This window comes from Mucilaginibacter polytrichastri (assembly GCF_001911425.1).
Classification (GTDB): Bacteria; Bacteroidota; Bacteroidia; order Sphingobacteriales; family Sphingobacteriaceae; genus Mucilaginibacter; species Mucilaginibacter polytrichastri.
In genome coordinates this window covers 640,301-686,776 of the sequence record NZ_MPPL01000001.1, presented here as the reverse complement: position 1 = coordinate 686,776, position 46,476 = coordinate 640,301, and the positions used below count along the sequence as shown (strand labels likewise).

Here is a 46,476-nt window from a genome sequence, read left to right as displayed (position 1 = left end):
TATCGCTAAGCGAATTAAAAACAACATTAATTAATCCTAACAACCGAATATTATTTTTATAATTTAAATAATTTACTACAAGCTATTTATGAAATTTTATGGCAGTTTTTGTTACTTAATTATTACAAAAACGTTTTAAAAAGTAACCGTACTTTCGGGCAACTATGAAACGCCCTTCCTATCCAAACACCCTTTATTTTATTAAAACATTTATTGTTTTTTTATTCATTTTTCTTTGCCATCAGCTTGTACAGGCACAGCCTAAAAACAAAGATTTAACTGCTCTAAGAAAAACAAGAAACCCTGATACCATCAGGATGCTTTCTGCCAAGCTGATTACCGAAGCCAGAAAAAACAACGATCAGTTATTAGAAGGAATTGTAATTTTCCTGCAATCTAAAATGGCGTACAGGCAAGGTAATGTTGCCAGCGCATTAGATTTAGCCAGGCAATCTGTAAAACACACCAACCAAAAAGACTCTGACACCTATACCAGGGCATCATTAATGGTAGCTTATATGCTGGCTAAACAGGGTAAAAACGTCGAAGCATTACAAACAGCCTTTAAAATGCTGCGCGAAACAGACGAGCTACACTGGAAAAAAATGAATATATATAGCTTGGTTTGTATATCCGATATATATCAAGGAATGGGTAATCCGTCAGAAGCACTTCCATATGCGCTCAAATCATCAAAGGAAGCACTGGAACTGAAGGATTCTTCAATGTATATTATTTCTCTCAGTAACATTTCAGATCTCTATTCAAATAGCCATATTAAATCGGCTGCAAACATTAAAAAGGCTACTAAATATCTGGAAATCGTACTCTCTCCTCCTTATTTACATTTTGTTGCGGAAACATCTTTTGACAACTCCCGTTTTTTGGGAAATCTTGGCAGTCTGTATGGGCAAGCGAATGATAAGCGAGCAGAGTCAACAATAAAACAAGCAATCGCCATATCTAGCGAACATAAATATACTACTCTCGAAAAAAGCCAGCTTAGTGCATTGATAGAAGTATATAACAACCAGCAACGGTATGCGGAAGCGGTTAAATATGGCCAACAGGCCATCGCGTTAGATCCTGGTTCTGAAAATGATAAGAACATGCAAAAAAACCTGTTCAATAAACTTAAAGAAGGTTACGAGGGACTTGGAAATTACAAACTTGCGTATGAGTATTATGGAAAATCTGTTAAATTGGAAGATAGTTTATCGAACTTAGAAAAAACCAAAAATGCTGCCGAACTCGATAAAAAATACCGCAATGATGAACGTTTAATTATTGCCGATAACGAAACTAAACTATTTCATCAGCAACGTAATTATTTAATCCTGCTGGCTATACTCATTGCCGTTGCCCTCATTGCAACCTATAACTGGCTGGTTTATAAAAGAAAAAAAGAAGCCGCCTTATTGATTAAAGAGCGTGAGCAACTTGAAAAGCTGGCGGCACTTAAAACCCGGTTCTTTGCCAACATTAGCCACGAGCTACGCACACCGCTCACCTTAATTATGGGCCCTGCCGGGCAATTAATGGATAAAGAAGTAGATGATGAAGCACAGGAACAGCATTACCTTAAAACCATTATCCGCAACGGTAACAAGCTTTTAAACCTGGTGAATGAATTGCTCGACCTGGGCAAACTGGAAGCCGGCAAACTGGTGTTAAAGTTAAAGCCTGTGGCCCTGGCTAATTTCACTAAAATAATTTATCAGGGCTTTTACTCGGCTGCGGCATTTAAAAAGATAAACTACGCGCTGGTTAGTACTATTGATGAACAATTATTTGCCGACCTCGATATAGAGAAATTTGAAAAAATAAGCACCAACCTCATCAGCAATGCTATAAAATTTACACCTAATGATGGTTCAATTACGGTAACAGCCCTTACAACAGATGATGCTTTTAATTTTAGTGTTACCAATAGCGGCGCAGGGATCCACCCCGATGACCTGCCCAATGTATTTGACCGTTATTACCAGGGGCACAATGAAGAGCAACAATTACAAGGTGGTACAGGTATAGGCCTGGCCATAGTTCGCGAATTTACCGAACTAATGGGCGGAACAATTACCATTGATAATGTATGGAAAGAAAGCGTAACCTTTAAAGTAAGCATCCCCCTTGTTAATGCAGAATTGCGCCCGGCAGAACCACAAACTGTAATTGGAACTATTGATATAATTGAGCCTGTTGCAATAACTATAGATGATAATAAGATGTTAGTCATGATTGTTGAAGACAACGTGGACATGGCCGGTTACATTGCCGATATCTTAAAACCTACGCATACATTGGTTACTGCCGGTAACGGTGCAGAAGCATTAACGATGCTTAATGCGATGGAAAAGCTACCCAGCCTTATTATATCTGATGTAATGATGCCGGAGATGGATGGTTTTACCCTACTGGAAACCCTAAAGCAAACCGACAATTTTTGCACCATCCCCGTAATTATGCTTACAGCACTCACCGATAAGCAGCACAGGCTTAAGGCCCTTAACACCGGTGTTGATGATTACATTACCAAACCGTTTTCAAAAGATGAGCTGATTGCCCGCGTAACAAACCTTATTAGCAATGCCGCAGCAAGGTTTGAACTTGCTACATCCATTACCCCAACATTGTTTGAAACAGAAAGCACACTGGCTAATGATGCAGATATCACACCGGAAGAAAGCGAAATTATACACGTATCCCCGGCCGACCTGGTTTGGCTGGCCGAACTCGATACTGTGGTTAGGATGCACGTTGGCAAAACCGATCTTAACCTATACATGCTAAGTGATGCTGTTGCCATTAGCGAACGGCAGCTGTTTCGCCGCATAAAAGCCATTACCGGCTTAACCCCTAATAAATACATCCGCACCATAAGGCTGCAAATTGCACGTGAAGCAATTGAGAGTGGCAAGTATCGCACCATTGCAGAAATATCTTACGTGGCAGGTTTTGAAACCCCTGCCTATTTCAGCAAATTATTTAAAGAATATTATGGCCGCGAAGTAAGTGATTTATTATAATCGTGCATTATAAGTAAGTAAAATCTGTTGCTTAGCAGATTTTACTTATCAAACACGTTCATTTTGAAGGATTTTGGCAGCTTTGTTAACATCTATGTCAGTTTTGTTAAGTGTTGAAAATGGAGTTTTGTTTCCGAAAACAACACACCATCCAATTAAATAAACCTACATCATGAACGACGAACTAACAGGCACCCTTGTAATGGTACACCCAGATTTAAAAGGCGACCCGATTTGCAAACAAGGTAACGTTGGTATAATTACCACCGAAAACTTTGAAAACGATTATGTATGTGTAAGCTTCAGAACCGGCGAACATGGATATTATGCCCATGATGCGCTACTTGTTCTGAAACGATCTGCTACCATATATGCCGACATTATGCGCAATGCTACAAGAATGGATACGCCGCAGTTTAAGGAGTTGTTACGTATTAGCCTGTTGGTAGACTCTGGCCTTAAAAAGAATAAAAGAGCCGCGATGGAACTGGCCCTAAGTAATGAAATAATACGCGGCTACGTTTTGCACCCCTTTGCAGAAACAATTAATGTTAGCGAAGCTTATGCCGCATTTAATTAACCAATAATAACCACAATGTCGATTTGCCCCGGTTGGCGGTTGTGTAAACCGCATCCCAGCCGCGTAATATTCCGCCGATCGGGCTTTTGACATCAGCAGTAAAAACCAACCTATATCCTGTATTACCAGCATCTATCCAATGTCTTCCGCAACAATTCAAAATCAGCATAATAACACTTACCAGCGAGGCAGAAAAAATTGCACCTATTGCGAATTGCACAATTTAGAATGCATTACCACAAAGCCGCCTGCTACCGTACCATCATTAGGCATTTCAATAAAACAGGTTACGCATAACAGGTGCATCAGAGAGCAAATTATGCTGGTTTTATTATTTGCATCGTTCCCTTTCTGCGGTATCTGTATTACCGATTTTACATTTATACTCATTGGGCCGGGATACCAAATCCCTGTTTCTCATCTTATTATATGCACATGTTCCTTACTGATTATAGCATGCTCGTATATTACATTATGGCTTCATTCTGCACCCAGAGCAGCAATGTCAAAGTATATACTGTCAAAAAACAGAAAATAAGTTTACTACTTGTCAGTACTGTTGTAATACAATTAGCGTTAACCTGTAATTTTAAGGTTGCTTTTATTTAATAAAATCCCTTTTTATACAATATGATTTTACCTTTGCAGCTTTAATAAAAACATGGCTGTAATTGATGTTCACCCTTCGGTAAAAGCAATAAGAACCACCCAGATAGGTATCGGCATTAGCATAGTGCTGGTTTTTCTGAAAGCGATAACAGGCCACCTGGGCCACTCTTATGCCTTAATTGCTGATGCTACAGAAACTGGTGCCGATGTTTTTAGCTCAACCCTGTTATGGATCGGCCTAAAAATTGCCATGAAGCCGGCAGACCCCAAGCACCCATACGGACATGGCAAAGCCGAACCTATTGCATCCATCGTGATTTCTTTCTGTTTAATGGGAGCATCGGTTTGGATAGGCTGGCACGCGCTCGAACTGGCAACAACACCGCATGCAATGCCCAAAAGGTTTACCCTTTATGTGCTTCTGGTGGTGATGATTATTAAGGAAAGCATGTTTAGGTATGTGCTTAAAGTGGGCAAGCAGATTGATAGTAATGCCGTTAAGGCCGATGCTTACCACCACCGTAGCGACGCTATCACCTCTGTAGCCGCATTTATAGGTATTGTAATAGCGCTTGTTGCCGGTAAAGGATATGAAGGGGCCGACGATTGGGCAGCATTGCTTGCATCGGGCCTTATATTTTATAATGCCATACAGCTTTTACGCCCCGGACTGGAAGAAATTATGGATGCAGCGCCATCTGCCGAAATTGTTGACAAGATCCGCACCCTGGCTGCAGAAGTTAGCGATGTTAAGCTTATAGAGAAATGCTATGTGCGCAAAATGGGCTTCGATTATTTTGTTGACCTCCACATACAACTAGACCCCGAACTTACCGTTGCCGAAGGCCACCGCATTGCCCATGTTGTTAAAGATAAGCTACTGGCCAGCAAGTTAAGCATCAAGGATGTGCTAATCCATATTGAGCCTTTTGAATTACATTAAGGGTTAAATTTGCGGCATTATTAGCCTAACCCCATGCTCGCCTGCAACAATAGCTTTAGTGGCCATTTGATAAAACAAAGAATGATCTACAATACCGGGCATCATTTTAACATGGGTATTTAATGCCGCTATTTCTGGCAGTTCGGTAAACAGCATATCGGCCAGCAGGTTTCCATTGTCTGATATCACTGCACCATCTTTACTTTTGCCCATGCGTAGCGTAATACTTGCTGTTGGATAATCTACCTGTAGCTTTTTTATCACCCCTGCATATGCCTCCTGCAAAATTTCTATCACAAGCGGGTAGGTATTATCCAATTTAGTTACCACCTTACTTTCATCGCCCATTAATATAAACTGCCCGGCCATAGCGGCCAGTATTTTTTCGCTGGTGTGGATGCCGCCGCCACTTTTAAGGGCATTTAAACCGGCATCAAACTGGTCGCAGCCATCAAAATAAATATCCAGCTCACTAATTATGGCAGCTGTTTTAACGTTCAGCCCTTTTTGCTGTAAGTAAGCACGGGTTTTAAATGACGATGATACAAACGTAAGCGATGCTGCAAGGCCTGCAGCCTCGGCTATCATATCAACCAGGTAGGCCACCGTTGTGCCGGCACCCAGGCCAATAATTTGCCCGGGCTCTAAAAATTGCAGGCAGGCTTTAGCTGCTTCTTTCCTGTAATCCATTGCAATAAATTTAATATTTAACAGCGATGTAATCTATCATCAAAGCACCTGTAACAATCAGTAAACCAAAAAATTCGCGGGTTTTCTCAATATATGGCTTTTCGGCCTGCATGGTTTCTACAATACTCGGGCGCTTGTATTTGATAAGCCAATCGCGTACGCCATCTTCGGCAAAAAACAATATAACTGCGTAAACAAAGTAAAAGATACCAAGCCCAACATACACCAGCGGGTAGTAAAATTTAAATACCACCAGCCCACAGCATATAGCCACAGCCATGTAAATGCTTACCCAAAGCCATGCATCGTTATCATTTAGGTTAACGTACGCAAAGGCTATAAAGGCTAAACAAAAAATTACGTTTAAAATAATAAGCAGCATAACCGGTGATTATGCTGCCTAAGATATAAAATGACTGTTGAAATTTACGAAACTGCTTAAAAAGACTCGCCGATGTTAAATATAATAGCACTGTAGCCTTTACTGAAGCCATAATCCATACCTATGTTGGTGTTAGAGCCTTTGTTAAACTTAACCCGCAAACCGGTACCACCTGCAGGGTGCCATGAGGTAAATAAATTACTGGTACCGCTTACGCTGGTAGCGTTTGCAAATACTACAAAACCAAGCAAACCATTATTGGTAATATCGCGCCTGTACTCACTCTCTAAATAAACCATGGATTTGCCACGGTAACGGTTTTGCTGGATACCCTCGCCCGAGCGGTTAAATGGATCCCAACCTATACTAGGCAAATTAAGGTAAGGCGCATTGCTGCCAAGCACCGTCCATAAATACCCCCAGAAAGCCAATGTATTTTGCTGGCTTGGCTTAGTTGGGTTCATAGGCAAATACTTTCTGACATCGAGATAAAGCGAATGCCAGTTTTGATTGCTGCCTAAAAAAGTAGGGTTAACACGGTATACGATATTAGCATATGCACCCGGTAAAGGGTTAAGCGAATTATTACGGGTATCGTATAACAGGTTAAATGTTAAACCCGAAGAAAAGCCACTACCATTAGTACCGTATTTATATTTGGTAAACTGTTCGGCAGGCATGGTTGGATCATCAGATTTTACGTTGAAAAAGTAATCCATATCATACCCTAAACCGGCAAATAAATAAGGTTTAATACGCTTAAGCGCGCTTTGATAAAAGCGGATGTAATTATAATCGAGTAATATCTTGTGGTCATTATCGGTACTGCCCAACCCCCAGGTAAATTGCGGATATACCAGGAAACGCACATCGCCCTGTATAAGCCATTTGTTTTCGGGCAACCAGATATTAGAACGTAAGGGCAAACCAAAGCGGCTGCCTAAATTCCAGTATGGGGCAAAGTTAACACTTGATAAATAGGTTGTTTTACGTGGCCCAAGGTAAAACCCTGCAGTTGTACTGGTAACCAAAGCCTTACCACCGCCACCGGGTACATTACTGCTGGTAGGCAAAATAGAAAAGTATATCTTTTTGCCTTTTTCCTGCTCTATGGTACTTGGGTGAATATGGAAAACTTTTTTACCAATATCAATTAAGTCCACCTTATTGGCGGTATCTTTCGGAACCACTTTTTGAGGTAATACTCCTGATGCATCCTGCGCAAACACTGCAGCCGGGAATAAACAGATTATAAAAAGTACGCGTTTTAACATTGCTGCGGGTAAAAAAATCTCCTGGTTATATAAGTCATATTTGTTAACTTGTAATAAACCCAGTTGTCATAATTACCCATATTTTTATTTTTTGTTTGTTTTCATGTTTAAAATATATCACATAACAATGAATATCAGATACTTACAAATTTAAAAAATGAGTTATTGGTATAAATTTATTTCACTTTGCCGCGCTATTAATCTTCAGGAAATATTCAGAATTAGTACGTTTTTTTGCCAGATTATAATGCAAATTACATTAACCTGCACTTATGTAAAGCCAATGTAATTTAAGCAGATAGCCATTGAATAATCTATATTTTTTCAATCGATTTGCAATCTTAATATTTCAACCCCCTTATATGAAAAAACTTTCCGAAAGTAATGCAAGCAGATATACGCTCTATCTAATTATTATTACGTTTATCTGCCGCGTGCTCATTGCAGCTTACACCGGGCTGGGTATTGGCGAATCGTATTATTTCAGAGGGGCAATTAATCTTAATCTCAGTTACTTCGATCAGCCGCCATTGTTTTTCTGGCTGGGCGGTTTAAGTGCCAAAATGTTCGGGCTCAATGCTTTTGGGCTCAGGTTTCCGTCGGTATTAATGTTTGCAGGCACCAGCTGGCTGTTATTTTTGGTTACCCGGCTGTTATTTAATGCAAAGGCTGCATTTTATACTGCGCTGCTTATAAATTTAAGTGCTGTATTTACCATGCCGATAGCCTGCTGGTTTCAGCCCGATGCACCGCTAATGTTCTTTTGGCTGTTAAGCACTTATTTTATTGTGCAGTTATTGTTTACCTACAAAGATACTGCTGCCGTAAACCGGCATAGTGCCAGGATATATAGCCTTTGGCTGCTTACCGGCTTTAGTATGGGGCTAGATATTTTGAGCAAGTACCATGTGCTTTTTTTATTTGCCGGCGTGTTTCTGTTTATTGCCACCAATAAAGATCAGCGCCATTGGCTAAGGCACCCGGGGCCATACCTGGCTGTTGTATTATCGCTCATTATCGCTTTCCCGGTTATCTGGTGGAACTATCAGAACCATTGGGTATCTTTTGTTTTCCAGGGCGCAAGAGCAGGTGCTGCGGGTAATTTTAAATTACATTTCGACTGGTTTTTTCGCAGCATTGCCGGGCAGGCGATATGGCTGCTGCCCTGGATCTGGATACCGCTTATTGCGCAGCTTATTAAAAGCTTTAAACTTAGAAACACCTCGCAACCCTATAGTTTCATCTTCTGGACATCGGTTTTACCGCTGGTGTTTTTTACCATAGTTACCCTGTGGAGCGATTTACAATACCATTTTCACTGGCAAGCCCCTGGCTATATGATGCTGTTTATACCCCTGGGTTTTGCGGTTGATAAAAGCCTGAGCAACATCAGCAGTCCATCTTATAAACTCACCAAACGGTGGCTCAATTTTTCTGTTTACTTTACGGTAATTGTGGTCTCGATAGCCAATTTGCATATGGTCACAGGTTTCTGGCAATCATACGGCCCTAAATGGATAGTTAGCCTGGGTGGCGGTAAATGGGACCCTACCATACAGGGTATCGACTATGATGACCTGCGTGCCCGTTACCAAAAAGAGGGCTGGCTTAATAATAAAAAGATATTTACCGGCAGCACCCGCTGGTGGCTAACCGGTAAGATAGACTGGGCCCTGCGTGGCGAAAAACCAATTATTGTTTTTGATGAAGACCCGCGTAACCTCGCTTTTTTAGTAGACCCGAAAACCTTGATCGGCGAAGATGCCGTAATTATAGGGCAAGACCACCAAGCCAGTATTGACATAAACGTAAAGCCATTTTTTGATAGCGTAACCCAACTGCCGGATGTTATTATTAAACGGAACGGGGTTGATGAAATGCACTTGCAGGTTTACTATTGCAAAAACTTCCACGTGAGCAAAACGCCTCATAATGAGTTCCCGGTGTATAAACAGCTAACCGGGCGGCCACCTTTCGGTAAATAAAGTGTAACTACCTCTAGCCGGGTAATAATTACGCGGCTAGAGGTTCAATAAATATTGTTTCATAAAAGGAATTTGGCTTGTATTATTTTGTTTACCCATTCAATAACAGCAGGATCGGCCTAGGCAACGGTAATAATTTTGCGCATACTTTTTTAAGCTGAGTGGCTCGCCCAAACAACAAGTTTTTGCTTTATTGATTAATATTGCAGATACGGCGATGAGGATTAACCCAATAAGCATTGAGGCCAAACCATCAAAATAAACGTTGTTATTTAAATGGCCCAGCCACGCACCAAAAAAGGTTACAAACAAGCCAGGCAGGTCGCCAAAATCTCCAAGCAGTACAAAAGGCCTGATCGGGTCTGCCTGTTTTTTACTTGTGCTAATTCATCAGATCAATAATACATAGCTAATGGCATCTTATTACCGAGTGATACCTTCTGCCAGCATATCAGAGCTGCCCGTAATAGCTGCAGCTATAAATTTAGAACCTACAACAAGCTGGTTTACTACTAAAGAAACGTAAATAAAAAACTTCTACTTCATTAACATTTAACCGCTTTGCAATGTTTAAACAAGTTTTTTCGGCAGATATTATTGCTTTATAATTTAAAGAAACAATCTATAAAAAGGCTAAAAATATTATCGCTATTGAAAATAGTTTAATAAATATCACCATTTTTATAGATGAAAATATAATAATAAAAAGCTACATGAAGAATATTAAAGAAAAACAATATTTGAAGACAGCCTCTAATTATGTTATGGAGATGGTAGTATGATACAACACCGCAAAATAAACTAAATACCCCCGTAAGTTATGGATTAAAGTCTTAACCTGATGTATTATTTATCTGTTAATTATGCCTGTTTTCCACTCCTTTATCACAAAATCCTGGAACAATTATAAAACCCTCATCGATCGGTTAATGCTCGATGATTCGGTCAATGGGAAAAAAAACCTTATTTACTGGCAAAACAAACTTTTTGCAAATGCAATAACCTATGCAGTACCTGTTAGCCTGCTGGCATTAATTCCAAGTGTAATATTGGAGATTAAAGAAGGCCATAATTATGTGGCTTTATTTGATTTTTTCGCGCTGGCATCTGTTTCATTTATCTCTTTAAACCGCAAAATGAGTTTGCACCTGCGTAAAGTAGTAGTAGCTTTAATGATTATTGTATTTGCCATAGTAATGATGGCTTTTATGGGATCATTTACCATGGGCTGCATTTACTTATTCTCGCTTAGCATCTTTATATCCCTGCAATTTTCAGACGGGCTTGCTTATGGAGCAGTGGGCATTAACCTTTTTATATGCGCCTCATTTGCACTTATTTTATATTTAAAGGCGTTTCAACTGCCAATGCTGTTTAATAATACCACTTTAAACCACTGGATCATCTACTCCGTTAACTTTTTATTTATGGACTTGGTAGTGGTAGCCTTAATTCGACAATTGTTAAACGGCCTTGACCGGACAATGATTAAGGAAGCTTTTTTATATAAAGAACTGCACAAAGAAGTAGCCGAGAAAAACAATACCAATGAGTTGCTTAAAGAATCTGAAGTACACTATAAAACGCTTTTTTTTCAAAGCCCCTTACCAAAGTGGATATTTGATGTAGAAAGCCTACAGTTTTTACAGGTAAACGAAGCAGCCATTAACAGCTATGGCTATACCGAAAAAGAGTTTTTAAATATGATGATTTCTGATCTTCATCCGAAAGACCATGTACAAGAATTAATCGAAGCTATTGAATCGCCTGCTACCAGCGGTACAGCATCATCTTATATTACCCGGCATATCAGAAAAGACGGGCATCAAATAGATGCCGAGGTAAGGCGAAGTGACATATACTTTAAGGGCAAGCGGGCAAGGTTGGTTATAGCTACCGATATTACCCAGCAAATAAACCATACCAAAACTATCCAGATAAAAAATGAAAAACTGATTGAAATAGCCCATATGCAATCGCACGTGGTGCGTGTACCGTTAGCAAACATTATGGGTTTGTCTGACCTGATAATGCAGATTGCCAAAACAGATGCCGAGAAAGAGCTATTTGATCATTTAGATTATTCGGTTAAACAATTAGATAAGGTTTTAAAAAGCATAGTTACCAACGCAGAAGATATTTTGCCGAGTTAATTAGTAGTATGCAAAACATCTCTAAAATAAACCTGTAGGGTGTGATAATAAGCACTAACACCCAGCGCTAGTTGTGAATAGTAACAATAGGCTTTGTTGGGTTATTTTCAACAGTTACCCTTTGATAGTTTGATACTGCAGATGTACAAGCTGGTTTAATTTTGTAATAGACACTAACGGTAAACAATTGATCACCAATTGCCGCATCATTAACAGTATCTAACGTATAACTTGCATTTGTGGCACCAGCTATTGCTACTCCATTTTTCTTCCATTGTTGTAGTAGTGTTTAGAAGAATGGCGTTGCAGGTTAAATTATTTCATTAACGCCCACTTAACAACTGTAAATAGCAGCTATCGTGGCTGTTAAATTCACGCTTTATTTCACCTTTTTATTAGAGATTGCGTTGTAGAGTGCCTACTAGTCTAGCCGGGGGCACACAGATTATTAAATAGGTAATAGAATTATAATTTCTTCGTTTTCTACACCTACTCGCTCCGCAAACTTTTAACCGGGTTAGCCAGGGCCGACCGGATAGATTGAAAACTGATGGTAGCAAAGGCAATTAAAATAGCAATGCCGCTGGCCATAGCAAACATCCACAGCTCGATATGGATACGGTAAGCAAAACCCTGCAGCCACATATGCATAGCCCACCAGGCCACAGGCGAGGCAATAACCACAGCTATAATTACCAGTTTAATCAAATCACTTGATAGCATGTTAACAATGTTGCCTATGCTTGCACCCAGTATTTTACGGATGCCTATTTCTTTATTACGCTGCTGGGCAGTAAATGTAACCAGCCCAAACAAACCTAAACAAGCTATGCTGATAGCCAATATGGTAAATACAAGCAACAGGCTCCCCTGCTTTTGCTCTGTTTGGTAATTGTTGGCAAAGTTTTGATCCAGGAAATGGAATACGGGTTTGTCTGCATCAAACGTATTATATATTTGGGTGATCGCATTAAGCGCACCTTTTACATTGTTTTTATTAATGCGTACATACAGGTTATCCTCATCTTTAGTTTCGGCGGGCGGGGTTAAAACCAAAGGGGCAATTTTATTCTGCAACGAGTAGGTATTAAAATCCTTAACAACGCCTATAATAGTTTTCGAGATCACCCGGCCATTATCTACCCCGGTACGCACACTTTTACCTATCGGGTTTTGCCAGCCCATAGCATCTACCAATGTTTGGTTTACAATAATGGCATCCGTTTTATCGGTAGTATTTTCTTTTAAAAAGTTGCGCCCTTTTAAAAGCTTAATCTGCATGGTTGGTATAAAATCTTCGTCAACTATAAGGTCTTGTACAATTTTGGTATCGGGGCTGGCTTTGCCGTTTACATCGAGGTAAAAATCACCTCCGCCCAAATCATTATTGCCTATGGGGTTGCCGGCCACGCCTACGCTTTCTATCAATGGGTTTTGCAGCAACTGTTGTTTAATGGCGGTTATTTTAACCCGTGTATCCCTGTTACTGATATGGAAGGTAAGCACCTGCGATTTATTAAAACCCAGATCTTTATTAAGCACGTAATGCAACTGGCTGTAAATAACGCACGAGCCGGTGATCATAATCATGGTAATAACAAACTGAAATACCACCAGCGATTTACGGAACAACACGGTTGAAGCCTGGTTACCCATTTGCCCCTTCATAGCCGGGATGGTTTTAAAGCCGGATAAAAACAAGGCCGGATATATACCGCTTAATCCGCCGGTTACTAAAGCGAATGTGCTGAACAAGGCCACTGTTTGCCAGGTACCAAACTGCATTAACACAAGTGTTTTGCCAGATAACTGGTTAAAGTAAGGTAATACCGCCTGGATAAGCATCACCGCAATACCGGTAGCCAATACCGCCAGCAGAACAGATTCTGCAAAGAAAAGCATCATGAGCTGCCCCCTGCCAGACCCGATTACCTTGCGCACCCCAATTTCTCTGACCCGGATTGAGGAGCGTGCCGTAGCCAGGTTTACATAATTAATAATGGCTATACCCAGTATAAGTAAACCGATAATACTAAATACATAAACATACATTATGTTGCCATTGGTACCAGAATCATAATCGAGATGCGAATGTAGGTGAATGGCAGTCAGGGGCTGTAACTCCATCCGGTAATGGACATTGGCCAGGTCTGTTTTTAAATATTTGTTGTAGAACGCTGCAGAACGGGCCTCTATGTTTTTAGCCCCTTTGCTATCTTTCAATAACACATAGGTAGAAAGATCTGCATTGCCCCAGCGGTTGGTATAATTGGCCGGGAAAGCACGGAGCCCGGTAAAACTTAAATGCGAATTGACAGGTACATCATCAATTACCCCGGTAACCATATTGGGATAATCATTATCAAAAAGTATCGTTTTATTTAAGGCCAGCGCTGCATCGCCAAATATTTTAATGGCCAGTGTTTTGGTTAATACAATGGTTTGTGGTTTCTGTAAGGCTGTTTTTGGGTCGCCGTATAGGAAGTGATAACTAAAGATATTGAAGATAGAATTATCACTAAAGGCAATGTTATCGCCATCGATATGCTTATCACCATATTTTATTTTACCATTACCCTCCATGTTAATACGTACCGCATCAACCACTTCGGGGTAATCGTTTTTTAAAGCTGCGGCATACGGGGCCGAGGTTGGCGCCAGATCAAACTTACCGCCATTCCAGGTGCCATGCTGCACCACGCGGAATATCCGGTCGGCATTGGCATTAAAACGATCGTAGTTTAACTCATCGGTTACGTAAAGTGCAATGATCCAAAAGGTGGCAATACCAATAGCCAGCCCGAAAATATTGATGGTGGAGAAAACTTTGTGTTTGCTCAGGCTTCGCCACGCGATTTTGAAGTAGCTCTTTATCATAACTGTAATGGTTAAATGTACCGATGATTGGTGGTATAAATATAGAAACCGTGCCAATCAAACAAAGCTCTAACTATCAATAACTTACAACCACAACCAACTTTCGCCATGTATCGCTACCGCACAGTTTTATGTATGCTAACGTTACAGTAAAAATAACAATATTAGTTTGATGTATAACAGATTGCAATGCCCTGAAAATTACCTGCACATCTTATACCCGCAAAAGCGATATTTGCCCCATGCAAATAAGACCCGCCACCACTGCCGATGTACCTGCCATAATGCAAATGATTGCCAAAGTAGTACCGGTTATGCATGCAGCCGGCAATTACCAATGGGGCCATGATTACCCCAACCCCGAAGTGTTTAACAAAGACATTAAAATTGGCCAATTATGGGTTGCTGATATTGATGGCGCTATTGCAGGTGTAACAGCCATAACTACCGACCAGGATCCTGAATACACTGACGCCGGCTGGGATATTACCGAACAAGCCATTGTAACCCACCGCATAGCTGTTAATCCCGACTTTCAGGGGATGGGGATTGCCAAAGCCTTGATGGTACAGGCCGAAACCGTGGCAAAGGATAGAGGTATTGCCATTTTACGGGTAGATACCAACAGCGAGAACAAAGCGACGCAAGCGCTTTTCCCCAAGTTAGGGTATACCTATAGCGGCGAAATTGGGCTGGCTAAGCGCCCCGGATTAAGGTTTTTTTGCTACGAAAAGCGCATTTAACATAAAATTCGTTTATTTTTATCATATACCCCTGTTATTAGCAACTACAGCTACTCCCAACAAATCTATTTAAACAGGGTAATTATGATAACATTTTTGAAAATCTCTGTAATACTGGCTTTCCTCATTATCCCGCTTACCGGCAGCCAAAGAACAGGCAGCAACGCATCGCAGCAAATACAACAAACCTTTATGCGGTCGCGGTATGTGGTTAACCGCCGCGGCGACCTAGAAGACAGCGAACGGAAAGAAGAAAACGGCGAAAAGAAATAAAACCTCTACTGCCTTACCAGCCGGATGAATTTTTCTTCGCAGCCGAAAAACTTAACGTAGTAGTTCATGGCGTTACCATAATTCTGTATCGTAATCTCTTTACCTTGTAGCACACCATCTATCCCTACAGGTAGCTTAAGCGAAGGCCGCTCATCATCGTCTCCAAGTTTGGAAACATCGCCTTCGTACTCGGCCCATTTAATGCCGGTAAAATTAATGTAGGTTTCGCCGGCTTTATCTCCTTTGGTTATTTTAACCCTCCCCTTCCTGCTTTTGCCATTAATTTTCAAGTTGTAAAAATACTGACCGTTAGCTTTGGTGATCAAAACAGATAAATCGCAACTTGTACCCCCTTCTTCTAACGGTTCAGCTTTATAAAACCCTGTGATGTTTTGCTGCGTTGATTTTGCATTAACACAACAAAAACTAAAAAGCAATGCGACAAAGATGATAAGGGTTCGTTTTTTCATTGAGTATACCTACTTAAGCCTAAAAGCTATTTTACTATATTTTGTTTTACAAAGGTGGCTTTGTAAAAAAGTACATAGTATGTAGCATCTGGCCTTTAAAACACGTAAAGGCTTTATATACAAAAACCAATTTTTATGAAAAAGCTAGTACTAAATTTAAAAGGATGGGCATGTGCGACCGGGATAGCTGTTGTAGTGGCCATATCATTTTCTGCTTGTGTTAAGGATAATAACCGCTATAACAATGTAACGCAGCCGGTTGCATTGATATCCGCTATCAACGCCTCGCCCGATGCACAACCTGTAGACTTCTTTTTAGATCAGAACCGTACGGCATCCAACACTATTAAAAGTGGTGAGAGCCAGGATTATATCCGCGCCTATACCGGCAAAAGAAACCTTATTTTTTATGCTGCCGGCAGCAGCCAGAAGATTATTTCAGATACGGCAACACTGAAAAACAATACGCTTTATTCGGTTTTTTTAGCCAACGTGGTAAGTAAACCCGATCTTATTTTGCTAACCGATACGTTGAAACAACCGGCATCTGGTATGGCCACCATTCGCTTTATTAACCTCAGTCCGGATGCACCAGCGGCAGACCTGGCCATTAAGGGCGGCAATGTGCTGGTATCCAATAAAGCATATAAAGCTTTTTCGGGCTTTATTACTTTGCCTGTTAACGCGGCTTATAACCTGGAAATTCGGCAAGCGGGCACCAGCACAGTACTTGCCAGTTTAAATAATGTGAACATTAAAAACGGCTTGTATACAGTTTGGCTGCAAGGCATTGCCGCAGCTACAGATCAAACCAAGCTAAGCGCTCATATTCAAAACAACGTTTACTACTACTAACATTACTAATTTTTAATAAAAGAGGCGGGTAGACGATCATCTATCCGCCTTTGCTATGGAATGACTACTGGAAGAAGAAAAGCATTTGGAACAATATATTTATACCGTAGAAACCCCTCCCGTGGGGAGAGGGAACTTCTCGACAAACCCCGATCTATCTAAAAACTAATCCGGAACTCGGTTTGGCTTTGCGCTACCGTTTTTAACGAAAACCTAAATCCATGGTTCATTAGTATTTCTCTTACCAGGGTAAGGCCTATGCCCTGCCCGTCTTTTTTGGTACTGTAAAATGGCGTAAACAACTGTTCACTTTGTGTGGCGGTAATGCCGGTGCCTGTATCGGTAATTATCAATTGCTTGTTAAGGGCATTAATTTTAAGTGTTACGATACCGGTATGGCCGTCAATGGCTTCAATGGCATTTTTAACCACGTTAATCAATGCCTGTTCCATTTGTTGCTCGTCTGCCGGTATGTAAAGCGGTGCCTCTACAGGTTCAATAACCAGTTCCACCCTGCTTTCTGCTGCCTTGTTTGCCATCAGCCTTACAATAGATTTAATGAGGGGCAATACTTCCACTTGTTTTTTATTGGGCGCAGGCAGTTTAACCAGGTCTGCAAAGTTGCGCATAAACAGGTTGAGGTTTTGGTTACGGTCCAGCGCAACCTGCAGGGCTTCTTTCAACAACTCATCTTTACTGGTCCACAGGTTCTCTGTTTTTAAGGTCGATTGGATAATGGAGTTTACCGGCCCAATGGTATTGTTAACCTCATGTGCCATCATGCGGATCACCTTGCCATATACATTTTTCTCGGCCGCCAAAATTTCGGCGGTAAGCTCTTCTATCATAATAAAATGGCGCGGAAAGCCCCTGTCTACAAAATGCGATTTCTGTATTTTGTAAGTTGATGCTCCGCCATACTTGAGCACCTTGGTTTCGCCCGATTTGAGATTGGTAACCTGTTGCAATAATTCGTTCGATACATTACCCACTGGTTGGTTAAGTACCTGCTTATCTCCCACACCCAAAATTTGGAGCGCTTTCGGGTTAATCTGTTGCACCTGGTCGTCGTGGTCTAAAACAATGATGCCTGTTGGCGAGGTGTGGATCAGCTTCTCCAGAAAAAAGTGCTGCTGCTCCTGCAAGGTACGCTCGGTACGCAGCTGGTCTATCATCTGGTTGTACACGCCAATCAGCTGGTCTACCTCGTATTTACCAGTTGGCGAAAACTTGATGTTAAAGTCTCGGTCTTTAATAGCCTCCAAACCCACCATCAATGATTTCATGGGCTGGATAAGCTGCCGGTACAAATTCCAGGAAATAAGGATAGAGATAATAACAAACACCTCTGCCACCAGAAACAACGCCTTATTGGCCTCAAAAATAAAATAGGTAAGCACCAGCGTTACCAGGTGCAGAATGAATACGAACAGGATGTATTTAGTCCTCAGTTTCATCATAAGGTATTTGGTATTTATCCAGCCTGCGGTATAACGAACTGCGGGTAAGGCCCAATGATTGTGCAGCTTTAGTTACCCGGTTTTTGTGGTAGTCCATCGCTTTTTTTATCATCTCCATTTCCATCTCTTCCAACGTAATTGACCCCACGCCCGGCAACTGCCTACTATCTTTTTTAACCGGCGAAGTATCCAGTTGCGCACGGATATCATCGATATCCAGCTTATCTTTTTTACTTACCAGCACGGCACGCTCTACCAGGTTTTTTAACTGGCGTATGTTGCCCGGTAAAGGCAATTGCTGCAACCATTTTAAAGCAGCCGGGGTAATGGACAATTCGAGCCGGTTATAAATAGTTTTAAGGTTGCCGATAAAGTAATTAGCCAGCAAAGGGATATCGCCCGGCCGCTCGCGCAGGGCCGGCAGGTAAATGGTGATGAGGTTTATACGGTACAGCAAATCTTCCCTAAAACTGGCTTTGGCCACCATATCATTGAGGTTTTTATTGGTGGCGCATACCACCCGCACATCAACGGTTTTGGTGCGGCTGCTGCCCAACACTTCGTATGTACGGTCTTGCAATACGCGCAGCAACTTCACCTGGCTGCCTGCATCGAGGTCGCCTATTTCATCTAAAAATATAGTGCCCTTGTTCGACATTTCGAAGCGGCCCATCCTGTCAAACCGGGCATCGGTAAATGCGCCGCGGATGTGCCCAAACATTTCGCTCTCGAACAACGAGGTTGAAATACCGCCCAAATTTACCTTCACAAAGGGCTTGTTACGCCGGCCACTATTCTGGTGAATAGCCTCGGCAATCAATTCCTTACCGGTGCCGCTTTCGCCCATTACCAGTATCGAGGCATCGGTGGAGGCCACGCGGCCAATGGTTTCCAGTATATCCAGCATTTGCGGGTCCTGCCCTATAATCTGCTCAAAGTTATACTGGCTGTCCAACTGCTTGCGGGTGCGCTGCTGGTTTTTGTTTGCGCCCAGGTCTAAAAATGTTTTAACAGCTTGCAGCAAGTGTTCGTTACTCCAGGGCTTGTTAATAAAGTCATTAGCGCCCATTTTCATGCCCTGTACGGCCAGTTCTATGCTACCCCACCCTGTAATGAGAATTACAGGCACGGTGGCATCCAGTCTCTTTATTTTACCCAATAGCGCAATGCCTTCTTCGCCTGTGGTGGCTATGGAAAAGTTAAGATCGAGGACAATGAGTTGCGGTTTGTTTTTTTTAATAATAGATAAAGCCTCGGCCGGGGCAGCGGCTCCTTTAACGTCGTAACCCTCGTTTGTTAATAACAAAACGAGGGAGGTACGCACGGCAATATCATCATCAATAATTAGTATCATATTGAGGTGTTAAGGTCGTAATTATTCTTCATGTAACGCAACTGCCGGGTAAATTGCAGCCGCCTGTTTGCCGGGATAAAGCGAGCAGATTAATACCAATATGTAAATGAACAAAATTGCCAAAGCCAGTGCCAGCAGATAAACGCTGGCCGGCAGGTCAAATACATTCAACAGCGGAAACTGTACCGCAAAAAACGCCCCGATAATGAGCGAAAAAGTAGCCACGATCAAAGCTTCAGCAACCAATTGTGATGATACGGAATTGCCTGATGCACCTATTGCACGGCGCAGGCCAATTTCGCCCCGGCGTTTGTTGATATTGTACCACAGCACACCAAATATGCCCAGGGCTACATTGATAATGAGAAAGGCAGCCACAATAGACATAACGATTAGCGGTACCAGTGTAAATTTGTTGTAAGCCACCAGTTTATTAGGCAAATGCTCCAGTTCGATATTTGAATTTTTGAGTGCGTTAGCCATTAATTTATAAAGCCGGCTTTCAAATGCGGCGTCGGCTTTAGGGTCAACCTTTACCAGGATGCTGGTAAGCCAGTGATAAGCCCCCGTATCCAGGCGGTTATACATACTAACTTCTGCCCTTTGGTAATCGCCGTTAAATTTAATATCGTTAAGCACACCAATAATTTTGGTTTTGCTGTGGGTTTTGTCATCGCCATAGTTAAGGTACTTACCTACGGCATCAGTATTCCCAAATATTTTTTCTTTAAGTGCATTGTTAATTACGGTAATGTTTTGTTTGGATGCAAAGTCTTCTTTATTGTACCAGCGGCCTGCCTGCATCTTTGCGCCCAATACATTTATATAATTAATATCGCCCGAGAATTGGTTTACCGACGGTACCTCTTTCCCGTTTGCGCTAATAGTATTATTCGTATGTGAAGTAGAAAACGGAACATTGGAACTGGAATAACCGGCATCTATTACCTGCGGCATGGCCTTAATGTTGCGCAACAAGCCCTCATAAAACAGGGTGAGCGAATCAGAATTCTGGGTTTTTAGTGAGTTATTGTAATTAATTACCCATACATGCTCATAGTTTATCCCGATGGGCTTTACATAGTTACGGTATGAGTTTATACCAAAGGCAAAAACAGCAAACAGCACCATAAATGATAGCAGTATCTCTACAATGAGTAAAGAGTTTTGCTTCTTTTTATTCCAGATTAGCTTAAATAAATGCTTAAACATAATATCTTAATTTTAAGGAATGATTAGTTGATTAGGCTTTTAAAGCGGTTACTACATTAAGTTTAGACATGCGCCAGGCCGGGTAAACCCCGGAAAGCAAACCAAAGAAAATGCAGATTAGCATAGCAAAAAGCAGGACGGTAAAATTCAGGGTAAGATCGAGGTTGGCAATTAATTTGGCATTGTTTATAAAATACATAGCAATTACCGATAACACTACGCCTATAATGCCGCCCAGAAAGGTAAGAATAAGGTTCTCTGCAATAAATTGATAAACCAGTGTTTGAGACGATGCCCCAAAAGCTTTACGCACCCCAATCTCTGACGAACGCTCCATAATACGGGTAACATTAATATTAACCAGGTTTAGTGTGGGCAACAACATTACAAACAAAGCAAATATCACCAGCGCAATTAGCACATACATTACGCCAGATTTGGTTTCGTTACCGGTGCGCACAAAGCCAACAATGTAGGTATCTGCATGGGTATACAGTGTGTTAAACAATTTATTGGGCATGGGTATTTTGGGTACCATTGCATCAAATTCCTGCTGCATTTTAGGCACGTCCTCCTTGTTAGCCGCTAACAAAATGGCGTTAAAATCGCCCATGTACCCTTTATCTTTATTAAAATCATTTTTGGCAACGGTGTAAGGCAGGTATATGTCGGCATAAAAAAAATAAGCGGTTATCGGTATATTTTTCACTACGCCGCAAACACGGTATTTAACATTATCAGCCTCAATATATTTGCCTACCACAGGCCCGGCATCACCCCCAAAGTATTCATTCTTCATATCCTCAGATATCACGGTTACATGCTCTGCATTGGCCACCTGCTGGCTGGTAATTGCCTTGCCTTCCAGAAACTTGTACTCCGTTACATCCCAGTAACTGGCATCGGTATATTTATAATTAATAACAATTTTACGGTTGTTAACATAAGTATTAGTGCTCCTGAATTGAGACGAGATAGCCATTTTAACCGGTGTTTTAAGGCTCCCCACAAAATGCTTAAGAAAGTAGTATGACGGACTGGTGGAGTTCATCGCATCCTTGCCGCGTAACTCTATGTGGGCAACATATAAGGAGCGGTCGCGCTTTTTATCCGGATAGTCGTCATTTGCTATCTTATCAATAAACGCCGTGGCCACCATTAAAATGGTGAGCGTAAAGCTGATACCGAACAGGCTGATAAACGTAAAGAACTTGCGGCGCCTTAACACCGCTATGGCTATTTTAAAATAGTTTTTTAACATGGCTATATTGGTTTAGGCTGATTTATAAAACTTGCGAACCATCAAACAGGCGAACTAAACGGTGAGTTTTTTGCGCCATATGCTCATCGTGTGTAACCATTATAATAGTGGTACCGTCGTTTTTATTGAGGTTGATGAGGATGTCCATAATCTCGTTACCCATGGCACTGTCCAGGTTACCGGTAGGCTCATCGGCCAGTATAATTTCGGGGCGGCCTACAATAGCCCTTGCAATAGCTACACGCTGCCTTTGCCCGCCTGATAATTGCGTTGGGAAATGCTTCATCCGGTTGCTCAACCCTACTTTTTCTAAGGCCTCGCTGGCCAGTTGCCGGCGCTCTTTGGCCGTAGTATCGCGGTATAGCAAAGGCAGTTCCACATTGTCTAGCACCTGCAGATCATTAATGAGGTGATAGCTTTGAAAAATGAACCCCAACTTTTGGTTGCGGAATTTGGCCAGTTGCTTATCGCTAAGGTTGCCGGTGGTTTGGTCTGCTATTTTAATTTGGCCTTTTGATGGTGCATCCAGCAAACCCATAATATTCAGCAGCGTACTTTTACCACAGCCCGACGGGCCCATGATAGATAAGAACTCGCCTTTGGCAATATCCAGATTAATGTTGTTAAGCGCCAGGGTTTCGATATTGGTGGTGCGGTAAACCTTTTCAATGTTTTGTAAACTGATCATGATTGGTTGATTATAATGCTTTTTAATAAGTTATTTTTTGTTTCTTTTCAAAATCGTAAAGCGAGAGGTAGCGCAGCTGGTAATAAGCTCCCCAGAAATCGCGCAGGGCATTAATAAAATCCCGCTTGGCCTGGTCGTTCTCCTGGAAGGCAATGCTCAGGTCGGTAATGCTTAAATCGCCCAGTACGTAGCGCTCGCGGGCTATCTGGTACTTTTCGCCGGCAATGCTGTCGGCCTGTGCGTTAGAGGCAATCTGCTCTTTCAGCATATTAAACAGCGTAACCTGGGTAATGATCTGCTGCCTGAAAGTTTGCTTATCCTGCTCCACGGCATACACGGTAAACTGCTCGTTAGCCTCAGCCGTTTTGGTTTTAGATTTGCTGCGGCCCCAATCCAGCACCGGGATGGCAAACTGCAATTGCAGCAATTGCTGGTTTTGCGGCGATTTATATACATCAGGTATGTTGGATGCGCTGTTAGAGAAGCCCAGGTTGGCCGTTAAAGTTGCCGTTAGCCCGGTTTGCCCTTTGGCTTTGGCTACATCCCGCTGGGCCTCGGCAATGCGCCTTATAAAAGCAATCGCGTCTGACCGGTTGGCAAAGGCTTCGGCCAAAACCTTTTCTGTATTCACCTCCATTTTGCTGATCTCTTCGGGCACCACCAATGCAATACTGCTTTCGCCATCAAAACCCATGTAGCTGCGCAATGTAAGGGTGGCTATCTGAATGTTGCGCTTAGCTATGCCAACGGCCTTCTGTGCGTTCAGCAGTTCGAGCTGCAGTTGCAAAATTTCGTTTTTAGATAGCTTGCCCAACTCAAACTTTACGTTGGCTACTTTGAGGATCTGTTGGGTATTTTTTAGATTGAGCTCTGCCACGTGCAAATTAACCTGCGAAAGCAACAGATCAAAAAAGTACCCTTCCACCGTTACCGCAATCTGCTCCTGCGATTCGATAAAAGCCTGTTTGCTTTCGTTGTATTTCAAAGGCTCTATCCTTTTATCCCATTTAAGGCTATTGAACTGGAACAGCGGCTGGCTAAACCCCACAGCATAAGGCACACCATTGTACAGCACATTGTTACGGTCGAAATCATCAAAACGCTGCAGGTTGGTTGTACCGTAAATGGTGCCCCCGGTAGCGGTAATGGTTTGGCTAAAATCCAGCTGCAGGCTCGAGTTATCATTATGTATCGGCTGAAATAAAATGGTACCATTAGGCTGCAATACCTGCTGGTAGGTTTTACTGTAACCCGGCAGCGTACCGCTTAACGAAAGCTGCGGCTGGTAGTTTGATTTGTAGGTACGCCACTGCCAGTATTTGGTTTCTTTTACCGAGATGGCCTGTTTAGCGGCAATAGAATTTTTGCGGGCCAGCTCAACCACTTGCCCCAGGGTAAGGCGCAGGGTATCAGGCGTGGCGGCGTTAACAACATCGGTAATGCCGAATACAAAAAACAAGATGTAGTATAAAGTTTTCATTTTTGTACGGCTTATTAGTTTTTAATACTGAATTCTTTTGCATTTTTATACTCACTCATATCCGAGCTGATAAGTACTTCGCCGGGCTTTACACCATCTTTAATCTCCACATAATCAAAATTGCTGAGGCCCAGGTGCACGGTGCGTCTTTCGGCCTTATCGCCGTTTACCACAAATACATCCTGCGCGCCAACACCTTTAAAGGCCTGCCCGTTGGCTATACGCATTACCTTGCTGTGTGCGGCCGTAACCAGGTATACATCCACCTTCATGTTGGGGCGCAGCTGCTTGTTGTTACGCTCGTCCAACTGTACATCATAACTTACAATACCGTTTTGCACCGATGGGTATACATTTACAATATGCCCCCGCAACTGGTTATCATTAAAGCGCACAATGGCCGGCATACCGGCATGTAACTGGTCGAGGTAATTATCTGAGATGGTGCCCGCCACCTTAAAGCTGCCCAGGTCGGCAATGCGGGCCAGTATTTCGCCCTCCCTTATAGTTGCGCCGATATTCTTATTCACATAAGTAATCACCCCATTGCGGGTGGCCACAACATTGGCCAGTTTCAGCTTGCGTTCCAGTTCGTCGAGGTCGTTTTGCTGAATGGCGGCGGCAATTTCTGCCTCCTTTACCTCTACCTGCATGGTTTGCTGCTTGCTTTTAATCTCGTTTTCGAGCTGTTTTTTTTCCAGCTGGGCAACCTTGAGGTTAAGCTCGGCCTGCTCAATGCCTTCGCGGGTGCCGCCACCGGCTTTGTACAGGCGTTTAGCATTTTCTACCGCATCTTGCAGGTTGGCAATGCGCAATTGTTTAATGGCATTGTTGGACTGGATGTCGAAAAAACTTTTATTGAGATCGAGCTTGAGTTTTTTGATCTCGTTGTGCTTGGTTTCGAGTTGAAACCGGAGTTTGGCAAATTCGTTTTCGGTGGCAGATTTGTCGAGGATGAGGATAGACTGCCCGGTTTTAACCTTGGTACCGGCATCCAGCACTGCGCTTTTTATCGAAGCGTTGATGGGGCTGGTTATTACTTCCTCAAACTCGGGCAATACCTCGCCTGCTGCATTAAGCGTGTTCTCTACATCGCCAATAGCCACGCTGGCTACTGTAATTTCGCTACGGTTTAGTGACGATTTTAAAAACACCCTTATGCCCCACACAGCGGCAACCAGCATGCCGGCACATAGGCCAATGATGAGCGTATTTCTCTTTCGTTTTTTTGAGGTTATTTCGGCTGATATTTCGGTATCCATTTATCGCTTGTTTGCCTATAGCTTTGCAAGCGCTGTGCCGATATTAAATAGTTAAATATCAGATATTTAAGATTTATTTAATTTGAATAAACGTCCGATACCGGACAAAGTGTTTTGAATTGGGATAATAAGCCGACGGGTGAATGACCTGCCAGCTGTAGAGGTCTGGCAAAGGATTAATCTATAAGTTCAACAAAAATGGTCATGATCAATAAAAAGGAGATGCCTATGTAACAAAACTCCTTACGGTTTTCCCATTTTTTAATTTCAGTTACCCGGCCACTTCCCTTCAATTTTTTCGACAGTTTTTTCGCCTTCATGGCATGGATAATGAGATAGATAATTATTGCGATTGATGCGTAAATGTAAATTGGTAGATGAGATAAAAACTTCATTCAAGTTTGCCTTATTAAATTATTACGCCTCTATAGCGAATTAAAACAGACGGAGTATCAAATGCTAAAGAATAACCGTTACTCTATCAACGTTTAATTGATAAGATTGGTTTTTTTCAATTGCAATACCACACCTCTGCAGCAAAAGTCAGCTATCAGGAGTTAATAAAATTGACATTAAGGTTTACAAACCTGCCAAAATTGAGCAAGAAAGAAGATTTGGAGGCGATGCTAGAAAATTTTCATCCAGCGTTGTAGCAGTTGGGTATACATTACCTTCCATACCTGCTGAGATACTTTTATAGTGTCTAAGAAATAGATATACTAAAAACCACAATCTCCCACAGGCGTAATTCCTTCCTGATCTACAGTTAGCACTGCTTTATTTTTAGGATAGGTGATTACGTAGATACTATCAAAATCATCTTCTTTCCATTTGCCGGGGAGGTCTTTAAGGCCAAGCGATATTAAAATATTTCCGAGTTGCTTATGTTCCCAAACTACCAATACGGTACCGGTTTGCTTCTTTATTTTTTTGGCCAGCAGGTCGGTGGCATCAACGGTAAAGTCGGTATTAATGGGCAGGTTATTTTTAATGGCAAAAGGCATAATAGTTTGCAGCATGCGGCAGTTGGTGGTACGCTTACCTGTTGAAGGTGCGGGCACATAAATATAATCGGGGATGCCAAACTTACTTTTTAGTACTGCAGGCAGTTTTATTGCCCTGTTAAAACCGGCACACGATAGGTTATCGCCCTGGGCGGGTTTTTCGCCATGCCTTATGAGTACAATGCGCAGCGCGGTACGATCTGGCTTGGGCTTACTGTAAACTACGGCTGGGATAGTTAAAAACAGGAAGAGTATGCTGCGTAAAAAAGCTGTTTTTAATATGGGAGATGATAACATACACTAATGTAGAAATAAAGTTGCAAAAGCGTGGCAGCATTAATATAAAAGGCCCTGTTTTAATTAATTGCCGATGATTAACTACCTTTATCGCGCAAAGTAATTTGCTGCTTTTCAACCACAACAACATCATGTCCCCTATCAAAACTAATATGCGGCTGTTTAACGGCCATTTAAAATTGGATGAAGCTTCTTTAAAAAAGGTATTTTTAATGCAGTTAAGTAATATTTACTGCGTTAGGTCTTACCTTATTGCCAACCTGCCCATTATGGCGGCAAGCGCTTCATTTAATGATCTTAAAAACGCCATATTAGAGAGTGTAGATGAAATGAAGATCCAGCTGTTGAGGATGGAAGAGATTTACCGTATTATTGGCGAAGAATACGCTATAAAACACTGCTTTGGCGTACGATTTTTAACCATAGAAGCCTATGTGGCCATTAAAGCCGACGGCATGACCAAACTGGAGGCCGACCTTGCCATGCTGTGTTATTTAAACGCCATTGAAAGCCTGGAGATTTCGTGCTATAAAGCCTTGTGCGATATTGCTGAATCGCTGCCCGAGGACGACCTGCGCCTGCTGCTGAAACAAAACCTGGATATGGCCAAAGACAGCAAAGAGCTTTACGAACTGATCTCTAAAGAGTATTTAAAATAAATCAGACCTATTCTTCTTCTTTATTGCCGGCTTCGGTATTTTTCTCAAAGAAGTCCTGCTGCAGGTCGTCAATATCGCGGCGGTCGCGTTTGGTTGGGCGGCCTGCGCCACGATCGCGGCGCAACTGCGGTGCCTGCGACATCGCCTGAAAGCCCTCGCGGTCTTCAACCGGTGTTTTGTCTTCGTAATAATTTACGGCAGTTTTGGCATCAACGCGGTTCTCTAACAAGCCGGTTACCAGTATTATTTTACGCTCGGGGCCTTTAGATACGCTATACAGTTCATCCAGTTTCACTTCGTGCGATGGCTTTGTATTTTGCCCGTTCAATTTAACACGCCCTGCCTTGCAGGCGTCTGAAGCCAGGGTACGGGTTTTAAAAAGGCGGATGGCCCACAAGTATTTATCTATTCGTAATTTCTCTTTTTCTGCCATAAATTACATCACTTAACTAAAATGCAAAATGGCTAAATAAATTGGACAGCAGCAAGTGTTTGTTTTAAATTATATTTGCAAGAATGGAATTACAAGAAAACGACGACTACATAGAAAATCCTCAAGAGGATGATAATTACGATATTGAGATCTACTCCAAAAGGGCAATCTGGGGTTTCTCTATATTTTTCTCTACCATATTTGGAGGCGTACTACTGATGACCAATTTACGGGAAGCCGGTTATAAAAGAGAGGCCAACCTTGTGCTGATATTTTCGGTATTGTATACCCTCATTGGCAGTGTGGTTATGAGCTACATCGGCATACAGTCCAGCGCTTTTGCCATCATTTTTAATGGTATCGGCGCTGCAATACTAACCGAATATTTTTTTAACAAATATTTCCCCGAGGATGATTATTTCCCTAAAAGCATTACGAAGCCGCTTATCATCTCTTTAGTGATCTGTGTGGCAATTGTACTTTTTGTATATAACTATGCACCAAAGGGAATGTTACCTGTTAAATAGCTTTTTAGACCCTGTTTTTGCTCAAAAAACCTTTACTTTGCGAAAATTTTTATCATGTATTTAGATTTAAAAGAACTCATTGAACAAGCCTGGGAAGATCGTGCCCTGCTAAGTGAAAACGAATATATTAATGCCATTGAAACCATTATTGAGCGCCTCGACAAAGGTGAAGCCCGTGTTGCCGAGTGTATAGCCGGCCGCTGGCATGTTAACGAATGGATTAAAAAAGCAGTGCTGATGTATTTCCCGATCATGAAAATGGAGGAGATTAAGGTTGGTCCGTTTGTGTTCCATGATAAAATGAAACTAAAAACCGACTACAAAAAAACCGGTGTGCGCATTGTACCTCATGGTATTGCACGTTATGGTGCTTATTTGGCCCCAGGCGTAATCATGATGCCATCGTACGTAAACATTGGTGCTTATGTAGGCGAAGGCACCATGGTTGATACCTGGGCTACCGTAGGTTCGTGCGCGCAAGTTGGTAAGCATGTACACTTAAGCGGCGGTGTTGGCATTGGTGGTGTGTTAGAGCCTGTTCAGGCTGCCCCGGTTATCATCGGCGACAACTGTTTCCTGGGTTCACGCGCTATCGTTGTTGAAGGCATCCGTTTAGAGAACGAAGTAGTATTGGGTGCAAACGTAGTATTAACTGCCTCTACCAAAATTATTGATGTTACCGGCGAAGAGCCAGTTGAATATAAAGGTTATGTACCGTCACGTTCGGTAGTTATACCTGGTTCATATACCAAAAAATTCCCTGCAGGTGAGTACCAGGTACCATGTGCCCTCATCATCGGGAAACGTAAAGAATCAACCGATAAGAAAACCTCCCTTAATGATGCATTGAGAGAGAATAATGTAGCGGTGTAAATTAGTTTTGAGTTAAATTAACAACGTCATTGCGAGGAACGAAGCAATCCCCGGCATGCAGAGCCGCTCTGTAGGTCGGGGATTGCTTTGTCGTACCTCCTCGCAATGACGTTTCTATTTTCTATACTAATATGAAAATCGGCTTTGATGCTAAACGAGCTTTTTTAAACCGTACCGGCTTAGGCAACTACAGCAGGTGGCTTATTAATGCCCTGGTTAAGTATCAGCCCGAAAATGAGTACCTGCTTTATACACCAAAGCTTAAACCGGGCCTCTACACGCCCGATTCTGCTACGCAGATTAAAACTCCCGCAATCAAATTCCTGACTTCGAGATGGCGCAGCAGTGGCATTTTGAACGATTTAAAGCGAGATGGTGTAGAACTTTACCATGGCCTTAGTCATGAGTTACCCTTTGGTATCGAACGTTCTGGCATTCGCTCTGTAGTTACCGTGCATGATTTAATCTTCATGCGCTTTCCGCAATATTTTAGTTGGATAAACCGGTACATTTACAAAGCCAAGCTTATTTATGCCTGCCGTGTGGCCGACCGCATTATTGCCATCAGCCAAAAAACCAAAGATGATTTGGTGGAATTGCTGAATGTTGATCCGACAAAGATTGAGGTGATCTATCAAAGCTGTGATACCTCTTTCAGAGCAGAATTAAGTATAAAGCAGCAAGAATTAGTAAAAAACAAGTACAATTTGCCCGATAAATACTTACTTAATTTAGGTACTATCGAATTGCGTAAAAACCTGCTATTACTGGTCAAAGCATTGGGCCAGGTGCAGGATATTAAGCTGGTAGTGGTGGGTAAACCCACGGCTTACCTTGAAGAAGTCAAGGCTTATATTAACCAGCATCAACTAGCCGACCGGATCCTGTTTTTACACAACGTAAAGTTTGATGAGCTACTTGCCATTTACCGGCAAGCGGCCTGCTTTATATATCCATCCCGGTACGAAGGTTTTGGGATACCCGTGCTGGAAGCCTTGTGTGCGGGGGTACCTGTTATTGCAGCCACGGGCTCGTGCCTGGAAGAAGCAGGCGGACCCAATAGCCTTTATACTGATCCCGATAATGAGTTTCAACTCGCGGGGTTAATAATGCAGGTATTGGGCGATGAAAGCCTGCGCCAAAACATGATTACCAAAGGTTTGGTATATTCACGTAACTTTGACGATGATAAACTGGCTGCCCGGCATGCCGAATTATATAAAAACGTATTAAACAATGCTTAGAGAAGAAGTAGCCAAAGCTTTAAAAGTGATTCAGGATGGTGGGATTATTTTATACCCTACCGATACCATTTGGGGCATAGGCTGCGATGCTACCAATACCGAAGCCGTGCAAAAGATCTTCGCCCTTAAACAGCGCGACGAAGCCAAAAGCATGATCATTTTGCTGGATGCCGACCACCAGATGGAACGCTATGTAAACGAAGTACCGGCACTGGCTTATGACTTGATAGAGTTTGCAGAAAACCCATTAACCCTGGTTATGCCGGGTGCTAAAGGCATATCACCTGCTTTAATTGCAGCCGATGGCAGCATTGGTATGCGCGTAAGCAAACACCCTTTTTGCCAGCAGCTTATCCAGCGGATGCGCAGGCCATTGGTATCAACTTCGGCCAACATCAGCGGAGAACCGTCGCCCAAAAACTTTGGCTTTATCAGCGAGGATATTATTAACGGGGTTGATTACGTGGTGGATGTAGACCAGCATAATATGGCCGAGAACATCCCCTCAACCATTATGCGTTTAGACCCAAGCGGCAAGTTTGAGTTTTTACGCCGATAATTTGCACTGTTATTGCAAATCTATAATCACTAAATTTGTACCGGCAGGGGCTGCCATTGTATTTGCATGAAGAACCATCTAAAACATCCTGTATTTTCTATTATTTCTAAACTTGCAGGTAAAAGCAACTTACAGGTATATGCTATTGGTGGTTTTGTACGCGATATTTTTTTAAGCCGTTCGTCAAAAGATATCGACATTGTTGTGCTGGGCAACGGCATTGATTTTGCCGAACAGGTAGCCGCTGCGCTTAAAGTAAAGCTTTCTGTTTTTAAAAGTTTTGGTACGGCCATGCTGCGCTACCACGATATAGAGGTGGAATTTGTAGGCGCCCGTAAAGAATCATACCGTGCCGATTCGCGCAAGCCTATTGTAGAAAACGGCACGTTGGACGATGACCAGAAACGCCGCGATTTTACCATCAATGCACTGGCTATTGCCCTGCACCCTGATAATTTCGGCCAATTGATCGACCCTTTTGAGGGCATTGTTGACCTGGAAAATAAACTGATCCGTACACCGCTAGACCCGGCTGAGACTTTCTCTGACGACCCCCTGCGGATGATGCGGGCCGTGCGCTTTGCTTCTCAATTAAACTTCGAGATTGCGGCAGATGCCATTGAAGCCATCAAGCTTAATAAAGAGCGGATCAAGATCGTATCGCAGGAACGGATTACCGACGAACTGAACAAGATCATCCTTTCGCCCAAACCTTCTATCGGTTTCAATTACTTGTTTGATACCGGTTTACTGCACATTATTTTTCCGCAGATGACTAATCTGTACGGTGTAGAGTACATTAACGGCAAGGGCCACAAGGATAACTTTTACCATACCCTGCAGGTATTGGATAATATTACCATAGATACCGCCGACCTTTGGTTACGCTGGGCTGCCATATTGCATGATATTGCCAAACCTGCCACCAAACGTTTTGAACCCGGCCACGGCTGGACCTTTCATGGCCATGAAGACCGCGGCGCACGCATGGTGCCCAAGATCTTCGCGCAACTGAAACTACCACTTAACGAGCACATGAAACTGGTGCAAAAGCTGGTACAACTACACCTTCGCCCTATTGTGCTGGCACAGGATGTAATTACAGATTCGGCCGTAAGGCGACTGCTTTTTGAGGCAGGCGACGATACTGAGAGCCTCATGATGCTTTGTAAAGCCGATGTTACCACCAAAAATGAGTACAAGGTTAAGAAGTACCGCAACAATTTTGAACTGGTTCAGCAAAAATTAAAAGACGTTGAAGAACGCGACCGTGTACGCAACTGGCAGCCCCCTATTACAGGTACAGATATTATGCAACTGTTTGGTATTAAGGAGGGACGCGAAGTTGGTATTATTAAAAATCAGATCCGCGAAGCTATACTTGAGGGCGACATTGCCAACACACGCGAGGCTGCTATTGCATTCACAATTGCCAAAGGGACAGAAATTGGCTTAAAAGTTGTGGCAAACACATTTTAAATTAAAGTATTATTTTTGGCAAACATCCACAATACAAAAAATGGCTATATATAGGTTCAAGATTACATTTGAAGATTATGATGATATTTCGAGAGAGATTGACGTAAAGTCGAACCAAACTTTCGAAGAATTGCATACCGCGATACACCAGGCTACCGGCTATAATCCAGATTACTCATCTTCATTTTATGTAAGTAACGATCAGTGGACCAAGGGCGAAGAAATTGCCTATAAACCGAATGAGCGTAAAGCCAGTCGTGGCGTATCGCTGATGGAAAACGCAAAACTGAGCAACTTTATTGATGACCCACATCAAAAGTTTTATTACACCTTTAATTTCGACAGGCCGTTTGATTTTCATGTCGAACTGGTGAAGATCCTGAACGAAGCACCCGGTGTTGTTTATCCAAGTGTTTTTAAAAGTGTAGGCGAAGCGCCTAAGCAATTTGGTAATATATTGGGCACAACGGTTATACCGCCTACCAATGAAGATTTTGATTTCCTGAACGAAATGGAATTTAGCCCAGAGGATGCAGAAGATTTTTCTGAAGTTAAAGACACCGGTTTAGGATTGGGTTCTATTGACGAAGAAGAAGAAACTGTAGCCGAAGAAGAAGAGGACGAATTTGGCAGTGAGTTTTCTGACAATGACGAGGACGACGAATTTGGTGGTGGCCGCAAAGGCAGCCACGACGATTATTAACTAAACTGTAAATGAACCTCATGTTCATTTATAACCCATAAATGGATAGCAATAAAACTTTAATTGTAGTAGCCGGCCCAACTGCTGTTGGCAAAACGGCTGCTGCAATTAATTTAGCACAGCACTATAATACTGCTATTCTGTCTGCCGACTCGAGGCAGTTTTTCAGAGAAATGTCTATCGGTACGGCCAAGCCCTCGCCTACCGAACTGGCAGCTGCGCCGCATTACTTCATCAATTCGCACAGTATTACCGACAGCTTTAATGTTGGCGATTTTGAAACCGAAGGGTTAAAACTGCTTGACGAACTATTTAAAACACATGATACGGTAATTTTAGCCGGTGGCTCGGGGCTATACATTAAAGCCATTTGCGAAGGTTTTGATAACCTGCCCACCGTACCACCCGAAATTAGGGTACGGCTTAATGATGAACTTATAGAAAAGGGACTCGCCTTTTTACAGAAAAAATTAGCCAATGCAGACCCTGTATATTATGCGGAAGTAGACATCCATAACCCACAACGCCTGATAAGGGCCTTAGAAGTATTTGAAAGCACAGGTAACCCCTTTTCCTCATACCGTACCGCAAATACCCGGCAGCGGCCTTTTAACATCGTTAAAATAGGGTTAAGCATGCCACGCGAACAACTCTACAACAGAATTAATGAACGGGTTGATATAATGATAGCCGAAGGCATGGTTAAGGAAGCAGAACGGTTGACCCCCTACCGGGAGGCTAACGCCTTAAAAACGGTCGGCTATAACGAGCTTTTCGATTACTTCGATGGCAGAACAGACCTGAAAACCGCTATCGAACTCATTAAGCAACATACCCGGCAATTTGCCAAACGCCAGCTCACCTGGTTTAATAAAGACAAAACGATAGTTTGGGCCAATCCAATTACGGATGATATAGTTGAATTAGCCGACCGGCTTTTGAATAAATAAGTTTAACTCAATTAATATAATTTGTTATTCCTTTGCTCCCGCAAGCGTCCCGCTGGTGGTACACTACCATGCCATTGGCTTAATTAGACGACGACCACAAGCGCTTGCTTGCGGCAGCGAAGAGAATAACTCCCCTACCGCAAGCAAGCAATAATCGTATCAATCAAATGCTTAGTTTCTTCCGGGTCTTTGGTTTGGATACACTTGGCACCTGTGGTTGCCGCGGGGTGGTCGTTTCCCCCTTCAAAAAGGGCATCGCCGATAAACAGCATCTCATCAATACTAACCCCAAGTACATCGCGTAACTTATACATACCGTAAGCCTTATCAATGCCCGGCTTGGTAATATCTATAGATGTAGCCCCGCCCAACTGTACGGCAAATTCGGGGATAGATTTGTCCAGTATTGTTTTAATCTTTTTCCGTTTGGCAAAATCAGGGTCCCAGGCCTTCTTAGGTTCAAGCGGGGCCTGCTGGCCAAGGGCAGAGAATGTGATCTGACTTTCCCGGTCTTCAATTTGTTCGCCCCAAAACTTTTCTGCCTTAAAACCCGACTCCTCCACCGCTTTGTTCAGCGAATCGACAATCTTCCTTTTTTCATCAGCAGTAAAATTTTCCGAGTAAAGCTTCTTCCAGCCGGCCGGGTCATATTGGTAAAATTTGGTACCGCAGGTAGGCAATATGGATAGCTTATCCAGTTTGGCGTTTTTGGGCAAATGAGCAATAATCTGTTTATCAAACTGGGGCCAATCGCCGCCAGATATAATAGCTACCCGTGCAACATCCAGCAAACTGCTAAATAACACGGCCATATCAGCATCTATGACAGCTTTGCTTTCGGCAAGTGTACCGTCCAGGTCAAATACAATTAGTTTTTTCATTTTGAGTATCTCAAGTTGATCTGCTTATGGCAGACTCTTTCCCCATTAAGGCGGCTGACGCATTATTGTTTCGATTAGTTAATTTTTTAATAAGCACCTAACCTAGCAGGATTCCTTAAAAAGCTTCACGCTGTTACTTTTAAAGTTTGGTTATTTAAAATCACCCGCATTCTTTTTTACTTTTACGCTAAATAAAATAACGCCTAAATAACAACTTGAGTTAATTAATAATAACTAAACAGCTTTTAACGGTATTTTTAATGATTATGTCTATATTAGAGTACTTAATTAAAATTGATGACCGAAAAGAAATACAATTGGGAGTTTTTATCCCTGACAAGATTTTTATTAGCTTTCATTGTATTATCAGGTCATTTAAAAGTATACACAGACATTGGTTTGTTGAACTGGTATACAAAATTTGGATCCTTTGAAGCCATCTTTGGTTTTTTGCTGATAAGCGGTTTTTCAATTGGAAAGTCTATCCAAAAGAATAAAAAATCATACTTTTTAAGACGGGCTGAGCGGATTTATCCGGTGTATATAGCAAGCATTATTCTTCTCTTAATTACCATACCACCTAATTTCTCCGGCAGCTTTATAATTGTACTTCTTATTAACTTGGTCTTCATGAATCAAGTATTGATTGGAACTTCTTTAGTTGGACCAGCATGGAGCCTGGCTTTAGAAGTCTGGTTATATGCTTTTGCTCCTTTACTATTAAAGGCAAGTTATAAGTTACTGATTTATTTAATAGCAACATCATTTATTTGCTATTGCGGCTATACACTTGGACGGACTTTATTCCATTGGCCGTATTACTCAGGAACAAAATTCGGAATTAATTTAATTTTGCTATCCTTTATATGGATTGCAGGCTTCGGATTGGCCACGCATCAAAGCCAAATCAAATTATTTTCAAAAGTCATTGCTAGTATATTTATATTACACATATTACTTACTGTAACGATACAATTACTTTTTCGATTAAAACATCATAAATTTCATGAATTTATAGCAACAGATGTTGTCATATATGTATTTGCATCTCTCTGCTTATTAGGAGTATTCTACATCGTAGTACTAAATCATCGCTTACCGGCGCTAAGTATTAATACAAAAAAGTTGTTTCATTTATTGGGAAATATCTCGTATCCATTATACTTAATACACTGCAGTGTATTTGACTTTCTCAAAAAATTAAACATTTTAAATGTGCCGTTAATGATTATAATATCTTTGGCAGCCTCTTACATCATATACTATATCTTTGATTTTTATAGCCGACGAAGAGCAATTTCTTAAACAATCGCAAGCGACTTTGCTAATTCTAATTGAAAATTACTACTTATTTTCAATTAGTCTAAATCATTGACAACGTAATCTTTCTAATAAAACGTTGCATAGCCGTATTCCTGTTAACTTAAATGGAATCAAGTTGAATAAACAATGCTTGTTCAAAATCCCCCACGAAAGTGTAGGCCAAACGCAGCGAGACGAATTAAGCACAAGATAGAAGAACAGTATCTGTGTACCCATTCAGAGGTTTACATTATTATTTGAAGACTTGATATATAAAGAAGAGAGCTAAGTAAATTAGCTGACTCTCTTCTTTATACATAATTCTTTTCGGATTAATCCTGCAGCTTCAGCAAATACTGGCCGTAACCGCTCTTAATATATTTAGCAGCAACCTCGTTTAACTGCTCGCGGTTGATAAAACCGCGGCGGTATGCTATCTCTTCAATACAACCTATTTTGGTAGCCTGGCGTTTTTCAATCACACGCACAAACTCAGTGGCATCACTCAACGAATCGAACGTGCCGGTATCCAGCCATGCGGTACCACGGTCCATCACCCCTACGTGCAGGTTATCCTGCTCCAGGTAATATTTGTTTACGTCAGTGATTTCAAATTCGCCGCGCGGAGAGGGCTTAATGTTTTTGGCTATTTCAACCACACTGTTATCATAAAAATACAAGCCCGGCACGGCATAGTTTGATTTTGGCTCCAATGGCTTTTCTTCGATAGATATGGCCTTATAATCCTTATCAAATTCAACCACACCATATCTTTCAGGGTCAGATACTGCGTAAGCAAATATAGCAGCGCCTTGCACATCATTAAAACTACGGATTAGTTCGCCGAAGCCTGTACCATGGAAAATGTTATCGCCCAGTATAAGTGCTACCTTATCGTCGCCAACAAAGTCTGCACCTATTACAAAGGCCTGTGCAAGCCCGTTAGGAGTTTCCTGCACTGCGTATTCAAAACGACAGCCAAGTTCCTTACCGTCGCCCAAAAGGCGCTTAAAGCCTGCATTATCCTCGGGGGTGGTTATAATCAGTATTTCCTTAATATCAGCCAACATAAGTACTGATAATGGATAATAGATCATCGGCTTATCATAAATAGGCATCAACTGCTTACTTATGGCTTTAGTTATTGGGTATAAGCGGGTTCCAGAGCCCCCTGCAAGTATAATTCCTTTCATTTATTTCAATGCTTTAATACACGCTATTAAACTATCTCGCCAATACGGAATCGGGAGATTAAAAGTTAGCTTTATTTTTGATTTATCCATCGCCGAAAACTTTGGCCTCGTAGCTTTAGTAGGGTATTGCGCCGTGGTAATAGGGTTAACTTTTATTTTAACGCCTGCAATATCAAATATATTTACAGCAAAATCAAACCACGATGTTACCCCCTCATTACTGTAGTGATAAACGCCATACTGCTGCTTATCATTGCTGATGATATGCAATATAGCACCAGCCAAATCAATGGCGTAGGTTGGCGTGCCTACCTGGTCGGCAATAATGTTCAGTTCGCTGCGGTCCACAGCGAGTTTAAGCATGGTTTTAACAAAGTTGTTAGCATACTCAGAGTATAGCCAGCTGGTGCGCAAGGTATAATACTTCGGGGCATTAGCGGCAACAGCCTCTTCGCCCTCTAACTTGGTAAGGCCGTATACACTAATTGGCGCAGTGGCATCTTCCTCTGTCAATAACTTTGGTAAGTTACCCTCAAACACGAAATCGGTGGAGATATGGATGAGTGTACAGTTGTATTTAGCACACAGCTTAGCCAGGTTTTCGGCACCGTCGCGATTGACTTTCCGGGCTAGCTCAAGCTCGTCTTCGGCTTTATCAACCGCAGTGTAAGCGGCGCAATTAATACTGTAAGCAGGTCTATGTTTTTCGAATAATATTTCTAATGCTTCGGTATTTAAAATATTGGCTTCTCCTTCAGGTGGAAAGACGATGCCCTCAAAGCCGGTTCTTGCAGCAACCGTGAGCAGGCATTGCCCCAATTGCCCCGAACCCCCAAACACTAAAGTTGTATTCATTATTAATTTACGTAGTTATTAAGATTTGGGATTTAAATTTAGATGCCCAAAAAGTGTTTCTTCAACAAGATAGCAAATTATATGGCCTATCAATATATGTGACTCCTGTATTCTTGGCGTATCTAAAGATGGGACATTGATGCATATATCGCAAAGTGCTGCCATTTGGCCGCCACTTTGGCCGGTAAGCCCAATGGTTTTAACCCCCTTTGCCTTACATACTTCTAAAGCCTTTAAAATGTTTGTAGAATTACCGGATGTAGATAAGCCGATAAAAACATCGCCAGCTACAGCATGGGCATCTATCTGCCTTGCAAACAAGTGTTCGAAGCCATAATCATTACCTACAGCTGTAATAATAGACGTATCAGTAGATAAAGAAATAGAAGACAGGCCCGGGCGGTCAAAATAAAAGCGGGCTACCAATTCTGCGGCAATGTGCTGCGCATCTGCAGCACTACCGCCATTACCGGCCAGCAGCGTTTTTTTATTATGCTGATAGGCATCAATAATCATCTCTACAGCAGAAACAATTTGATGTAATAGGGACTCATTGTCTAATAATGCCTGTTTGGTATCAATTGATTTACTAATTTGTGATTTTATTACAGACAGCATAGCTAGAAGCAAAAATAGAATTTAGTAGTTCTTTAAAATATTTCTCGAAATTATAAATAATCCGTCAATCCAATCTTACAATAATATTAAATCTATCCGTTTAAACTAAAAATACCCCTGTTTATGAAGTATAAAAAAATAGTTCTTACTAAACCATCCCGATATCTTTTTTATATAGTTGCATTAGTTATAATTATTTTACTGAAGCCTAAAGAGAGCCTGGCACAACAACCAAACGCCGATAAGGCGTTTACTTTTACCCTCAATACTACTGCCAAAACCAGTGCCGGCATTTTCACCAAAGATGGTACGCTTATTAAAACACTTTGGAGCGGCACGGTATACAACAGCGGCACACACAGCGCAACCTGGGATGGAACCGACGATGAAAGCAAGCCTGTTTCGCCCGGCGCATATCTGGTTAAAGTGCTATCAAATAATGTTAAGTATACTTGGGAGGGGGTAATTGGCAACACCTCCGATTCATTATCGGGCCCTAGCGTATACCATTCAATTGAACCCCTGTATGGAATGGCAATATTTAATGATTATGCATATTTTGTTACCAATTACAATGAGCAATCAACTAGCACTTTTAAATTTAATCTCAAAGCTCCTGAAAAAAGTATTGCCGTACTTAGCAAAGGTATTGCCGCCAAATTTGTTACTACAGACGGAATTAATGTTTATTGGGGGGGCAAAGACGCTAATACCCCCGGTAACTGGTTCGTATATGCAACAAAAACCATCGATGATTATGAAACTATATTTGATTTTGGACAACCTGTTAAAACAAAATATGCCAGGGCTTATAAATCTGTTTTAGATTTCTCTCCTGAAGCAACTGCAGATATAACCGGATTAGCCGTACAAAAAGCAGGAAAATACTTATTGGTAGCCCACCAAAAGTTAAATACAATAAATGTGATAAATAAAAAAAACGGGGAAACAGTAAAGAAAATAGCTTTTAATTCGCCCGGTATTCTTACCATAGATAAAAATGACGACCTATGGATTGTTTCCACATCTGATGAAAAATCCACTATTAATAAATATAAAATAACCAGTACCGGTGATTTGGTGCCACTTAACTTAAAAATTACTGATATACAATTCCCTTTAGCAATGGCAATTTCACCTGACAACGCCACAATATTGGTTGCAGATGGAAATAACAGCCAGCAGGTTAAAGCATTCAACAACCAAAATGGCCTCTTTAAATGGGTATATGGGCAACAAGGCGGTTATACTAACTCTCCAGATGTTGCTGACACTAAATTTTATTTCGGAGATATGAGGAACCCACAACATACCACTATAGCATATCAACCCGACGGTTCATTTTGGATTGAAGATTCTGGTAATTGCAGAACTCAGCACTATGATGCCAATCTTAAGTTTATAAACAGAATTATGTACCTCAATTCTTCATACAGCACTGGAGTTGACCCCAACAAACCCGATCGTGTGTTTGCAGATTATCTCGAATTTAAAGTTGATTACACCAAAACACTAAAAGGAAATAATAATTCATGGACACTAATAAAAAACTGGGGCTATAATATTCCGCCAAAACTAGATTCCAGATATATACGCCTTCATTTTGTTACCACATTAAAAAACGGACGAACCTATACTCAATTTTATAACAACGAAACAACAAAATGGATAATAGGTGAATTAACATACGATAAAGGCATCCGGCTTACAAATGCAATATTTGATAATAATAAAACTCAATTTTACCCCGACGGTTCATTAAGAAGAAAAACTGTAATTAAGCTTGGTCAAAGTGTCACATGGTCGATCCGTCCGCTAATTAGCTTCGATGCTAATAATGATCCAATTTGGGGAGCTGAGAAAACAATTGCAACATACCCAAGTGCAACTAGTACTGACCCATTAAAAGATGCCAATTTCAATCTTTATCACGCAGCGGATATAACAAGTTCTAATATTTTAGTGTCTTACGACAATGTACGTGCAGACCTGGTTAATACAACGTGGCATCTCGGCGGCATACGTTTGGGTGATCATAAATGGCTATGGAAAACAGCGAAAGCAACTTCTTCTGATTATAAAGGAGCATACCCACCTGACGGCATGTATGATTATAGAAAGTTGAGTTACGGAGGAAGCATTTCTTTAGTGATGGACAAAAATATCTTTTGGGGTTATTATGGGGAAGGTTGGAATGGAGGAGAAGTAAATAAATGGAATCATGTTTATGATGATGGTCTCTTTATTGGGCAATTAGGTGTAGCAGGAAAGGAGATTAAGAATACCGAAGCCCCGCCAATGATGGCTGGAAACGCATTTTCCGCAGTTTTAGTTAAAACTAAAGGTGTACTTTACCTTTATCACAATGATGAAAGCCAGCACGGAGGTATACATCGGTGGAAGATTACGAATCTGAATACTATCCAGGAGCAATCCATCCCAATTAGGTTGTAAATAGAAAGTGCCTGTATTTTCAATACAGGCACTTTCTATTTTATCAGGATAATACTATTTATTGTAATAGGTAAAATCTTTATGCTGGATTTCGTGCTCAGGCAATGATTTAAAATACTCGTAAGTAATTTTTAAACCCTCTGCCCTGCCAACCTTAGGCTCCCAGCCTAAAATGGCCCTGGCCTTGGTAATATCCGGGCGGCGTTGTTTGGGGTCATCAGTTGGTAAAGGTAAACTGATCAGTTCCTGATCGGTACCGGTTAACTTAATGATCTCTTCTCCAAACTGACGGATGGTGATTTCATCGGGGTTACCAATGTTTACCGGTTGTGCGTAGTCGCTGTGCAGTAAACGGTAAATACCTTCAATTAAATCGTCAACATAACAGAATGAACGGGTTTGTGAACCATCGCCAAATACAGTTAATGGTTCGCCCCGCAAAGCCTGGCCAATAAAAGCCGGCAATACACGCCCGTCATTTAAACGCATTCTTGGCCCGTAGGTATTAAAGATGCGGATAATACGCGTCTCTACACCGTGGAAAGTATGGTAAGCCATGGTAATAGCTTCCTGGAAACGTTTAGCTTCGTCATATACACCCCTTGGGCCTACCGGGTTTACATTACCCCAGTATTCTTCTGGTTGCGGGTTAACGCTAGGGTCGCCATATACTTCTGATGTAGAAGCAATAAGCATGCGGGCACCTTTGGCACGTGCCAACCCAAGCAGGTTATGCGTACCTAATGAACCTACCTTTAACGTCTGGATCGGGATTTTTAAATAATCGATCGGGCTTGCAGGCGAGGCAAAGTGCAGGATGTAGTGCAGGTCGCCGGGTACATACACAAACTTGGAGACATCGTGGTTATAAAACTCGAAGTTTTCCAGTTTAAACAAATGCTCTATATTGCGCAGGTCGCCGGTAATAAGGTTATCCATGGCTATCACATGGTAATCTTCCTTAATAAACCTGTCGCACAGGTGCGAGCCTAAAAAGCCGGCCGCCCCGGTAATCAATATACGTTTTCTTGACATAATTGCCCTATTTTGTTTGTTAAGACTATGGACAATAGACCATAGACGATGGACTATAAATTATTTACCTACTACTTTTCTACCGATACTGTTGTAGTAAAAACCGCAATCAATCATTTTATCAAGATCGTAAAGGTTACGGCCATCAAAAATAACTTTGCTGTTTAAAGTAGCGCTTAGCTTATCAAAATCAGGTGTTCTGAATAAAGACCACTCGGTTAAGATCAATAATGCATCTGCATTTTCAAGCGTATCGTAAGCGTTGGTACCATAAGTAATTTTATCGCCAACAACCGCTTTTATGTTAGGCATTGCCTCAGGGTCAAATGCGGTAACGGTAGCGCCTGCTTCTATCAGTTCGTCAATGATGTACAATGCAGGTGCTTCGCGAATATCATCAGTTTCTGGTTTAAACGCTAAACCCCAAAGTGCAAAATGTTTGCCTTTCAGTTCGCCGTTGTAATATTTCTTTACTTTTTCTACCAGTACTTTTTTCTGGATCTCGTTAACACTCATTACCGAGTTTAAGATCTTAAAGTCGTACTGATGCTCTTCGGCCGATTTAGCCAGCGCCTGTACATCTTTAGGGAAACAGCTACCACCGTAGCCGATACCTGCAAACAAAAATCTTTTACCAATACGCTCATCGGCACCAATACCGCGGCGTACCATATCTACATCGGCACCAACAAGCTCGCACATGTTAGCAATCTCGTTCATGAAAGATATTTTAGTTGCCAGAAAAGAGTTGGCAGCATATTTTGTTAACTCAGAAGAGCGCTCATCCATAAAGATAACCGGGTTACCCTGGCGAACGTAAGGACCGTAAAGCTCGCCCATTAATTTGCGTGCTCTTTCGTCTGTAGTACCCACTACAACCCTATCTGGTTTCATGAAATCCTCAACAGCAACACCTTCTCTTAAAAACTCTGGGTTAGATACTACTGCAAATTCTACAGTGGTCTCGGGCGACATAACCGCTCTTACCTTATCTGCAGTACCTACCGGTACGGTTGATTTGGTAACGATAACTTTATAATCGGTAATCAGTTTGGCAATATCTTTAGCAGCACCTAATACGTAGCTTAGGTCGGCAGCACCATCACCACCCGGAGGCGTAGGTAGTGCAAGGAAAATAATTTTTGCTTCGGCAATAGCTTCGGCCAGGTTAGTTGTAAAGTGCAACCTGCCCTGGCTTATATTACGGTGAAATATTTGCTCCAGGCCTGGTTCGTAAATTGGCAGTTCACCTGCCTTCATTTTTTCTACCTTTTGTACATTAATATCTACACAGACTACGTCGTTACCTGTTTCTGCTAAACAAGTACCTGTTACAAGCCCTACGTAACCTGTGCCTACTACTGCTATCTTCATGATTGTTTTTTTTAAATAGAATATTTTAATATTTAATTGAGTGTCTCGTTATTAATTTACCGGCGCAGCCTCCAATTTTTGTAAAAAATCATGGTAAGCCAAAGCTATCCCATCTTCCAGCTCTACGGTGTGTTTCCAGCCCTTGCTATGCAGTTTAGAAACATCCATTAACTTACGCGGCGTACCATCTGGTTTAGAGGTATCAAACTTAATTTCGCCTTCGTAACCTACAATTTTTTTAACCAATAACGCCAGATCTTTGATAGAAATATCTTCGCCGGTACCAATGTTTACCAAACCTTTTTCATCATAGTTCTGCATCAGGTAAAAGCAGGCTTCGGCCAAATCATCTGCAAACAAAAATTCGCGTTTTGGTGATCCTGTACCCCAAATGGTTACATCGGTAGCACTAGCGGCTTTAGCCTCATGAAAGCGGCGAATTAATGCCGGCAATACATGCGAGTTTTGCGGATGGTAATTATCGTTGTAGCCGTACAAATTGGTAGGCATCACCGAGATGAAGTTGCAACCAAACTGATCGCGGTAGGCATCACACATTTTAATACCTGCAATTTTGGCTATCGCATATGGCTCGTTAGTTTCTTCAAGCAGCCCGGTTAATAAATAATCTTCCTTTAAGGGCTGGGGAGCCATTTTAGGATATATACAGCTTGAACCTAAAAACATTAATTTTTTAGCCTCGTTTACATAAGCCGAATTAATAATGTTGTTTTGAATTTGCAGATTATCATATAAAAACTCGGCGCGGTAGGTATTATTAGCTACAATACCACCCACTTTTGCTGCTGCCAGAAATACGTATTCAGGTTTTTCGTGCGTAAAAAATGCGGCTACAGCTTCCTGATTACGGAGGTCTAACTCTGAGGAAACACGGGTTATAATGTTGGTGTAACCCTCCTTTTCGAGCTTACGGTATATTGCAGAGCCAACCATACCCCGGTGGCCTGCAATATATATCTTGGCATTTTTCTCCATAAATGCTTATTCGTACTGGTTTTTAATACTATAACCAGATGCCTTTAATAATTTTTCGCGTTGGAAAAGTTCAACATCTGCTACCACCATTTCGCTCACCAGTGCTTTAAGGTCATATTTAGGTTTCCAGCCTAATTTCTCATTACACTTTGTTGGGTCGCCAATTAGCAGATCAACCTCTGTAGGTCTAAAATATTTAGGATCAACTGCAACAACTTCTTTACCAATTTCTACCTGGTAATCGGGTTTGCTACAGCTTACTATATAACCTCTTTCGTCAACACCTTCGCCTTTAAATTCAACTATAATACCTACCTCGGCAAATGCCATGCGTACAAAATCACGCACATGGGTGGTTATACCTGTTGCAATTACAAAGTCTTCCGGTTTTTCCTGTTGTAATATCAGGTACATGGCTTCAACATAATCCTTGGCATGGCCCCAGTCGCGTTGTGCATCTAAGTTACCCAGGTACAATTTATCCTGCAGGCCTAATGCAATTTTGGCAACTGCACGGGTTATTTTACGGGTTACAAATGTTTCTCCCCTTAACGGGCTTTCGTGGTTAAAAAGGATACCATTACAAGCATACATATCATAAGCTTCGCGATAGTTAACCGTGATCCAATAACCATATAATTTAGCCACTGCATATGGAGAGCGCGGATAGAACGGCGTAGTTTCTGATTGCGGAACTGCCTGTACCAAACCATATAACTCTGAAGTTGAGGCTTGGTAGATCTTCGTTTTTTTGGTTAAACCTAATAAACGTACAGCTTCTAATACCCTTAAGGTACCAATACCATCGGCATTTGCAGTATACTCGGGCGTTTCGAAACTTACCTGAACGTGCGACATAGCACCCAAGTTGTAAATTTCATCTGGCTGAACCTGCTGTACTATGCGGATAATGTTGGTTGAATCTGAGAGATCACCATAATGTAGAAAGAAGTTTTTGTTTGCCTCATGCGGGTCTTGATACAAATGATCAATCCTGTCGGTATTAAACAGTGAACTTCTTCTTTTAATACCATGCACCTCATATCCTTTTGATAATAACAAATCAGCCAGGTAAGCGCCGTCTTGCCCGGTAATACCGGAAATTAATGCCTTTTTTTTCATTGATGTAGTAACTATGTTTTCAGTTTACAGAATGCCGTGCTAAGCAAAAAGGCATCCTCCATATTATTTATATAATTTCTTTCTTAATCTGCCGAAACTTCATTAATAAAGCTTTGCATTATCTGGTCGATATTTAAATACTGGATGGCATATTTACGCGAGTTTGCTCTTTTAAACTCCACATTTAAGTCTGCCTTTACTTCCAATACTTTTTGGGCCAGCGCCTCATAATCTTCGGGCGGTATAATGTATCCCACATTATATTTTTCAATAACGTTGTACAGCGAGGTATCCTTCGCCGCTGTAACTATACAAACACCACCTACAGCAAGTATGGTGGT

At 41.7% G+C, this 46,476-nt stretch carries 41 protein-coding genes and 2 pseudogenes; 19 read left to right on the top strand and 24 right to left on the bottom strand.

All coding sequences use genetic code 11. The features are described 5' to 3' along the window. Positions 1-164: 164 nt before the first annotated feature. From RG47T_RS03120 to RG47T_RS03100, 3 genes are all read left to right on the top strand, one after another. Positions 165-3,026: a hybrid sensor histidine kinase/response regulator transcription factor gene (locus RG47T_RS03120; protein WP_074488057.1), complete on the top strand. Its 2,862-nt coding sequence runs from the start codon at positions 165-167 to the stop codon at positions 3,024-3,026. Between the two features lie 172 nt (positions 3,027-3,198). Next, complete coding sequence (locus RG47T_RS03115) at positions 3,199-3,606, top strand: hypothetical protein (protein ID WP_074488056.1); 408 nt, start codon at positions 3,199-3,201, stop codon at positions 3,604-3,606. A gap of 661 nt (positions 3,607-4,267) precedes the next feature. Beyond that, positions 4,268-5,158 (top strand): cation diffusion facilitator family transporter, encoded by an 891-nt coding sequence (locus RG47T_RS03100; RefSeq protein ID WP_074488051.1) that lies wholly within the window; start codon positions 4,268-4,270, stop codon positions 5,156-5,158. A 3-nt stretch (positions 5,159-5,161) separates the two neighbouring features. On the opposite strand, the gene rpiA is transcribed toward RG47T_RS03100, so the two are convergent. Genes rpiA through RG47T_RS03085 form a run of 3 tightly spaced genes read right to left on the bottom strand, consistent with a single transcriptional unit; the run spans position 5,162 to position 7,504 of the window. Beyond that, a complete protein-coding gene (gene rpiA, locus RG47T_RS03095; RefSeq protein ID WP_083627279.1) occupies positions 5,162-5,848 on the bottom strand; it encodes a ribose 5-phosphate isomerase A in 687 nt (228 codons plus the stop codon). A gap of 10 nt (positions 5,849-5,858) precedes the next feature. Further along, positions 5,859-6,230, bottom strand: coding sequence for a transmembrane 220 family protein (locus tag RG47T_RS03090; RefSeq protein WP_074488049.1), 372 nt, complete (start codon positions 6,228-6,230; stop codon positions 5,859-5,861). Positions 6,231-6,286: 56 nt separating this feature from the next. Beyond that, a complete protein-coding gene (locus tag RG47T_RS03085; RefSeq protein ID WP_074488047.1) occupies positions 6,287-7,504 on the bottom strand; it encodes a BamA/TamA family outer membrane protein in 1,218 nt (405 codons plus the stop codon). A gap of 362 nt (positions 7,505-7,866) precedes the next feature. Between RG47T_RS03085 and RG47T_RS03080 the strand changes: the two genes are divergently transcribed. Continuing rightward, positions 7,867-9,489 carry an ArnT family glycosyltransferase gene (locus RG47T_RS03080; RefSeq protein ID WP_074488046.1) on the top strand — a complete coding sequence of 541 codons (1,623 nt, stop codon included), beginning with the start codon at positions 7,867-7,869 and terminating at the stop codon, positions 9,487-9,489. 863 nt (positions 9,490-10,352) lie between these two features. After that, positions 10,353-11,642 carry a PAS domain S-box protein gene (locus RG47T_RS03070; protein WP_074488044.1) on the top strand — a complete coding sequence of 430 codons (1,290 nt, stop codon included), beginning with the start codon at positions 10,353-10,355 and terminating at the stop codon, positions 11,640-11,642. Between the two features lie 489 nt (positions 11,643-12,131). Here RG47T_RS03070 and RG47T_RS03065 read toward each other — a convergent pair whose 3' ends face one another. Continuing rightward, on the bottom strand, positions 12,132-14,519 hold the full coding sequence (locus RG47T_RS03065) for an ABC transporter permease (RefSeq protein WP_074488042.1): 2,388 nt from the start codon (positions 14,517-14,519) through the stop codon (positions 12,132-12,134). Between the two features lie 242 nt (positions 14,520-14,761). On the opposite strand from RG47T_RS03065, the gene RG47T_RS03060 reads away from it, so the two are divergent. After that, complete coding sequence (locus tag RG47T_RS03060; RefSeq protein WP_074488040.1) at positions 14,762-15,262, top strand: GNAT family N-acetyltransferase; 501 nt, start codon at positions 14,762-14,764, stop codon at positions 15,260-15,262. Between the two features lie 84 nt (positions 15,263-15,346). After that, positions 15,347-15,535 (top strand): hypothetical protein, encoded by a 189-nt coding sequence (locus RG47T_RS03055; protein ID WP_074488038.1) that lies wholly within the window; start codon positions 15,347-15,349, stop codon positions 15,533-15,535. A gap of 5 nt (positions 15,536-15,540) precedes the next feature. Here RG47T_RS03055 and RG47T_RS03050 read toward each other — a convergent pair whose 3' ends face one another. Further along, positions 15,541-16,005, bottom strand: a complete 465-nt coding sequence (locus RG47T_RS03050) for a hypothetical protein (RefSeq protein ID WP_074488036.1) — start codon at positions 16,003-16,005, stop codon at positions 15,541-15,543. Between the two features lie 135 nt (positions 16,006-16,140). On the opposite strand from RG47T_RS03050, the gene RG47T_RS03045 reads away from it, so the two are divergent. Next, the gene (locus RG47T_RS03045; RefSeq protein ID WP_074488034.1) at positions 16,141-16,860 is read left to right on the top strand and encodes a DUF4397 domain-containing protein; all 720 of its coding nucleotides are present in this window, start codon (positions 16,141-16,143) and stop codon (positions 16,858-16,860) included. A 158-nt stretch (positions 16,861-17,018) separates the two neighbouring features. On the opposite strand, the gene RG47T_RS03040 is transcribed toward RG47T_RS03045, so the two are convergent. From RG47T_RS03040 to RG47T_RS03000, 9 genes are all read right to left on the bottom strand, one after another. Beyond that, positions 17,019-18,320 carry a sensor histidine kinase gene (locus tag RG47T_RS03040; RefSeq protein ID WP_245770773.1) on the bottom strand — a complete coding sequence of 434 codons (1,302 nt, stop codon included), beginning with the start codon at positions 18,318-18,320 and terminating at the stop codon, positions 17,019-17,021. Continuing rightward, complete coding sequence (locus RG47T_RS03035; protein ID WP_074488030.1) at positions 18,301-19,674, bottom strand: sigma-54-dependent transcriptional regulator; 1,374 nt, start codon at positions 19,672-19,674, stop codon at positions 18,301-18,303. Before RG47T_RS03035 ends, RG47T_RS03040 begins: the two co-directional genes overlap by 20 nt. 21 nt (positions 19,675-19,695) lie before the next feature. Then, the gene (locus RG47T_RS03030) at positions 19,696-20,886 is read right to left on the bottom strand and encodes an ABC transporter permease (RefSeq protein WP_074488028.1); all 1,191 of its coding nucleotides are present in this window, start codon (positions 20,884-20,886) and stop codon (positions 19,696-19,698) included. Positions 20,887-20,917: 31 nt separating this feature from the next. Beyond that, on the bottom strand, positions 20,918-22,147 hold the full coding sequence (locus RG47T_RS03025) for an ABC transporter permease (protein WP_074488026.1): 1,230 nt from the start codon (positions 22,145-22,147) through the stop codon (positions 20,918-20,920). Positions 22,148-22,169: 22 nt separating this feature from the next. Continuing rightward, complete coding sequence (locus RG47T_RS03020) at positions 22,170-22,835, bottom strand: ABC transporter ATP-binding protein (protein WP_074488025.1); 666 nt, start codon at positions 22,833-22,835, stop codon at positions 22,170-22,172. A gap of 22 nt (positions 22,836-22,857) precedes the next feature. Then, the gene (locus RG47T_RS03015) at positions 22,858-24,315 is read right to left on the bottom strand and encodes a TolC family protein (RefSeq protein WP_074488023.1); all 1,458 of its coding nucleotides are present in this window, start codon (positions 24,313-24,315) and stop codon (positions 22,858-22,860) included. A gap of 14 nt (positions 24,316-24,329) precedes the next feature. Beyond that, on the bottom strand, positions 24,330-25,577 hold the full coding sequence (locus tag RG47T_RS03010; protein ID WP_074488021.1) for an efflux RND transporter periplasmic adaptor subunit: 1,248 nt from the start codon (positions 25,575-25,577) through the stop codon (positions 24,330-24,332). 176 nt (positions 25,578-25,753) lie between these two features. After that, positions 25,754-25,897, bottom strand: a complete 144-nt coding sequence (locus RG47T_RS25920) for a hypothetical protein (protein WP_171972464.1) — start codon at positions 25,895-25,897, stop codon at positions 25,754-25,756. 399 nt (positions 25,898-26,296) lie between these two features. Next, a complete protein-coding gene (locus RG47T_RS03000) occupies positions 26,297-26,878 on the bottom strand; it encodes a histidine phosphatase family protein (protein ID WP_074488018.1) in 582 nt (193 codons plus the stop codon). Between the two features lie 131 nt (positions 26,879-27,009). Between RG47T_RS03000 and RG47T_RS02995 the strand changes: the two genes are divergently transcribed. Beyond that, positions 27,010-27,537: a DUF892 family protein gene (locus RG47T_RS02995; RefSeq protein WP_074488016.1), complete on the top strand. Its 528-nt coding sequence runs from the start codon at positions 27,010-27,012 to the stop codon at positions 27,535-27,537. Between the two features lie 7 nt (positions 27,538-27,544). Here RG47T_RS02995 and RG47T_RS02990 read toward each other — a convergent pair whose 3' ends face one another. Beyond that, complete coding sequence (locus RG47T_RS02990; RefSeq protein WP_074488014.1) at positions 27,545-27,970, bottom strand: RNA-binding S4 domain-containing protein; 426 nt, start codon at positions 27,968-27,970, stop codon at positions 27,545-27,547. Between the two features lie 83 nt (positions 27,971-28,053). On the opposite strand from RG47T_RS02990, the gene RG47T_RS02985 reads away from it, so the two are divergent. The 7 genes from RG47T_RS02985 (at position 28,054) to miaA (ending at position 34,305) form a co-directional block, all read left to right on the top strand. Beyond that, entirely contained in the window at positions 28,054-28,497 is a 444-nt protein-coding gene (locus RG47T_RS02985; RefSeq protein ID WP_074488012.1) for a hypothetical protein, read from the top strand. A 54-nt stretch (positions 28,498-28,551) separates the two neighbouring features. Beyond that, positions 28,552-29,370 (top strand): 2,3,4,5-tetrahydropyridine-2,6-dicarboxylate N-succinyltransferase, encoded by an 819-nt coding sequence (locus RG47T_RS02980; RefSeq protein WP_074488011.1) that lies wholly within the window; start codon positions 28,552-28,554, stop codon positions 29,368-29,370. A gap of 131 nt (positions 29,371-29,501) precedes the next feature. After that, complete coding sequence (locus tag RG47T_RS02975; RefSeq protein WP_074488009.1) at positions 29,502-30,614, top strand: glycosyltransferase family 4 protein; 1,113 nt, start codon at positions 29,502-29,504, stop codon at positions 30,612-30,614. Beyond that, the gene (locus tag RG47T_RS02970; protein ID WP_074488008.1) at positions 30,607-31,173 is read left to right on the top strand and encodes an L-threonylcarbamoyladenylate synthase; all 567 of its coding nucleotides are present in this window, start codon (positions 30,607-30,609) and stop codon (positions 31,171-31,173) included. Before RG47T_RS02975 ends, RG47T_RS02970 begins: the two co-directional genes overlap by 8 nt. Positions 31,174-31,239: 66 nt before the next feature. Then, positions 31,240-32,652, top strand: coding sequence for a CCA tRNA nucleotidyltransferase (locus tag RG47T_RS02965; protein WP_074488007.1), 1,413 nt, complete (start codon positions 31,240-31,242; stop codon positions 32,650-32,652). A 40-nt stretch (positions 32,653-32,692) separates the two neighbouring features. After that, positions 32,693-33,355: an IS1096 element passenger TnpR family protein gene (locus tag RG47T_RS02960; RefSeq protein ID WP_074493073.1), complete on the top strand. Its 663-nt coding sequence runs from the start codon at positions 32,693-32,695 to the stop codon at positions 33,353-33,355. 41 nt (positions 33,356-33,396) lie between these two features. Further along, positions 33,397-34,305: a tRNA (adenosine(37)-N6)-dimethylallyltransferase MiaA gene (miaA, locus tag RG47T_RS02955; protein ID WP_074488005.1), complete on the top strand. Its 909-nt coding sequence runs from the start codon at positions 33,397-33,399 to the stop codon at positions 34,303-34,305. A gap of 134 nt (positions 34,306-34,439) precedes the next feature. Here the strand turns inward: miaA and RG47T_RS02950 are convergent, their stop codons facing one another. Beyond that, entirely contained in the window at positions 34,440-35,186 is a 747-nt protein-coding gene (locus RG47T_RS02950) for an HAD-IIB family hydrolase (protein WP_074488004.1), read from the bottom strand. Positions 35,187-35,297: 111 nt separating this feature from the next. Here RG47T_RS02950 and RG47T_RS27145 point away from each other — a divergent pair. Next, positions 35,298-35,397: pseudogene (locus RG47T_RS27145) on the top strand (IS982 family transposase); the annotation flags it as partial. Between the two features lie 86 nt (positions 35,398-35,483). Beyond that, entirely contained in the window at positions 35,484-36,491 is a 1,008-nt protein-coding gene (locus tag RG47T_RS02945) for an acyltransferase family protein (RefSeq protein WP_074488002.1), read from the top strand. Between the two features lie 329 nt (positions 36,492-36,820). Here the strand turns inward: RG47T_RS02945 and rfbA are convergent, their stop codons facing one another. From rfbA to RG47T_RS02930, 3 genes are read right to left on the bottom strand one after another with little or no spacing between them, the layout of a single operon-like run. Next, entirely contained in the window at positions 36,821-37,681 is an 861-nt protein-coding gene (rfbA, locus tag RG47T_RS02940; protein WP_074488001.1) for a glucose-1-phosphate thymidylyltransferase RfbA, read from the bottom strand. Beyond that, complete coding sequence (rfbD, locus tag RG47T_RS02935) at positions 37,682-38,536, bottom strand: dTDP-4-dehydrorhamnose reductase (protein ID WP_074488000.1); 855 nt, start codon at positions 38,534-38,536, stop codon at positions 37,682-37,684. It abuts the gene before it with no gap. 18 nt (positions 38,537-38,554) lie between these two features. After that, positions 38,555-39,154: a D-sedoheptulose-7-phosphate isomerase gene (locus RG47T_RS02930; RefSeq protein WP_074487999.1), complete on the bottom strand. Its 600-nt coding sequence runs from the start codon at positions 39,152-39,154 to the stop codon at positions 38,555-38,557. A 123-nt stretch (positions 39,155-39,277) separates the two neighbouring features. On the opposite strand from RG47T_RS02930, the gene RG47T_RS02925 reads away from it, so the two are divergent. Continuing rightward, the gene (locus tag RG47T_RS02925) at positions 39,278-41,608 is read left to right on the top strand and encodes a FlgD immunoglobulin-like domain containing protein (protein ID WP_074487998.1); all 2,331 of its coding nucleotides are present in this window, start codon (positions 39,278-39,280) and stop codon (positions 41,606-41,608) included. A 54-nt stretch (positions 41,609-41,662) separates the two neighbouring features. Here RG47T_RS02925 and RG47T_RS02920 read toward each other — a convergent pair whose 3' ends face one another. The 5 genes and pseudogenes from RG47T_RS02920 to RG47T_RS26580 form a co-directional block, all read right to left on the bottom strand. Further along, positions 41,663-42,643, bottom strand: a complete 981-nt coding sequence (locus RG47T_RS02920; protein ID WP_074487996.1) for a UDP-glucuronic acid decarboxylase family protein — start codon at positions 42,641-42,643, stop codon at positions 41,663-41,665. A gap of 60 nt (positions 42,644-42,703) precedes the next feature. Next, entirely contained in the window at positions 42,704-44,017 is a 1,314-nt protein-coding gene (locus RG47T_RS02915) for a UDP-glucose dehydrogenase family protein (protein ID WP_074487995.1), read from the bottom strand. Between the two features lie 51 nt (positions 44,018-44,068). Beyond that, on the bottom strand, positions 44,069-45,013 hold the full coding sequence (fcl, locus tag RG47T_RS02910; RefSeq protein ID WP_074487993.1) for a GDP-L-fucose synthase: 945 nt from the start codon (positions 45,011-45,013) through the stop codon (positions 44,069-44,071). 6 nt (positions 45,014-45,019) lie between these two features. Further along, positions 45,020-46,135: a GDP-mannose 4,6-dehydratase gene (gmd, locus tag RG47T_RS02905; RefSeq protein WP_074487992.1), complete on the bottom strand. Its 1,116-nt coding sequence runs from the start codon at positions 46,133-46,135 to the stop codon at positions 45,020-45,022. Positions 46,136-46,218: 83 nt separating this feature from the next. Beyond that, positions 46,219-46,476: pseudogene (locus tag RG47T_RS26580) on the bottom strand (WcaI family glycosyltransferase); the annotation flags it as partial.

Bases quoted from the DNA above. Each gene is read 5' to 3' on its own strand.
- RG47T_RS03120 (WP_074488057.1), top strand. From the start codon at position 165: ATGAAACGCCCTTCCTATCCAAACACCCTTTATTTTATTAAAACATTT.
- RG47T_RS03115 (WP_074488056.1), top strand. From the start codon at position 3,199: ATGAACGACGAACTAACAGGCACCCTTGTAATGGTACACCCAGATTTA.
- RG47T_RS03100 (WP_074488051.1), top strand. From the start codon at position 4,268: ATGGCTGTAATTGATGTTCACCCTTCGGTAAAAGCAATAAGAACCACC.
- rpiA (WP_083627279.1), bottom strand. From the start codon at position 5,848: ATGGATTACAGGAAAGAAGCAGCTAAAGCCTGCCTGCAATTTTTAGAG.
- RG47T_RS03090 (WP_074488049.1), bottom strand. From the start codon at position 6,230: ATGCTGCTTATTATTTTAAACGTAATTTTTTGTTTAGCCTTTATAGCC.
- RG47T_RS03085 (WP_074488047.1), bottom strand. From the start codon at position 7,504: ATGTTAAAACGCGTACTTTTTATAATCTGTTTATTCCCGGCTGCAGTG.
- RG47T_RS03080 (WP_074488046.1), top strand. From the start codon at position 7,867: ATGAAAAAACTTTCCGAAAGTAATGCAAGCAGATATACGCTCTATCTA.
- RG47T_RS03070 (WP_074488044.1), top strand. From the start codon at position 10,353: ATGCCTGTTTTCCACTCCTTTATCACAAAATCCTGGAACAATTATAAA.
- RG47T_RS03065 (WP_074488042.1), bottom strand. From the start codon at position 14,519: ATGATAAAGAGCTACTTCAAAATCGCGTGGCGAAGCCTGAGCAAACAC.
- RG47T_RS03060 (WP_074488040.1), top strand. From the start codon at position 14,762: ATGCAAATAAGACCCGCCACCACTGCCGATGTACCTGCCATAATGCAA.
- RG47T_RS03055 (WP_074488038.1), top strand. From the start codon at position 15,347: ATGATAACATTTTTGAAAATCTCTGTAATACTGGCTTTCCTCATTATC.
- RG47T_RS03050 (WP_074488036.1), bottom strand. From the start codon at position 16,005: ATGAAAAAACGAACCCTTATCATCTTTGTCGCATTGCTTTTTAGTTTT.
- RG47T_RS03045 (WP_074488034.1), top strand. From the start codon at position 16,141: ATGAAAAAGCTAGTACTAAATTTAAAAGGATGGGCATGTGCGACCGGG.
- RG47T_RS03040 (WP_245770773.1), bottom strand. From the start codon at position 18,320: ATGATGAAACTGAGGACTAAATACATCCTGTTCGTATTCATTCTGCAC.
- RG47T_RS03035 (WP_074488030.1), bottom strand. From the start codon at position 19,674: ATGATACTAATTATTGATGATGATATTGCCGTGCGTACCTCCCTCGTT.
- RG47T_RS03030 (WP_074488028.1), bottom strand. From the start codon at position 20,886: ATGTTTAAGCATTTATTTAAGCTAATCTGGAATAAAAAGAAGCAAAAC.
- RG47T_RS03025 (WP_074488026.1), bottom strand. From the start codon at position 22,147: ATGTTAAAAAACTATTTTAAAATAGCCATAGCGGTGTTAAGGCGCCGC.
- RG47T_RS03020 (WP_074488025.1), bottom strand. From the start codon at position 22,835: ATGATCAGTTTACAAAACATTGAAAAGGTTTACCGCACCACCAATATC.
- RG47T_RS03015 (WP_074488023.1), bottom strand. From the start codon at position 24,315: ATGAAAACTTTATACTACATCTTGTTTTTTGTATTCGGCATTACCGAT.
- RG47T_RS03010 (WP_074488021.1), bottom strand. From the start codon at position 25,577: ATGGATACCGAAATATCAGCCGAAATAACCTCAAAAAAACGAAAGAGA.
- RG47T_RS25920 (WP_171972464.1), bottom strand. From the start codon at position 25,897: ATGAAGGCGAAAAAACTGTCGAAAAAATTGAAGGGAAGTGGCCGGGTA.
- RG47T_RS03000 (WP_074488018.1), bottom strand. From the start codon at position 26,878: ATGTTATCATCTCCCATATTAAAAACAGCTTTTTTACGCAGCATACTC.
- RG47T_RS02995 (WP_074488016.1), top strand. From the start codon at position 27,010: ATGTCCCCTATCAAAACTAATATGCGGCTGTTTAACGGCCATTTAAAA.
- RG47T_RS02990 (WP_074488014.1), bottom strand. From the start codon at position 27,970: ATGGCAGAAAAAGAGAAATTACGAATAGATAAATACTTGTGGGCCATC.
- RG47T_RS02985 (WP_074488012.1), top strand. From the start codon at position 28,054: ATGGAATTACAAGAAAACGACGACTACATAGAAAATCCTCAAGAGGAT.
- RG47T_RS02980 (WP_074488011.1), top strand. From the start codon at position 28,552: ATGTATTTAGATTTAAAAGAACTCATTGAACAAGCCTGGGAAGATCGT.
- RG47T_RS02975 (WP_074488009.1), top strand. From the start codon at position 29,502: ATGAAAATCGGCTTTGATGCTAAACGAGCTTTTTTAAACCGTACCGGC.
- RG47T_RS02970 (WP_074488008.1), top strand. From the start codon at position 30,607: ATGCTTAGAGAAGAAGTAGCCAAAGCTTTAAAAGTGATTCAGGATGGT.
- RG47T_RS02965 (WP_074488007.1), top strand. From the start codon at position 31,240: ATGAAGAACCATCTAAAACATCCTGTATTTTCTATTATTTCTAAACTT.
- RG47T_RS02960 (WP_074493073.1), top strand. From the start codon at position 32,693: ATGGCTATATATAGGTTCAAGATTACATTTGAAGATTATGATGATATT.
- miaA (WP_074488005.1), top strand. From the start codon at position 33,397: ATGGATAGCAATAAAACTTTAATTGTAGTAGCCGGCCCAACTGCTGTT.
- RG47T_RS02950 (WP_074488004.1), bottom strand. From the start codon at position 35,186: ATGAAAAAACTAATTGTATTTGACCTGGACGGTACACTTGCCGAAAGC.
- RG47T_RS02945 (WP_074488002.1), top strand. From the start codon at position 35,484: ATGACCGAAAAGAAATACAATTGGGAGTTTTTATCCCTGACAAGATTT.
- rfbA (WP_074488001.1), bottom strand. From the start codon at position 37,681: ATGAAAGGAATTATACTTGCAGGGGGCTCTGGAACCCGCTTATACCCA.
- rfbD (WP_074488000.1), bottom strand. From the start codon at position 38,536: ATGAATACAACTTTAGTGTTTGGGGGTTCGGGGCAATTGGGGCAATGC.
- RG47T_RS02930 (WP_074487999.1), bottom strand. From the start codon at position 39,154: ATGCTGTCTGTAATAAAATCACAAATTAGTAAATCAATTGATACCAAA.
- RG47T_RS02925 (WP_074487998.1), top strand. From the start codon at position 39,278: ATGAAGTATAAAAAAATAGTTCTTACTAAACCATCCCGATATCTTTTT.
- RG47T_RS02920 (WP_074487996.1), bottom strand. From the start codon at position 42,643: ATGTCAAGAAAACGTATATTGATTACCGGGGCGGCCGGCTTTTTAGGC.
- RG47T_RS02915 (WP_074487995.1), bottom strand. From the start codon at position 44,017: ATGAAGATAGCAGTAGTAGGCACAGGTTACGTAGGGCTTGTAACAGGT.
- fcl (WP_074487993.1), bottom strand. From the start codon at position 45,013: ATGGAGAAAAATGCCAAGATATATATTGCAGGCCACCGGGGTATGGTT.
- gmd (WP_074487992.1), bottom strand. From the start codon at position 46,135: ATGAAAAAAAAGGCATTAATTTCCGGTATTACCGGGCAAGACGGCGCT.